Source organism: Bradyrhizobium sp. Y36, from assembly GCF_002531575.1.
Taxonomy (GTDB): Bacteria; Pseudomonadota; Alphaproteobacteria; order Rhizobiales; family Xanthobacteraceae; genus Bradyrhizobium.
In genome coordinates this window covers 56,792-113,393 of record NZ_NWTI01000020.1, presented here as the reverse complement: position 1 = coordinate 113,393, position 56,602 = coordinate 56,792, and the positions used below count along the sequence as shown (strand labels likewise).

Sequence of the window (56,602 nt, the reverse complement as noted above, 5' to 3'; positions counted from 1 at the left end):
GTCAAGAATTTCCTGGCCGCGCGTTCGAAGACCGGCGGCGGCTCGCGGCATCTGCCGGAGGTGGCGCAAGTTCCGCCGAGCTTCCAGCTGCTGACGCGGCGGCCTGTCGTCGCCGGTGACGACGAAGTCGCGCATAACCCGCGCGCGCGTTCCGCAAAACTGCGCGCAGCCGAGCGGACCTCTGCGCCGGCGCACGCGGACGACGAGGCATCGTCCTGGCCCAAGCTCTCCGACGTGATGAGGGGCGGCTAGCGCATGCGCATCATCCACCTCCTCGTCATCGGCGCGCTGATCTTCGCGGCGGCCTATGTCTACCGGATCAAGATGGACTCCACGGCGCGCACCGAGAAGGTGCTGCGGTTGCATGCGGAAATCCGCGAGCAGCGCGATGCGATCGCTTCACTGCGCTCCGAATGGGCCAAGCTCGATGCACCCTTGCGCCTGCAAGGCCTGTCCGACCGGCATCTGCAGCTCAAGCCGGTCAACGGCACGCAGTATGATTCGCTGAAGAACCTGCCGGAGCGTCCGCCGCGGATGTTCAGGCCGGGCGAGCCCGATCCGATCGGAGCCATGCTCAACACCATCGAAGCCGCAAGCGACCCTGACACTGTGACGGGCTCCGTGCCTCAGCCCGAGGACAATCAATGAGCGCTGCGACTCCGGCCAAACCCATAGAACCCTGGCGGCAACGTCTGATCCGCAGCCTGCTCTACGGGCGCAATGTCGACCGTGCCGCCAAGGCCCGCGCGCGCGTTGGCCTCGCCATGCTCGCCTTCGCCTCGGTCTATGCCCTGATCGGCGGCCGGCTCGTGATGTTTGCGATCGGCGCCGATGCCCATGGCGCACGCCGCGCCGCGGCGCAGGAGGTGGTGGCGACCGCACGTCCCGATATCGTCGACCGCAACGGCGCCATCCTCGCCACCGACGTCAAGGCGGCGAGCCTGTTCGGCGAGCCGCGCCGCATCATCGACAAGGATGAAGCGATCGAGCTTCTCACCGCCACGGTGCCGGATCTCGACGAGGCCGAGGTGCGCGAGCGCCTGAGGACGCGCAAGGGCTTTGTCTGGCTCAAGCGCGAGGTCACGGCGCAGCAGCAGCAGGCCATCCACAAGCTCGGCATTCCCGGCATCGGCTTCCTGCGCGAGAACAAGCGGGTCTATCCGACCGGCAACGAGGTCGCCCACCTCATCGGTCTGGTCAACATCGACAACCAGGGCATCGCCGGCATGGAGAAGTGGCTCGACAATCAGGGCCTCGCCGATCTCCATCGCGCCGGCTTTGCCACCGACCGGCTGCAGAAGCCGATCGAGCTCTCGATCGACCTGCGCGTCGAGCATGCGCTACGCGACGAGTTGCTGAAGGCCAAGGACAAGTTCCACGCCAAGGCCGCCTCCGGAATCGTCTCGAACGTCAAGACCGGCGAGCTCGTGGCGATGGTGTCGCTTCCGGATTTCGATCCCAACAATCCGAAGGAGGCGCACGATCCTGATCGCATCAACCGCCTGACCACGGGCGTTTACGAGATGGGCTCGACCTTCAAGGCGTTCACGCTGGCGATGGCGCTCGATTCCGGCAAGATCAATCTGAACTCGTCGTGGGATGCGCGCGGAAACCTTCACTACGGCAAGTTCACCATCCACGACAGCCACCCGCTCGGACGTTTCATCAACACCAAGGAAGTGTTCACCTTCTCGTCCAACATCGGCGCCGCGCGGATCGCGCTCAGCCAAGGCGTGGAGGCGCACAAGGCGTTCCTCGCCAAGATGGGCCAGCTGACGCGGCTGCGCACCGAGCTGCCGGAGAGCGCGGCCCCGCTGGTGCCGCGACGCTGGGGCGAACTGAACACCGTCACCATCGCGTTCGGCCAGGGCATGTCGGTGGCGCCGCTGCAGGCGGTGATGGGCATCAATGCGCTGGTGAACGGCGGCTATCTGATTCCGCCGACCTTCATGAAGCGCAGCGAGTCCGAAGCCGCGGCGATGGCCAAGCGCGTCATCAAGACGGAAACCAGTGACAAGATGCGGTTCCTGATGCGGCTGAACGCCGAGATCGGCACCGCCAAGACCGCCGACGTCAAGGGCTATTACGTCGGCGGCAAGACCGGCACGTCCGAGAAGGTCATCAACGGCCGCTATGCCAAGAAGCGCGTGCTCAACTCCTTCACGGCGATCATGCCGTGCGACGATCCGAAATATCAGATCCTGATCATGCTGGACGAGCCGCAGGCGATTCCCGAAACGAAGGGTTTCATCACCTCGGGCTGGAACGCGGTGCCGACCGGCGGCAAGGTGATCGAGCGGATCGCGCCGCTTCTGGGCGTCGAGCCCCGGTTCGACCTGCCGCCTGCGGACCGCCTTATTCTTGCAGCATCCAGGACAACCCAGTAATCAACGGGGTGGCCATCGCCGCGGCTGAGTCGGGATTTTCCCAGGGATTCGGCTTTGCGGCCCGGCATTGTCGACTGGAAGACCATGAAGCTGTCCGCCCTGCTAGGCAATGACGCCGCGATCGAGCCCGCCGCCGCGGCGCTCGACGTCACCGGCCTTGCGCTCGACAGCCGCGCAGTCAAGCCGGGCGATCTCTTCTTTGCGCTCGCTGGCAGCAAGACCGACGGCGCGCGCTTCATCGACGCCGCCATTGCCGCAGGCGCTGTTGCCGTTGTTGGCGACCATGCCCCGGCCGGCGGCAAAGTGCCGTTCATCGCCGTCGCCAATCCGCGTCGTGCGCTGGCGCTGGCTGCGGCGACTTTCTTCCCCGCCCAGCCCGCGACCGTCGCGGCCGTGACCGGCACCAGCGGCAAGACCTCGGTTGCCGCCTTCACGCGCCAGATCTGGGAACGGCTGGGGCATGTTTCCGCCAGCATCGGCACCATCGGCCTGGTCTCGCCCAAGCGCACCGTCTACGGCTCGCTGACGACGCCGGACCCGATCGCGCTACACCGGCAGATCGACGAGATCGCGCGCGAAGGCGTCACGCATCTCGCCTTCGAGGCCTCGTCGCATGGGCTCGATCAGTATCGGCTCGACGGCGTGCGCGTCTCCGCCGGCGGCTTCACCAATCTGTCGCGCGATCACATGGATTATCATCCGACCGTCGCGCATTATCTTGCGGCGAAGCTCCGGCTGTTCCGGGAGCTCGTGGCCCCGGGCGGCGCGGCCGTCATCTCGGCCGATCATGATTGCTCGGCGGAGGTGATCGCTGCGGCAAAGTCGCGCGGCCTGCGCGTCATGGCGGTCGGCCGCAACGGCGACGGGGCAGGCGAGGGCATCCGTCTCGCCGAGGCCGTGGTCGAAGGTTTTTCGCAAGGGCTCACGCTCGAGCATCGCGGCAAGCCCTACGCCGTCCGGCTGCCCCTGGTCGGCGAATTCCAGATCGAGAACGCGCTGGTATCGGCCGGCCTTGCGATCGGCACCGGCAGCGACGCCGCCGATGTGTTCGCGAGCCTGGAGCATCTCGAAGGTGCCAAAGGCCGTCTCGAACGGGTCGGTGAGCGCAACGGCGCACCGATCTTCGTCGACTACGCGCACAAGCCCGACGCGTTGGCAAAGGCGCTGCAGGCACTTCGGCCCTACGCGAAGCGCAGGCTGGTCGTCGTGTTCGGCGCCGGCGGCGATCGTGATGCCGGCAAGCGTCCGATCATGGGCGCGATCGCGGCCGAGAATGCCGACGGCATCATCATCACCGACGACAATCCGCGCAGCGAGAAGCCCGAAGCCATCCGCGCCGCGATCCTCGCCACAGCAAAGGGCGCCCGCGAGATCGGAGACCGCGCTGCTGCGATCTGCGCCGCGATCGAGGAATTGCAGGAGGGCGATGCACTGCTCGTCGCCGGCAAGGGGCACGAAACCGGGCAGATCGTCGGCGGCGAGACTTTGCCCTTCAGTGATCACGAGGCGGTCGCCGCCGCACTAGCGTCGAGGACAGCATGAGCGCGCCAATCTGGACGGTCGCCGAAGTGGCGCGCGCGCTGGGCGCGGACGGATCGTTCCCTGACACCCCGATCGACTTCGTCACCCAGGACAGCCGGCTGGTGAAGCCGGGCAGCCTGTTCGTGGCGCTGAGCGGCACGCCGAGCGGGGGTTTCGTCTCGGCTTTTGCCAGCGCGCGCGACGGCTGGGAGTTCGCGGACAAGGCCGAGGCTTCGGGTGCGGTCGCGATGATCGTGCCGCACGAGATCAAAGGCATCCGCATTCCTCAGATCGTCGTCAAGGATACGCTGATCGACGGTCTCTGGGGTCTCGCACGCGCCGCGCGTGCGCGCTTTAGCGGACCGGTGATCGGCCTCACCGGCAGCGCGGGCAAGACCAGCACCAAGGAATTCCTGGCGGCCTATCCGAACGCCTATGCGAGCCCCTCGAGCTTCAACAATTTCTGGGGCGTGCCGCTGACGCTGTGCAATGCCAGGCCCGACGCCAGCCTCTGGGTCGTCGAGATGGGCATGAACCAGCAAGGCGAGATCGCGCGGCTCAGCGAATTGACGCGTCCGACGGTGGCGCTCGTCGTCAACGTCCAGCCCGTGCATCTGGAAAAGCTCGGCTCGCTCGAAGCCATCAGGCACGAGAAGGTGTCGATCGCGCTCGGCCTGCCCGAGGACGGTGTGCTGGTGCTGCCCGCCGGGCTCAAGGCCTCGGAATGGAAAGGCAAGGTCGTGCGCTTCGGCGAGCATGCCGAGGTGCACGAGGTCGCGCACGCGCCGCATGGCGAGAGCTGGCAGATCGTGGCCACGATCGGCAAGAAGGAGATCGCCTTCAGCCTGACGCCGGGCGCGCCGCATCGCGTGCAAAATGCGCTGGCTGCGCTCGCCGCGATCCGTGCGGCCCATCTCGACCCGGCGACGCTCGCGATCAAGCTCGATCGGGTCGGCATCATGACCGGCCGCGGCGTCGAGCAGGCGATCGGCGGTATCACCGTGATCGACGACAGTTTCAACGGCAATCCAGCCAGCGTCGCTGCGGCGCTGCAAAGCCTCCACGCGCGCAACATCACCGGCGGCCGCCGCATTGCGGTGCTCGGCGACATGCTGGAGCTCGGCGATGATGCGCCCAGTTACCACACCGCCCTCGCCAAGCATCTCGACGGAATCGACGCCGTCTACTGCGTCGGGCCCCTGATGCGCCACCTCTACGATGTGCTCCCGGCCGGCAAGGGTCTCGGCTGGCACGACGATCCGGCCACGCTGAAACCGGGCGAGGTCGCGAGCCTGCTGAAGGCGGGCGATGTCGTGGTTGTCAAGGGCAGCAAGAAGATGTTCTGGGTCAACAAGTTTGTGCCGGGCCTGGTGGCCGCCTTGCAGGCAAAGGCGTAAACTGCTTGGAAGGCGCCGTTGCCGAATCCCACCCTTCGCGGCGCCAAGCCGTCCGGTTTCCCGAAAGGTCGCACGGCCCATGATGAAGACCAGCGAATCCGCATGAGGCACGTTACGACCATGATCAAAGGCCAAGATCGTGCGTGCAAAGCGCCATAGGACCGTTTGAATGTTTTACTGGCTGATCGAGCTCTCCAACACTTTTCCGGGCTTCGGTGCCGTTCGCACCTTCCTGAACGTCTTCCGCTACATCACTTTCCGCACCGGCGGCGCGGTGGTCACCGGCGCGCTGTTCGTGTTCCTGTTCGGGCCCTGGATCATCGATCATTTGCGCATCCGCCAGGGCAAGGGTCAGCCGATCCGGATCGACGGCCCGCAATCGCATCTCGCCAAGAAGGGCACGCCCACCATGGGCGGGCTGATGATCCTGTCCGGTCTCACGGTCGGCACCGTGCTGTGGGCCAATCCGCTCAACCCCTATGTCTGGATCGTGCTGGCGGTGACGCTCGGCTTCGGCTTCGTCGGCTTCTATGACGACTACCTCAAGGTGACCAAGCAGACCACGAGCGGCTTCGGCAGCAAGCTCCGCCTCTTGATCGAAGGGGCGATCGCGCTGGTGGCCTGCTACGCGCTGGTGCGGCTGAACCGCGATCCCGCCTCGACCGCGCTGACGATTCCCTTCCTCAAGGACACCGTGCTGCATTTCGGCTGGTTCTTCGTCATCTTCGGCGCCTTCGTCATCGTCGGCTCCGGCAACGCGGTGAATCTCACCGACGGTCTCGACGGCCTCGCCATCGTGCCGGTGATGATCGCGACCGCGAGCTTTGCGATGATCGCCTATCTCGCCGGCAACGCCGTGTTCGCCGAATATCTCCAGATCAAATATGTCGCCGGCACCGGCGAGCTCGCGGTGCTCTGCGGTGCGCTATTGGGCGCCGGCCTCGGTTTTCTCTGGTTCAACGCGCCGCCGGCTTCGATCTTCATGGGCGACACCGGCTCGCTCGCGCTTGGCGGCATGCTGGGAGCAATCGCGGTCGCGGTGAAGCACGAGATCGTACTCGCGGTGATCGGCGGCCTGTTCGTGCTCGAGGCGGTCTCGGTCATCGTGCAGGTGGTGTCGTTCAAGCTGACGGGCAAGCGCATCTTCCGGATGGCGCCGATCCATCATCACTTCGAGCAGCTCGGCTGGACCGAGCCGCAGATCGTGATCCGCTTCTGGATCATCTCGGTGATGCTGGCGCTCGCCGGCCTGTCCACGCTGAAGCTGCGGTGATCGCTCGATGATCCCCGTCACCTCCTTTGCCGGCAAGACCGTCGCGGTGTTCGGCCTCGGCGGCTCCGGGCTCGCCTCCTGCCATGCGCTGAAGGCCGGCGGCGCCGAGGTGATCGCTGCCGACGACAACGCCGAGAACGTCGCCAAGGCCGCGCAGGCGGGCTTCATCACCGCGGACTTGCGCAACGTCTCCTGGGCGAACTTTGCAGCGCTCGTGCTTGCTCCGGGCGTGCCGCTCACCCATCCGGTGCCGCATTGGAGCGTGCTGAAGGCGCGCGAGGCCGGTTGTGAGGTGGTCGGCGACATCGAGCTGTTCTGCCGCGAGCGTCGCCGTCACGCCCCGAACGCGCCGTTCGTCGCCATCACTGGCACCAACGGCAAATCGACCACGACGGCGCTGATCGCGCATCTGACCAAGGTCGCCGGCTACGACACCCAGATGGGCGGCAATATCGGCACCGCGATCCTGTCGCTGGAGCCGCCGCGCATGGGCCGCGTCCACGTCATCGAGATGTCGTCCTACCAGATCGACCTCACGCCCTCGCTCGATCCCTCCGTCGGCATCCTGCTCAATGTCAGCGAGGACCACATCGATCGTCACGGCACGATCGGACATTACGCCGCGGTGAAGGAGCGCCTCGTTGCGGGCGTGCAGGGAGGCGGCACCGCCATCGTCGGCGTCGATGACGGGTTCTGCCGCGATATCGCCGATAGGCTCGACCGCGCCGGCAAGAACGTGGTGCGCATCTCCGTCAAGAACCCGCTGGCTTCAGGCATCCATGTCGAGCACGGCAATATCGTGCGCACGGCGGGCGGCGCCCGCAGCGAGGTCGCCGCGCTCGGCGGCATCGGCTCGCTGCGCGGCCAGCACAACGCGCAGAACGCAGCCTGCGCCGCCGCAGCCGCGCTGGCGATGGGCATCAGCCTCGACGTGCTGCAGAACGGCCTGCGCAGCTTTCCGGGCCTTGCGCATCGCATGGAGCAGGTCGGTCGTCGCGGCAACGTGCTGTTCGTCAACGATTCCAAGGGCACCAACGCGGACGCCACCGCGCATGCGCTGTCGTCCTTTGCGGACATCTTCTGGATCGCCGGCGGCAAGCCGAAGGCCGGCGGCATCACTGGCTTGACCGGCTTCTTCCCCCGCATCCGCAAAGCCTATCTGATCGGCGAGGCCGCGCAGGAGTTTTCGGGAACGCTGGGCTCCGTCTCGCACGAGATCAGCCAGACGCTCGACGTCGCGGTCGAACACGCCGCGCGCGACGCGGAAGCATCAGGCCTCACCGACGCCGTCGTGTTGCTGTCGCCGGCCTGCGCCTCCTTCGACCAGTACCGCAACTTCGAGATCCGCGGCACCAAGTTCCGCGAACTGGTGCAGGCGCTGCCGGGCGTGAAGCCGGTGGTGTGAGAATTTGTGACCTGGCGCGCTGAGGGGGCAATGAGGTGACGACGCAGGTTGCCACGATTTGTTTTCCTGACCTCGATTCCGGGGACGGAGCCGTCATCATCGTTCGCACGGCCGGCGAAGCCGCCGGACTGGCACTGTCCCTCGAGAAGGGAGGGGACATCGAGGTTTTCTTCGGCTCACAGGAACTGGACCAACTGATCGAGGCGTTGAACAAGACTCGCGAGTTGCTCTCGGGTGTGAAGCCGGTGGTGTAAGGGCACATAGCTTCCAAAATCTCCGCTATCGTCGCCCGGCTTGACCGGGCGACCCAGTATCCCAGAGACGGTGCTTGAGCCGAGAGGCCGCGGCGTACTGGATGCCCCGCCTTCGCGGGGCTGACGAGCATTTGAGGTGGACGCTTTGCTCTATCTCCAATCATCCGCATTTCCTTAACTCTCCGGTAACCAACGTCGGCGACCAATGAACGGACCTCTGTCCGAAAGCGGCCGCTCATGCTCTCCCGTGAAGAACGCACCCCCTTTTCCGAGTGGTGGTGGACCGTCGACAAGCCGCTGATGGGCGCCATCCTGGCCTTGATGCTGACCGGCGTGATCCTGTCGCTGGCGGCGAGCCCGCCGGTTGCGACCCGCATCGGGCTCGATCCGTTCCACTTCTTCAGCCGCCACGTGATGTTCCTGCTCCCGTCCTGCCTGGTGCTGCTCGGGGTCTCCTTCCTGTCGCCGCGCTCGATCCGCCGGTCGGCGCTGATCATCTTTGCGGCCAGCATCGTCCTGATCGTGCTGACGCTCGCGATCGGCCCCGAGGTGAAGGGTTCGCGGCGCTGGATCACGCTGCTCGGCGTCAACATCCAGGCGTCCGAAATCGCAAAACCGTCCTTCGTCGTGATCGCCGCCTGGCTGTTCGCGGAATCGACCAAGCGCCCGGAGATGCCGGCGACCTCGATGGCGCTGGTGCTGCTGTTGATGCTGGTCTCGCTGCTGGTGATGGAGCCGGATTTCGGCCAGACCATGCTGATCCTGATGGTGTGGGGCTCGCTGTTCTTCATCGCGGGCATGCGGATGATCTGGGTGTTCGGGCTGGCGGGCGCCGCCGCCGCCGGCCTGTTCAGCGCCTATCTGTTCGTTCCGCACGTGGCGGGCCGCATCAAGCGCTTCATGAACCCGGCCTCTGGCGACACCTTCCAGGTCGATACCGCCATGGAGGCCTTCTACAACGGCGGCTGGTTCGGCCTGGGGCCGGGCGAGGGCATTGCAAAGCGCAGCTTGCCGGACAGCCATACCGACTTCGTGTTCGCGGTGGCCGCCGAAGAGTTCGGCATCATCCTGTGCCTGGCCATGCTGGCGCTGTTCGCCTTCGTCGTCATCCGCACGCTGTCGCGCGCCTACGCCAACGAGGACATGTTCTCGCGCTTTGCCGCATCCGGGCTTGCGATCCTGTTCGGCGTGCAGGCGGCGATCAACATGTCGGTGAACCTGCAGCTGATCCCAGCCAAGGGCATGACGCTGCCCTTCATCTCCTACGGCGGCTCCTCGATCGTGTCGCTCGCCTATGGCGTCGGCATGATGCTGGCGCTGACGCGCTTGCGCCCACGCACCGAGGTCGAGGCCAGCGGTCACGCCGAGGCGATGCGCAGTTACGCGTAAGTCGTCATGGCGAGGATCGCGTAGCCCGGATGGAGCGAAGCGCAATCCGGGTTTCCATCCAAGCGGCGAGACCCCGGATTACGCTCCGCTCCATCCGGGCTACGGACGTTTCGCCTCGCTCGCAATGATGGGAAAGACCTTGTAAAAGGCCTGTCCATGGACACCTCCCCCTTGATTCTTCTCGCCGCGGGCGGCACCGGCGGCCATCTGTTTCCGGCCGAGGCGCTCGGCGTCGAATTGATCCGTCGCGGCTTTCGCGTCCGCCTCGTCACCGACGAGCGCGCGCTGCGCTACAGCGGGCTGTTCAGCAAGGACATGATCGACGTTGTCTCGAGCGAGACCGCGCGCGGCCGCAATCCGTTCCAGCTCGCCTATGCCGGCCTCACGCTCGCCGCCGGCACGCTTTCCGCCTACGCCCTGATCAAGCGCTTGAATCCCGTCGCCGTCGTCGGCTTCGGCGGCTATCCGACGCTGCCACCGCTGGTCGCGGCGAAGTTCGCCGGCGTGCCCGGCATCATCCACGATGCCAACGCCGTGCTCGGCCGCGCCAACCGGTTCCTGTCGAGCCGCGTACGTGCCATCGCGACGTCGCTGCCCGGCGTGCTCGACCGCGATCCCGCGCTGTCAGGCAAGACCACGACGGTCGGCACGCCGATGCGGCCCGCCGTGCTTGCAGCCGCTGCCGTGCCGTATGCTGTGCCCGAGGTGAACGGTCCGCTGCGCCTGCTCGTGGTCGGCGGCAGCCAGGGCGCACGCATCATGGCCGACATCGTGCCGGGCGCGATCGAGCGGCTCGAGCCTGCGCTGTGGGGCCGGCTGATCCTGACCCAGCAGGTGCGCGACGAGGACATGGCGCGGGTGCGCGCGGTCTATGACAGGCACAAGATCAAGGTGGAGCTCGCGCCGTTCTTCACGGATCTGCCGGCGCGGCTCGCTTCCAATCATCTCGTGGTATCGCGCTCCGGTGCCGGCACGGTGGCCGAGCTCGCCGCGATCGGCCGGCCCTCGATCCTGGTGCCGCTGCCCGGCTCGATCGATCAGGATCAGTTCGCCAATGCCGGCGTGCTGGTCAAGGTCGACGGGGCGGTCCGCATCCCGCAGACGGAGTTCACCTCGGACCGGTTGGCCTCCGAAATCTCCGCCTTCGCTGCCGAGCCTGCGCGCCTCGCCGCCATGGCAACGGCCGCGAAGGGGGCAGGGCGGCTCGATGCGGCCGAGCGGCTGGCCGATCTGGTGGTCAAGATCGCGGGAATCTGACGCGAAAAAGCCCTTGTCTTCGCCTTCTAAAGCGGGGCATCCAGTAGGAAAGGCACGTGGCTGATTTGGCCGCGACCTTCGCCAGATGCCGCCTCCGCAAGGCGGCGAGGTCAGGGAACAGAGCATGAGACTGCCGCGCGAGATCGGACCCATCCACTTCGTCGGGATCGGCGGGATCGGCATGAGCGGCATCGCCGAGGTGCTGGTCAATCTCGGCTATGCCGTGCAGGGCTCGGATGCTTCCGACAATTACAATCTCGACCGTCTGCGCAAGAAGGGCGCAAAGGTCTCGGTCGGGCACAAGGCCGAGAATGTCGACGGTGCCGAGGTCGTCGTGGTCTCCACCGCGATCAAGCGCGACAATCCCGAGCTGATGGCGGCGCGCGAACGGCGCATTCCCGTGGTGCGGCGCGCCGAGATGCTGGCCGAGCTGATGCGGCTGAAGAGCTGCGTCGCCATCGCCGGCACCCACGGCAAGACCACGACGACCACGATGGTCGCGACGCTGCTCGACGCCGGCGGGCTCGATCCCACCGTGATCAACGGCGGCATCATCAACGCCTACGGCTCCAACGCGCGGCTTGGTGCCGGTGACTGGATGGTGGTGGAGGCCGACGAGAGCGACGGCACGTTCTTGAAGCTGCCGACCGATGTCGCGATCGTCACCAATGTCGACCCCGAGCATCTCGATCACTTCAAGACGTTCGACGCCGTGCAGGACGCGTTCCGTCACTTCGTCGAGAACCTGCCGTTCTACGGTTTTGCGGTGATGTGCATCGATCACCCCGTGGTGCAGAGCCTGGTCGGCAAGATCGAGGATCGCCGCATCATCACCTACGGCGAGAATCCGCAGGCCGACGTGCGGTTCGTCGATCTCACGCCGATGGGCGGGGGATCGAAATTCAAGGTCGCGTTCCGCGATCGCAAGACCGGCGCTGTGCACGAGATCACCGATCTGATGTTGCCGATGCCGGGCCGCCACAACGCCTCCAATGCGACGGCCGCGATTGCGGTCGCGCGCGAGCTCGGCGTTTCCGACGGCGACATTCGCAAGGCAATCGCCGGCTTCGGCGGCGTCAAACGTCGCTTCACCAAGACCGGTGAATGGAACGGCGTCACCGTGATCGACGATTACGGACATCACCCCGTCGAGATCGCAGCGGTGCTGAAGGCGGCGCGGGAATCCACCAACGGCAAGATCGTCGCCGTGGTGCAGCCGCATCGCTACACCCGCCTGCAGTCGCTGTTCGAGGAATTCTGCACCTGCTTCAACGATGCCGATGCAGTTGTTGTCGCCGACGTCTATGCCGCCGGCGAGGCGCCGATCGAGGGCATCGACCGCGACCATTTCGTCGAAGGCCTGCGCGCGCATGGCCATCGCGAGGTGGTGCCACTGCCGGCGGCGCCGGAGCTTGCCGGCATCGTCAAGGGATTGGCGAAGTCCGGGGATCTCGTCGTGTGCCTGGGGGCCGGCAACATCACGCAATGGGCGTACGCGCTGCCCGATCAATTGAAGGCGCTGGGGTAGCGCGGTGGGTTTCCCCGACATCACACCCTCGCTGAAAGCCGCGATGCCGCAACTGCGCGGCCGGCTGCTGGCGAACCAATCGCTGGCCGAGCTGACCTGGTTTCGCGTCGGCGGTCCCGCGCAGGTGCTGTTCACGCCGGCGGATGAGGATGACCTCGCCTACTTTCTCGCGCGTCTTGCTTCCGAGATTCCCGTCCATGTCGTCGGCGTCGGCTCCAACCTGATCGTGCGTGACGGCGGCATTGCGGGCGTCGTGATCCGTCTGGCACCGCGCGCCTTCGGTGAGGCAGTCGCAAGCGGCGACGTCGTCACGGCAGGTGCTGCCGCCCTCGACAAACGCGTGGCGGAAGTCGCGGCCTCCGCCAATATCGGCGGGCTTGAATTCTACTTCGGCATTCCCGGCACCATCGGCGGCGCGCTGCGCATGAATGCGGGCGCCAATGGCGGCGAGACCAAGGACGTGCTGATCGAGGCGAGGGGCGTCGGCCGCGATGGCACCAAGCACGTGTTCACCAATGCGGACATGAAGTTCGTCTACCGCAACAGCGGCGTCGATCCCTCCATCATCTTCACGTCCGCGCGCTTTCGCGGCGAGATCAGGGATGCGGAGGCGATCCGCGCGCGCATGGCGGAGGTGCAGAGCCACCGCGAGACCGCGCAGCCGATCCGCGAGAAGACCGGCGGTTCGACCTTCAAGAATCCGCCTGGCCATTCGGCCTGGAAGCTGGTCGACGCCGCCGGCTGCCGCGGCTTGCGCGTCGGCGGCGCGCAGGTCTCCGAGATGCACTGCAACTTTCTGATCAATACCGGCGATGCCACCGCGCACGACATCGAGGCGCTGGGCGAGACCGTGCGCGAACGGGTGAAGGCAAATTCCGGAATTGAGCTACACTGGGAAATCAAGCGGATCGGGGTTTCATGACCACCGTCATTCCGGGGCTCGCGAAGCGAGAGCTACGATGCGCAATTGCGCATCTGAGAATCCATACTCACGGTCGTGGTTATGGATTCCGGGCCTGCGCCTTACGGCGCATCCCGGAATGACAACTGGATAGGTAACTGAGAACATGCGCATCACCATCCTCTTCGGCGGCTCCAACCGGGAGCGTCTGGTTTCGGTCGCTTCGGCCCAGGCGCTGCATCAGGCCCTGCCCGAGGCCGATCTCTGGTGGTGGGACGTCGAGGACAAGGTGCATGTGGTGCAGTCCAAGCAGCTGCTCGAACATGCCCGTCCGTTTGAGGACGAGTTCAAGCCGGGCACGTCAGGCATTCCGCTGGCGCAGGCGCTCGACCAGGCCAAGGCCGAGGACCGTGTGCTGGTGCTTGGCCTGCATGGCGGGCGTGCCGAGAACGGCGAATTGCAGGTGATGTGCGAAGCGCGCGGTGTGCCCTTCACCGGTTCGGGCTCGGCTTCCTCGCATCTCGCCTTCGACAAGATCGCGGCCAAGCATTTTGCCGCGCTCGGCGGCGTCACGCCGCCGGCAAACATCGCGCTGGACGACCTCGACGAGGCCTTTGCCGAATACGGAAGGCTGATCGCGAAGCCGGCGCGCGATGGCTCGAGCTACGGGCTGATCTTCGTCAACGCCAAGCAGGACCTCGTCGCGGTCCGCAATGCGGCGAGGCACGAGGACTACGTGATCGAGCCCTATATCGCCGGCGTCGAGGCGACCTGCGGCGTGCTGGAGCGCGCCGATGGCTCGATCATCTCGCTGCCGCCGATCGAGATCATTCCGGGCGAGGGCAATTTCGACTACGCCGCGAAATATCTCCTGAAGTCGACCCAGGAGATCTGCCCCGGGCGTTTTCCGCCCGAGATCACCGCTGCGCTGAAGGAGCAGGCGATGCTGGCGCACCGCGCGATGTCCTGCACGGGCTATTCCCGGTCGGACTTCATCGTTTCGGACCGGGGCCTCGTCTATCTCGAAACCAACACGCTTCCCGGGCTGACCAAGTCCTCGCTCTACCCCAAGGCGCTGAAGGCCGAGGGCATCGCCTTCGTCGACTTCCTGCGCGGCCTGGTGGAGCTCGCCGAACGGGGCGTACGGAAATAGTTAGGACTGGTTAACGGCCCGACCGGCGAAATGGGCCGGTTTGGCGTCCAAAACCGGTAAAATGCCGGACATCGCGGCACAAATGCCTCACAGAGCGAGGCAAAATGCGCCGGACGTTAACGAACTTTACCTTTTGTTTACCAGGACGTCCGAAGGTTAACGCTGGCGGCGCATATGGCGCTTTGGCTGCCGGCGCGTGAGCTGTCGCGGGTGATGTCACCCCCGGCGCACGCTTTGAAGGGGAGTGGCTTCTTCTGCTGAAGACCAGCACCCGACCCGGCACGTCCGAGACGTCATGTTCGCCAGGATCCGCGCGATGTCGCGGGGAAACTGTTGACGAGCTCGTGCAATGGATGGAGCAGGAAGCCTCACCCGGTCCTTTTTCAGATCGCTGAGGCCCCAAGCTGACCTGAAGGCGGCCGCGATCGGAGCGGTCGTGCTTCTGCGCGAGTGGATGCAAGAGAAGCTCGACCGCAGGCACGCTCAGGCGCGCGCCGCCGCCAAGGACAAGACCAAGGCCCGGGCCAAGGCCGCCGTCGAGCGCGAGCCGCCGCCGCGCGTGGTCGCGCTGGTCGAGCGTTATCTGCCGCGCCGGGTCGGGATCAGCATGACCGTATTGCTGCTGATCGGCAGCTGCGGCTTCGGCATCGTCAAGGGCGGCCATCTCCAGGATTTCATCACGGCGGTGAGCGACGCACGCAACGCGCTGGCCAATTCCGCCGGGTTCCGCATCACCTCGGTCGTGATCAACGGCCGCAAGCAGCTCACGCAGGACGAGATCCTGGCGATCGGCGGCGTCAGCGGCCGCTCCTCGCTGCTGTTCCTCGACGCCGACGCGGTGCGCGACAAGCTCAAGGCTAATCCCTGGATTGCGGACGCGACCGTGCTGAAGCTCTATCCGGGCCAGCTCATGATCGAGCTCACCGAGCGCAAGGCGTTCGCGCTGTGGCAGGAGGCCGGAAGGCTCTCCGTCATCGCCGACGACGGCGCCGTGCTCGAGCCCTATGTCTCGCGCCGCTTCCTGTCGTTGCCGCTCGTGGTCGGCAAGGGCGCTGAAACCCAGGCCCGCGATTTCCTGGCGCTGCTGGCCCGCTATCCGCAGGTCAATGCGGTGACGAAGGCGGCGATCTACGTCGGCGAGCGGCGCTGGAATCTGAGGCTGAAGGACGGTCTCGACATCCGTCTGCCCGAGCAGGACGTCGGCAACGCGCTCGCAATGCTGTCCAAGCTCGACAAGGAGGACCGGCTGTTCTCCCGCGACATCGTCGCCGTCGACATGCGCCTGCCCGATCGGCTGGTGGTGCAGCTGTCCGAGGACGCCGCCAAGGCGCGCGAGGACCTGTTCAAGGACAAGAAGAAAAAGAAGACCGGGGATTCCGCATGACCGGTCTCGATCGCACCCAGACGCCGAAGACCCGCCAGATGCCGCATAAGCGCGGCGGCCTCGTTGCCTGCCTCGACATCGGCACCAGCAAGATCGCCTGCATGATCGCGCGGCTGAAGCCGTCTGCGCCGAGCGAGGCGCTGCGCGGCCGCACCCATGCGGTGGAATTGATCGGATACAGCCAGATCCAGTCGCGCGGGATGAAGGCCGGCGCGGTGATCGATCTCGGCGAATGCGAGCAGGCGGTGCGCCAGGCCGTCGCGCTCGCGGAGAAAATGGCCAAGGTGCGGGTCGAGTCCGTGCTGCTCTCGGTCTCCGGCGGCCGGCTCTCCGGCCAGCTGGTCGAGGCTGCCGCCGACATCCGTGGTGGTGCCGTGACGCAGGCCGATGTCAGCCGCGTCACCTCCACCGGCATGCGCCACGCCACCGGCGAAGGCCGCACCGTGCTGCACGCGCTGCCGGTCGGCTACACGCTCGATGGCGTCAAGGGCATCCGCGATCCCCGCGGCATGGTTGCCCATCAATTCGGCATCGACATGAACGTCGTCACTTGCGACGCCACCGTGGCGCGGAACCTGATGCTGGCGGTGGAGCGCTGCCACATCAATGTCGAAGCCATGGCGGCGAGCCCCTATGTGGCCGGCCTGTCGGTGCTGACTGACGACGAGGCTGATCTCGGCGCAGCCGTCGTCGAGATGGGCGCTGGCACCACCACGATCGCAGTCTATTCCGGCGGCCGTTTCGTGCATGCGGCCGGTTTTGCGGTCGGCGGGCAACACATCACGATGGATCTGGCGCGCGGACTCTCCGCGACCATTGCCGATGCCGAGCGAATCAAGACGTTATACGGGACCGTCATCACCGGCGGATCGGACTCGCGTGAGCTGATGTCTGTGCCGACGGCCGGTGACGAGCAGGATCTGCCGCAGATCGTTTCCCGCGCCACCATCGCCAACATCGTCAAGCACCGTGCCGAGGAAGTCTTCGAAATGGTTCGGGACAAGCTGAAGGATTCGCCGTTCGCCTCGGAGCCCAACGGCCGCGTCGTGCTTTCGGGCGGAGCCTCGCAGCTCACCGGCCTCGTCGAACTCGGAACCCAGATTCTCGGCCGGCCCGTGCGGGTCGGACGTCCGCTCGGCTTCGGCCGGCTGCCGAACGAGGCGAAGAACGCCGCGTTCGCGGTGCCGGCCGGACTCCTCGTCTACCCGCAATATGTTCACCTCGAACATGTCGAACCGCGGCATACGCGGCAGCAGGTCAAGACAGGGACCGGCGGCTATTTCGGAAAGGTCGGACGATGGCTACGCGAGGGCTTCTGATGACTCATTTCCGCAATTCCCGACTTTCACCAACTCCCGCGGCCGCTGGCCGGGGCGAACCCACGCGCGCGTGATCGAGAGGCAAACATGACCATCAGCATCAACGTTCCTGATATTCACGAACTGAAGCCCCGGATCACCGTGTTCGGCGTCGGCGGCGCCGGCGGCAACGCCGTCAACAACATGATCACGGCGGGCCTTCAGGGCGTCGACTTCGTGGTCGCCAACACCGACGCGCAGGCGCTGACGATGTCGAAGGCGCAGCGCATCGTGCAGATGGGCACCGCGGTCACGCAAGGCCTGGGCGCCGGCTCGCAGCCGAACGTCGGCGCCGCGGCGGCGGAAGAGGTGATCGACGAGCTGCGCGACCATCTCTCGGGCGCCAACATGGTGTTCGTCACCGCCGGCATGGGCGGCGGCACCGGCACGGGCGCTGCTCCCGTGATCGCCAAGACCGCGCGCGACATGGGCATCCTCACCGTCGGCGTCGTGACCAAGCCGTTCCACTTCGAGGGTGGCCGCCGCATGCGCACGGCCGAAGCCGGCATCAACGAGCTTCACAAGGTCGTGGACACGCTCCTGATCATCCCGAACCAGAACCTGTTCCGGGTCGCCAACGAGAAGACCACCTTCGCCGACGCCTTCGCGATGGCTGACCAGGTGCTCTACTCGGGCGTCGCCTGCATCACCGACCTGATGGTCAAGGAAGGTCTGATCAATCTCGACTTCGCCGACGTCCGCGCCGTCATGCGCGAGATGGGCAAGGCGATGATGGGCACCGGCGAAGCCTCCGGCGACAAGCGCGCGCTGACCGCCGCGGAAGCCGCGATTGCCAACCCGCTGATCGACGACAGCTCGATGAAAGGCGCCAAGGGCCTCCTCATCTCCATCACCGGCGGCAAGGACCTCACGCTGTTCGAGGTCGACGAAGCCGCGACGCGCATCCGCGAGGAAGTCGACCAGGATGCCAACATCATCGTCGGCGCGACCTTCGACGAAGCGCTCGACGGCCTGATCCGCGTCTCGGTCGTCGCCACCGGCATCGAGCAGGCTGCGATCGCCCGCAACAGCCAGGCGACCTCCGCTCCGGTCGCGAACGCCGCGCCGCAGGCGCAGCAGGCGCCCGCAGCTCCGGCCGCAGCCGCCGAGAGCCGTCTCGCCGACCTGACCGCGCGTCTGCGCGCCGACAACCAGCGCCTGGCCGAACGCGCCCAGAAGCTGGAAACGCAGATCCCCGCAGCACAGGCCTCGGTCGCTGCCGCGCCGATGGCGCCCCGTCCGAACGTCGAGCGCGCCGCGCTCGCCGCCATCGCGGCCGCCGTTGCCGATGTGCCGCAGGCGCCTGCGCCGACCCAGACCTATGGCGACGTGACCGTGCGTCCGATCGCGCAGAAGCCGACCCTGTTTCCGGAGCCTGAGCAGGCCCCGCTTGCGATGCAGGAGCCGATGACGCCCGAAACCTTCATTCCGCCGCAGGCCGAGCGCGGGCCGATCCGGGCGCCCCGGATGCCGCGTATCGATGAACTGCCGATCCAGGCCCAGGCCGAGATTCGCCAGGCCCGCGGCGAGGGTGAGGAAGAGCCCACGCAGAAGACCCGCCTGTCGCTGCTCCAGCGCCTCGCCAATGTCGGCCTCGGCCGTCGTGACGAGGAAAGCGAGCCGGCGCCTGCCGCCCGTACAGCCGGTCCTGCGATGCCGCCGCTGCCCGAGCGCCGGCCGCAGAAGACCGTGGCTCAGCAGATCGCGTCGAGCGATCCGGTATCCGAGTATGCCCGTCGTCCGGCGCCCCAGGGCTTGGACATGCATGGCCGCCCGGCGCCTGTTGCGCCGGCGCCACAGGGCGACGACCATCTTGATATCCCGGCCTTCCTGCGGCGGCAGGCGACCTGAGGATTGTTACAATAAGGCAGACGCAAAAAGGCCCCGGCAGCAAGCTTGCCGGGGCCTTTCCTTTTGTCCCGCGCAGATCCGGATGGCGCCGCCAAACAACTGATTTTAAATCATTAATTACGTATTCGGGTGTTCAGTAAAACTGCCGGAAACGGCCCAAAACCTCGGCGCAATTTGGTTAAGCCTTGGCGCGAATACGGCAGGTTTGGGGTAACAATCGGTAAAAAAGCGTGAGTTGGCGCTGTTTGAGGCAGTGACTATGGTTTGCCGTGACTTGGGGATACGGAGATTCGTAAGCGTCGGCACTGGCCGGCCAAGCGGGTCTCGTATAAGTCGCCGTGGTCGTAGTGGGGCGGGTTCCTGATGAAATTTAGCCGGCAAACAACGCTTCGTGCGCAAGCCTCTGTGGCAGGCGTTGGCGTTCATTCCGGTCTTCCCGTGACCCTTACGCTTGGGCCCGCGCCTGTCGATGCGGGTTTTATTTTTGTCCGCACCGGGCTCGAGGGAAGTGATCGCGAAGTCCAGGCGACGGCCGGGCAAGTGGTTGCGACGGATCTCGCGACCGTGCTGGGCGACAGCGAGGGACCCCTCGTCTCCACTGCCGAGCATGTTCTGGCAGCCTTGCGTGGCATGGGCGTGGACAATGCCACCATCGAAGTTGACGGTCCGGAAGTGCCGATCATGGACGGCAGCGCCGCGGCCTTCGTCGCGGCGATCGATCAGGCTGGAATTGTCGCCCAACCGGCGCAGCGCCGCTTCATCCAGGTTTTGAAGCCCATCTCGGTCGCAATCGGCGACTCCTTTGGCGAATTGCGGCCCTACGCCGATGGCTTCCGCGCCGAAGTCGAGATCGACTTTGCCAATCCCGTGATTGGTCGGCAGAGCTACACTTTGGAACTCGTGCCGGAGCGGTTCCGCCGCGAGGTGGCGCGCGCCCGGACCTTCGGTCTGATGTGCGATCAAGCGCGGCTCTGGGCTGCGGGCTACGGTCGCGGTGCTTCCTTCGGCAACACCGTCGTGTTTGACGACGAACGGCTCCTCAATCCCGAGGGCCTGCGCTACGCCGATGAATGTGCCCGCCACAAGGTACTGGACGTGATCGGCGATCTCTCGCTGGCCGGCCTGCCGCTGCTTGGCGCTTATCGCTCTGTGCGTGGCGGCCACAAGCTCAATCACGCTGTTCTGACCGCACTGCTCGCCGACCGTACCGCCTGGCGGGTGGTCGAGGGCGAGGCGGCCCGCCGCACTACGCGTCCCGTGGGCGAGGTCGGTCGCGGCATCGTCGGCGGCCGGATCGCTGCGGCCTACGGGCCGGACGTGTCCTGACAGCCTTGCTGTCGCAGCTATTGGCCGCGGCTACCCCGGGAAACTCCTGGTAACCATGATCGCCTAGGATTGCGGCAAGTTCGCCTTAATCCGGGCGAATTGACTGCCTATCCGGTTGGTTAAAGATCGCTTTTCGGATACATCGGCGTGGTCGCATGGCAAGGCACCACGGTTACATTTCGCGCCCATGACGGGGTTCATGGGCTGGCGGGCACCGCATCACAGGGCGTCAGGGCTTAAACTCATGTCGGCACAGCGTATGACGCGCGGATATTTCTCGGTCTCGTCGCGAGCCCGTGGGCTGCTTCAGGCCGTCACTTTCATGCTGCTCGCGCTGCCGCTCGCCGGCTGCGGCACCGGCTCGCTCTGGGACAAGTTCACCGCCAAGGACGACACCTTCGTCGAGGAGCCCGCCGACAAGATCTACAATGAGGGCCTGTACCTCATGAACGAGAAGAAGGACATGAAGGCGGCGAACAAGAAGTTCGAAGAGGTCGACCGCCAGCATCCTTATTCCGATTGGGCCCGCAAATCACTGCTGATGTCGGCCTACGCGTCCTACCAGGGCGGCGACTACGACGGCTGCATCGGCGCCGCCACGCGCTACGTCACGCTGCATCCCGGCAGCCCGGACGCGGCCTATGCGCAATATCTGATCGCCGCCTCCCATTACGACCAGATCCCGGACGTCAGCCGCGACCAGGCCCGCACCGAGAAGGCGATCGCCGCGCTGGAAGAGGTGGTGCGCAAATATCCGAACTCGGAATATGCGACGTCCGCCAAGGCCAAGATCGAGGGCGCGCGCGACCAGCTCGCCGGCAAGGAAATGAATACCGGCCGCTATTACGCGCAGAAGCGCGACTACACGGCGGCCATCAACCGCTACAAGACCGTCGTCACGCAGTACCAGACCACCCGCCATGTCGAGGAGGCGCTCTACCGGCTGACCGAAGCCTATATGGCCATCGGCATCGTCGGGGAGGCGCAGACCGCGGCGGCTGTGCTTGGCCACAATTTTCCTGACAGCCGCTGGTACAAGGACGCCTATAATCTTGTAAAATCCGGCGGTCTCGAGCCGAGCGAGAATCAGGGGTCCTGGATCAGCAAGACCTTCAAGAAAATGGGTCTCGGCTAGGAAATAGGGTTTCATGCTGGCGCGTCTGTCGATCCGTGACATCGTCCTGATCGAACGGCTCGATATCGAATTCGCCACCGGGCTTGCGGTTTTGACCGGCGAGACCGGTGCGGGCAAATCCATCCTGCTCGATGCCTTTGCACTGGCGCTCGGCGGCCGCGGCGACGCCGGCCTCGTGCGCCACGGCGCGGAGCAGGGGCAGGTCACGGCCGTGTTCGATATCCCGAAGAATCACCCCGCGATGAAGATCCTCGCCGAGAACGGCCTGGACGACACCGGCGAGATGATTCTCCGTCGCGTGCAGCTCGCCGATGGCCGCACCCGCGCCTTCATCAACGACCAGGCGATCAGCGTGCAGACGCTGAAGGCGGTCGGCGCCGCCCTGGTCGAAATCCACGGCCAGCATGACGAGCGCGCACTGGTCGATGCCGCCACCCACCGCCGCCTGCTCGACGCCTTCGCCGGCCTGGAAAAGGACGTTGCCGCGGTCGAAACGCTCTGGGACGCCCGCCGGACCGCCAACACTGCGCTGGAGGAGCATCGCGCCGGCATGGAGCGTGCCGCGCGGGAGGCCGACTATCTCCGCCATGCCTCGGCCGAGCTGAAGCAGCTCGCGCCCAGGGATGGCGAAGAAACCTCGCTCGCCAACCGCCGCACCACCATGATGCAGGGCGAGAAGATCGCCTCCGATTTGCGCGAGGCGCAGGAGGCGGTTGGCGGCAATCATTCGCCGGTTGCAGCACTGTCGGCGGCCGTGCGCCGGCTGGAACGCCGCGGCGTCAATTCGCCGGCGCTGGTGGAGCCTGCCGTGAAGGCGATCGACGCCGCGATCAACGCGCTGGAGGAGGCCGACCAGCACCTCCAGGCCGCGCTCGCCGCCACCGACTTCGATCCGGCCGAGCTCGAGCGTATCGAGGAACGGCTGTTCGCCCTGCGCGCCGCCTCGCGCAAATATTCGACGCCGGTCGACGGGCTCGCGGCGCTGGCCGCCAAATATGCCGCCGACGTCGTGATGATCGACGCCGGCGCTTCGCAGCTGAAGAAGCTGGAGCAGGCCGCGATCGAGGCCGACAGCCGCTATGCCGCCGCCGCCAAGAAGCTGTCGCTGGCGCGGCAGAAATCGGCGGAGAAGCTCAACAAGGCCGTCAACGCCGAGCTCGCCCCGCTCAAGCTCGAACGCGCCAAGTTCATGACCCAGGTCGCGACCGACGAGACCGCACCGGGGCCGCAGGGCTTCGACCGCGTCGAGTTCTGGGTACAGACCAATCCGGGCACCAAGCCGGGGCCGATGATGAAGGTGGCCTCCGGCGGTGAGCTCTCGCGCTTCCTGCTGGCGCTCAAGGTGGTGCTGTCCGACCGCGGCTCGGCGCCGACGCTGGTCTTCGACGAGATCGACACCGGCGTCGGCGGCGCGGTCGCGGACGCCATCGGCAGCCGCCTGGCGCGCCTCGCCGGCAAGGTCCAGGTGATGGCCGTGACCCACGCCCCGCAGGTCGCCGCCCGCGCCGACCAGCATCTGCTGATCTCCAAGGACGCCCTCGACAAGGGCAAGCGCGTCGCCACCCGCGTCAATGCGCTCGCCGCCGACCACCGCCGCGAGGAAATCGCCCGCATGCTCGCGGGCGCCGAGATCACGGCCGAGGCGAGGGCGGCGGCGGACCGGCTGCTGAAAGCGGCCACGGCTTAGGCTTCCACCGTCATTCCGGGGCGATGCGCAGCATCGAACCCGGAATCTCGAGATTCCGGGTTCGGCTCTTCGAGCCGCCCCGGAATGACTGCTCAATTGCAGATCGACTCGTATAGATCATCCCAGTTTGGATTGTCCTTTTCGAGCACCTGGGTTTTCCAAGCCCGCCTCCACTTCTTGAGTTCTTTCTCGCGTGAGATTGCCGAGATTGGATCGTCATAGGCCTCGAACCAAACCAATCGGGATATGTTGTATCTAGCGGTGAATCCAGGGACCGCTTTGATTCGATGTTCATAGACGCGGCGCACCAGGTCATTGGTGATGCCAACGTAGATTGCCCCATCGCGCCGGCTTGCTAGAATATAGACGTAATACGCCATAGCCCTCCCACGACTTCGTCATTCCGGGGCGCGAAGCGCGATCCCGGAATCTCGAGGTTCCGGGTCTGGTCCTTCGGATCATCCCGGAACGACGAGTCACAACTTTAAGTATAATGGCCAGAGCAGCAAAAACGAAACCGCCTCGCGACGTCGCCGATCTCACCAAGGCGCAAGCCAAGGTCGAGCACATGCGGCTGGCACTGGAGATCGAGGGGCACAACGAGCGCTACTATCAAGAGGACGCGCCCACCATCACCGACGCCGAGTACGACGCGCTGCGGCAGCGCTTCAACGCGATCGAGAAGCGCTTTCCCGAATTCGTCAGCGCCGACTCGCCCTCGCAGAAGGTCGGCGCCGCGCCCTCGGGGCGCTTCAAGAAGGTGCCGCACTCGGTTCCGATGCTGTCGCTCGACAACGCCTTTGCCGAAGAGGACGTGCGCGATTTCGTCGGCCGCATCGTGCGCTTCCTCAAGCTCGATGACGACAAGATCAATTTCTCCGCCGAACCGAAGATCGACGGCCTGTCGATGTCGCTGCGCTATGAAGGCGGCGAGCTGGTCACTGCGGCGACGCGCGGGGACGGTGCGGTCGGCGAGGATGTCACCGCCAATATCCGTACGCTCGAGGACGTGCCGCAGAAGCTGAAGGGCCGCAACATCCCCGACATCTGCGAGGTGCGCGGCGAAGTCTACATGACCAAGAAAGCCTTTCTTGCGCTCAACGAGCGGCAGAAGGCGGCGGGCGACACCATCTTCGCCAATCCGCGCAATTCGGCCGCGGGCTCGCTCCGGCAGAAGGACCCGACCATCACCGCCTCGCGCCCGCTCGGCTTCTTCGCCTACGCGTGGGGGCAGATGAGCGAGATGCCGGAAGCGACGCAAAGCGGCATGATCCATTGGTTCGAGCGCTGCGGCTTCAAGACCAATCCGCTGACCAGGCTGTGCCATTCGGTCGAGGAGCTGATCGCGTTCCATCAGAGCATCGAGGAAGAGCGCGCCGAACTCGACTACGACATCGACGGCGTCGTCTACAAGGTCGACCGCATCGACTGGCAGGAGCGGCTCGGCTTCGTCTCACGCACGCCGCGCTGGGCCATCGCGCACAAATTCCCGGCCGAGCGCGCCATGACGGTGCTGCGCGACATCGAGATCCAGGTCGGCCGCACCGGCTCGTTCACGCCGGTCGGCAAGCTCGAGCCGGTCGGCGTCGGCGGCGTGATCGTGCAGAACGTGACGCTGCACAACGAGGACTATATCAAGGGCATCGGCAACAAGGGCGAGGTGCTGCGCGAGGGGCGGGACATCCGGATCGGCGATACCGTCGTGATCCAGCGCGCCGGCGATGTGATCCCGCAAGTGGTGGACGTCGTTCTCGACAAGCGCCCCAAGAGCGCCAAGGAATTCCATTTCCCGAAGAAGTGCCCGTGCCCGCTGCATACCGACGTCGTGCGCGGCGAGACCGCGGCCGGCGAAGAGGAATCCCGCGCTCGCTGCAGCGGCGAGTTCGCCTGCCCCTATCAGAAGATCGAGCACCTCAAGCTGTTCGTGTCGCGCCGCGCCTTCGATATCGATGGTTTAGGTGAAAAGCAGCTGCAGTATTTCTTCGACGAGGGATGGGTCAAGGAGCCCGCCGACATCTTCACCCTGGAGAAGCGCAATTCGAAATTGAAGCTCGAGGAGATCGAGGGCTACGGCGCGACCTCGGTGCGCAACCTGTTCGGCGCCATCGAGAGCCGGCGGAAAATCGCGCTGGAGCGCTTCATCTATGCGCTCGGCATGCGCCATGTCGGCGAGACCACGGCGCTGGCGCTGGCGCGCGGCTACGGCTCGTGGGACGCCTTCCACGATGCCTGCCTCAAGGTCGCCAAGGGCGACGAGGAGGCGATCGCGGAGATGGATGCGCTCGACCAGATCGGCGACACCGTGATCAAGAGCATCGCCGATTATTTCGGCGAGAGCCACAATCGCGGCATCGTCGAGCGGCTGACCGGGGAGGTCGAGATCGTCGACGCCGAGAAGCCGAAGAGCAACTCCGCCGTCGCCGGAAAGACGGTGGTGTTCACGGGCTCGCTGGAAAAGATGACCCGGGATGAAGCCAAGGCGACCGCGGAACGTCTCGGTGCCAAAGTGTCGGGCTCGGTGTCGAAGAAGACCGATCTCGTCGTTGCCGGCCCCGGCGCGGGCTCCAAGCTCGCCGAGGCCAACAAGCACGGCGTCAAGGTGCTGACCGAAGACGCGTGGCTGAAGCTGATCGGGGAGTGACGGAGAAAATCCTCACATCATCCCGCTCTCTTCCTCTTCCGCCTGCTCGATCAGCTTCTCGCTCACCATGACCTCCCGGCGCGGGACGACGAAGATCATGACGCAGGCGCAAAGCAGCGAGATCGCCAGCACCGCGGAGGTGAGCGGCAGCGTCGTTGCGGAGTGACCGCCGAGATAGGCGCCGAATTGCGACATCAGCGCGCCGATGCCCTGCTGCAGGAACCCCATCGCGCCTGAGGCGGTGCCGGCGGCCTCGGGGCGGATGCTGATGGCGCCGGCGGCGGAATTCGCCATCACGAAGGCATTGCCGACCATCACGATCATCTGCGTGCCGAACAGCCAGCTTGGAGCTTCGTTCCACCCCGTAAAGCTCCAGAGCAGATTCAACAGGCTGCCGCAGAGCTGCAAGGCCAGCCCGAACCAGATCAGCTTCTCCAGCGAGTGCCGCGGCGCGAAGCGCACGCAGAGCAGATTGCCGACCAGATACGCAAAGCCGGTCGTTGCAAACCAGGCGCCGTATTCCGCACTGGTCCGCCCCATCTGCGTCACGACGATGTAGGGCCCGCCGCCCGCGAAGGTGAAGATGATCTGGGAGGCGAGCACTTGGCACAACACATAGCCGACGAAGGCGCGGCTCTTGATCAGGGTGCCGACGTCGCTGCGAAAGCCGCCGCTGCCCGCGGCCCGGTCGCGCCGCGTCTCGGGCAGCGCCAGCGCGATGCCGACGGCAACGGCAAGCGCGCCGATCGTGACGGCATAGAAAATTGCGCGCCAGCCGAACGCGGTCTCGATCAGGCCTCCCGTGAGCGGCGAGACCATCTGGCCGATCATCAGGGCTGCGACGACGAGGCTGATCATCGAGGCGACGCGGTCACGCTCGTAGATGTCGCGGATGATGGCGCGGCTGATCACCATGCCGGAAGCGCCACCGAGCGCCTGGAAGAAACGCGCCGCGATCAATTGCGGCAGGGTCTCGGCGAAGATGCAGGCGACGCTCGCCACGACCATCAGCGCGAGGCCGCCCAGCAGCACCGGGCGCCGGCCGAATTTATCCGACAGCGGCCCCATGATGAGCTGGGACAGCGCGATGCCGACCATGTAGAGCGACACCGTCATCTGCGCGATCGAGATGTCGCGCCCGAAATTCGTCGCCAGCACCGGCAGCGCCGGAACCAGGATGTAGAGCGAGATCGGCGCGATCCCGGTCATGACGACCAGCAGCAGCAACACCCCGCGCGAGGTCGCAAGGTTGGTCGCCGCTTTCGGCGGCTTGCTGATCATGCCGTGCATAAACGTCCGTCTTTCGAATTCGAATCGACTGTAGCGTGCCTGCGCAAGACGGATATCGGCGTTTCGGAATGCGGCTATACGGATTTTGGGACGGTTGCGATGAGGGCGTGATGGCGACCGATTGAGCGCGCGTCTCGTGCGGTAATCTCGCTGTCATCACCCGCGAAGGCGGATGATCCGGTACGCCGCAGCCTATCCGGATACGTGTGATGTCTCTGGGATACTGGATGCCCCGCTTTCGCGGGGCATGACGGCGGCGGTGGTGAAATAGCCTTGCGCAAATCGCGTAGTGCTATGCGCTCCGGAATGGCGAGCCCATGCCTACAGCTCCGCCGTCGCCTGAACGAGCCAGGCCTTTGTCGGTTCGTCCAGTGCCGGTCCCACCTCGGCCCGCACGCGGGCATGGTAGGCATTGAGCCAGGCGAGCTCGTCCTTGTCGAGCATCTCCACCTCGATCAGCCGGCGGTCGATCGGTGCGAGCGTCAGCGTCTCGAACGCGTTCATCGGCTTCTCGGCGCCCTTGATGTCGGCTTCGACCACCAGCTCGAGATTCTCGATGCGGATGCCGAAGCCGTCGGTCTTGTAATAGCCGGGCTCGTTGGAGAGGATCATGCCGCGCTTCAACGGCGTGGTGCCGAGCTTCGAGATCCGGGCCGGCCCCTCGTGCACCGAGAGATAGCTGCCGACGCCGTGGCCGGTGCCGTGCTCGAAATCGACGCCGGCGGCCCAGAGATATTGCCGCGCCAGCGTATCGAGCTGCGCGCCCGTGGTGCCGTCGGGAAAGACCGCGCGCGCGATCGCGATGTGGCCGCGAAGCACGCGGGTGAAGCGATCGCGCATCTCGGCGGTCGGCTCGCCCACGGCCATGGTGCGCGTGACGTCGGTGGTGCCGTCTTCGTACTGCGCGCCGGAATCGATCAGCAGGAGGTCGCCGGGCGTGATCCGCCGGTTGCTCTTGCGGGTGACGCGGTAGTGCACGATGGCCCCGTTCGGGCCGGTGCCGGAGATGGTGGGGAACGACACGTCCTTCAGCGCGCCGGTGTCGCGGCGAAACGTCTCCAGCGCCTCGACCGCGTCGATCTCGGTCAGCCTGCCGCTGGGGGCTTCCCGATCGACCCAGGCGAGGAAGCGCGCCAGCGCCACGGCGTCGCGTACATGGGCCGTCTTCGTGCCCCTGATCTCGGTCGCGTTCTTGACGGCCTTCAGCAGCGCAATCGGATCGCTGCCGCGCACCGGCTTGCCGCCGGCGCCCGCGATCAGGCGGCTAAGTGCGTCCGCAGCGGTGGCGCTGTCGAGCGCGATCGACCCGCCGCCCTTGGCGAGCGCCATCAATGTCGGCGCCATCGCATCGGGCTCGCGCACGTCGGCGGACTGCTCGAGATGGTCGCGCGTGAGGTTGGAGAGCTTGCGGTGGTCGATGAAGATGGTGGGACGGCCGTCTTTCGGCACCAGCGCGTAGGATAGCGGCAGCGGGGTGTGGGCGACGTCGGCGCCGCGGATGTTGAAGGTCCAGGCGACCGCGTGGCTGTCCGACAGAACCAGTGCATCGACGCCGAGCCTGCCGATCTCGGTTCTGATCTGCGTCAGCTTCTCGGCTTCGGTGACGCCGGCGTTCTGGAGGTTGTGCACGGCGACGGGGGCGAGCGGCGGCTGCGGGCGGTCCTGCCAGACCGCGTCGACCGGATTGCTGTCGACGGCAACGAGCTCGGCGCCGGCCTTGGCGCAGGCGGCGGACAGGCGCTCTGCTGCCGCAAAAGTGTGCAGCCACGGATCAAATCCAAGGCGGTCGCCGGCCTTCAGGTGCGCCGAGACCCAACTCTCCGGCGGCGGATCGATCAGCGATTCCACGGCCCAGGCCTTGGCATCGACCTGCTTGGCGGCCTGCAGCGTGTAGCGGCCATCGACGAACAATGCGGCTTCCTGGCTCAAAACCACCGCAAATCCCGCCGAGCCCGTGAAGCCGGTCAGCCAGGCCAGCCGTTCTTCCGACGGCGGTACGTATTCATTCTGCTGCTGATCGGCGCGCGGAACGACGAAGCCGGTGAGCTTGCGACGGGCGAGTTCTTCACGAAGTGCCGCCAGACGCGCCGTCAATGCGACGCCGGCCTCCGGCTCCTCGAATGTCTGGAAGTGTGCTTCGAACATGGTGGATCACTTTAGGATCATGGGGACGAGTCCGCAATCTGGACGCATTTGCGTCGCATCTGGCATGGACTGTGCTTGAAATCGTTCCACTCGAATTGAGTGGAGTAAAGGATGCGGCAGCCGCGCTTCGTCCGGATAACAGGGAAATTCGAGCAGGTGGTTCATCTCAACGAAGAGGGGACACACGATGCCAGCGTTCACGTTTGAGAAGATTTCGCCGTCGGTGCGTCGCGCGCCGGCTATGGCGGAACCGAAGAAGCCGCGCAGTGTCATAAGCCAAGTGATCGACCGCATTGCCGAGCGCCGCGCCCGGCGCAGTCTGCAGGATGAGCGCGCGCCGCAGCGGGACGAGAAGGCAGCAGAGTAGCGGCGGTCACGGTGCCGTAGCTGGGTTAGCCGAAGGCGTAACCCCCGCTTGGGTGCCGCATGCATTGGCGGACTACGCTTCGCTAATCCGCCCTACGAGACATTCCTCAACAACAGGCTACTCCACCCCTCGATCCGCAGGTGCTTCAGCGGCACGAGGCCGCGCGCGCGGTAGGCGGCGATCACGGCGGGGGCCTGGTGCGTCAACAGGCCGGAGAGGATGACGTGTCCGCCGGGCGCGAGATGTCGTGTCATCGGGCCCGCCAATTGCCGCAAGGGGTTGGCGAGGATGTTGGCCAGCACCAGGTCGAACGGACCGGCTCGTCCAAAATCCGGCGCGGCGAAGCCGGTGGCGCGGATCACGCGTACATGATGCCCGACTTCATTCAGCCAGGCGTTTTCGGCCGCCACCCGCACCGAGGGCGGATCAATGTCGGAGGCGAGCACGGCGCGATGCAAAGCCTTGGCCGCCGCAATCGCCAGCACGCCGGTGCCGGTGCCGAGATCGAGCAGATTCCTCGGTCGGGAACTCTTGAGGACGTGGTCAAGCAGAAGTAAACAGCCGCGCGTTGTGCCGTGGTGACCGGTGCCGAAGGCGAGCGCCGCCTCGATCTCGATCGCGAGCTTGTTCGGCGTCACCCGGTCGCGGTCGTGGCTGCCGTGGACGACGAAGCGCCCGGCCGGGACCGGGACCAGATCTTCCAGGCTGGCCTTGACCCAGTCCTTGGCTTCGATGGTGTCGAAGGCAAGCGTCGCGGCGATCTCATTTCCCGCTGAAGTTACAATGAGTTCGCGCAGCCATTCCTGATCAGGCGCCTCGGCGAAATGGAGCGTGACGTCCCATTGTCCGTCCGGCCGCTCAAAGGCGGCGACGGCCGCGTCGCCCTCGAAGAACAGTTCGGTGAGCACGTCGACGACGCGTCTGGCGTCCGCTTCACTGCCGATCGAAAAGCTGGCGCGATGGGTGGGAGAAGGCTGCATTCAGGGTTCCGTTGAGTTCAATTTTTGGAACTTTTGTGGCCAATTATCGCCACAAGTTGCGGTTCCCGGGTTAACCGGGCCGTAGTTTGTGTTCCGTACCCTTCCGGCTGTTGAATTAAGCCAACACAGCTTGGAATTGAAACGGAGGCGAGTCTTGAAGAACATTATTCAGAAGTTCTGGTCGGATGAGTCCGGTGCGACGGCGATCGAATACGGTCTGATTGCCGCGGGTATCGCTCTCGCGATCATTACCGTGGTCAACAGCCTGGGCGTCACCCTGAACGACAAGTTCACGTCCATTAGCAGCTCCCTGAAGTAATTTCCGCCCCCATTTCCCAGCGGGGGCGCTTTCTTCATAGGCTGAGTCTGACGAGCGCCCGCGCGGGGAATTGCCTCCGGCGGGCGAGGTCGTTTTGGGGCGGTTCTCGCAGGCAGGCCGGTCGAATCTCAGTTTGAACTTGGTGGCCTGAAGCCGGAGATCAGCTGGATATGAATGTCCTGGGCGACGATCTGGCGCGCCCATTCGGCCCGATCTTCCGCGATCAGCTTGGCGACCAGCAACTCATCCACGATCGACGCGGCAACTTGCTCGCTCCAGCGGATATCTTTTGCGTTTCTATTCTCGTCGATCACGTGAGATACCACCCGACGTCCACAGCCTGTGCGCGCGCTATTCGCGACCCATCCACAGCTTTATACCCCCCTTATACCGCACCCTTTCCACAACTTGATCCAGGCTTGTGTCGAGAGACGACGCCAAGTTTGCCACAGCTCTTCCAACAGCCTGTCCACGGTCCATCCACAGGCCTATCCACGGCTTTTGAACAGCGACCGGTGATCGCTCAAGATCACCTGCGCGGCGTTGTGGCCGGGCGCGCCGGTGACGCCGCCGCCGGGATGGGCGCCGGAGCCGCAATGGTAGAGGCCCCTCAGCGGCCCGCGATAATCGGCATGGCCCAGCATCGGCCGCGCCGAGAACAGCTGGTTCAAGCTCAGCGCGCCGTGGAAGATGTCGCCGCCGAGCAGGCCGAACTGCCGTTCGAGATCGAGCGGGGACAGGATCTGGCGGCCCAGCACGCTCGCCGCAAAACCCGGCGCGTATCTATCCACCGTCGCGATCATGAGATCGGCGACCTCGTCGCGATGGTCGTCCCACGATTTTCCATCGGGAAGTTCCGGCGCGACGTGCTGGCAGAACAGGCTCGCGACGTGTTTTCCTGAAGGCGCCAGCGTGTCGTCGAGCGTGGAGGGGATCAGCATCTCGACGACGGGCTCTCGGCTCCAGCCCTGCGCCCGCGCATCGAGCCAGGCACGATCCATATAGCCGAGGCTCGGCGCCAGGATGATGCCGGAGGAGAGATGATCGCCCTCACCAGGCAACGCGGTGAAGGAGGGCAGGCGGTCCAGCGCCACGTTCATGCGGAAGGTGCCGGAGCCGTTCTTCCAGTTTCGGATGCGCGTGAGGAAGTCCGCAGGCAGGGCGTCGGCCGCGACCAGCCGCGTGTACAGCAGCTTCGGATTGACATTGGCCGCGACATATTTCGCGCGGATGGTTGAGCCGTTTTCCAGCACGACGCCGACGGCGCGGTCGCGCTCCACGATGATTTCGCGCACCCCAGCGTCGGTGTCGATCACCACGCCGCGGCCCTGTGCGGCGCGCGCCATCGCCTGCGTGATTGCGCCCATGCCGCCGATGGCGTGGCCCCAGACGCCCTTCTTGCCATTCACCTCGCCGAAGGCGTGATGCAGCATCACATAGGCCGAGCCCGCGGCGTAGGGGCTGGCGTAGTTGCCGACGATGGCGTCGAAGCCGAACAGCGCCTTGACCAGATCATGCTCGAAGCGCTCATCCAGCATCTCGCCGGCCGAGCGGGTGAAGAGATCGAGCAGGCTACGGCTCTGCTCCAGCGTGAGCCCGCGCAGGATGTTGGCGGTCTTGAAGGCGTTGATGCCTTCGCGGACGGCCGCCGTGCCAAGACCGCCGACGAGGTTCGGCGGCGCACGGAGCACGAACTGCCTGAGCACGTCGGCAATGTCTTCCAGCTCGCGCGAAAACCCGTCGAGCGCGCCTGCGTCATGCGCACTCAGCCGCGCGACCGATGCCTTCGTCCGTCCCTCGCCGGTGAGGAGATAGCTGCCGTCGGGCGCGGGCAGGAAATTCTGGGCGCGCCGCTCGACGATGCGCAGTCCCTGCTCGGCGAGCTTGAGATCGCCGATCACCTGCGGATTGAGCAGGCTCACGGTATAGGCCGCGACCGAGTTCCTGAATCCGGGGTGAAACTCCTCCGTCACCGCGGCCCCGCCGACCACCTTGCGGCGCTCGACCACGCGCACGCGCAAACCCGCCATCGCGAGATAGGCCGCGCAGGTGAGGCCGTTATGGCCAGCGCCGATGATGATGACGTCGGTTTCGCTCATGAGGATGCAAGGCCCGGTCTACCGTCATTCCGGGGGTTCGCGTAGCGAGAGCCCGGAATCTCGAGGTTCCGGGTTCGATGCTTCGCATCGCCCCGGAATGACATCTGTATATCAAGCATTCCTCGCTGCAACATCACGACACCCTTTATTGCCCGTTCAGGCGCCTTGTGCTCCATTGCGCGCGTCCGGCGCCCGCCGGGTTTCGAGCCGGAGCTTCCATGGATTCCATCGTGCAACCCGCCGCCACGGAGCAGCCCTCCGCCTCGCGCAACCGGCTGCTACTGACGGTCTACACCGCTGCGATCTTCGTCAGCGCGCTGCTGCTGTTCTCGGTGCAGCCGTTGTTCACGAAGATGGTGCTGCCGCGGCTCGGCGGCTCGCCCGCGGTGTGGTCGGTGGCCATGGTGTTCTTCCAGTCGCTGCTGCTGGCGGGCTACGCCTACGCGCATCTGTTGATGCAGGCGAGGAGCCGGATCATTCCGGTGGCGGTGCATCTGGTGCTGCTGGTCGCGGCCTTCGCCACGCTGCCGCTCGGCATTGCCTCGGCCTATGGCGAGCCGCCGGCCTCGGGCTATGCGTTCTGGCTGCTCGGCCTGTTCGTGATCTCGATCGGCCTGCCGTTCTTCGCGCTTGCCGCCAACAATCCGCTGCTGCAGGCCTGGTTCGTCCGCACCGGCCATCCCGCCGGGCATGATCCCTACTTCCTCTACGCCTCCTCCAACATCGGCAGCTTCCTGGCGCTGCTGTCCTATCCGTTCCTGCTCGAGCCGATATTCACGCTGCACACGCAGAATCGGCTGTGGACCGGCGGCTATGGCCTGCTGATCCTCCTGATCGCCGCCTGCGGCGTGCTGCTGTTGCGCTCGCCGAAACTCGCGGTGGTCGACGCGAAAACCGAGGACATCAACGCACCGGCGCCGGCGTTCCTGACGCGGCTGCGCTGGATCTTCCTGGCCGCGGTGCCGTCCGGCCTGCTCATTGCCGTCACCGCGCACATCTCGACCGACGTCGCGGCGGCGCCGCTGCTCTGGGTGCTGCCGCTGTCGCTGTACCTGCTCACCTGGGTGGTGGTGTTCCAGTCGCGGCCGCTGCTGCCGCATAGATGGATGCTGATGCTGCAGCCGGTCGCGATCGCGGGCGTCGTCGTCCTGCTCGCTTTCGGCGGCGAGCAGAATTTGCTGCTGACGCTCGGCGGTCACCAGCTCTGCTTCTTCGTCATCGCCATGGCCTGCCATGGCGAACTGGCGCGGACCAGGCCGGCCGCCAAATATCTCACCGGCTTCTATGTCGCGCTGTCGTTCGGCGGCATGGTCGGCGGCCTCTTTGCCGGCCTCGTTGCGCCCTTCAGCTTCTCATGGATCGCCGAATATCCGATCCTGGTCGCGCTCGCCGCGCTATGCCGGCCATCCGCGAATGAGCGTCTCGCCGGCATCGTCAAATGGTACTGGCCGGTGCTCGCCGTGCTTGCGGTCGCGCTCGTTGTGCCGTCTTACACGACCGGCAACCTCTCGACCTGGTTCGAGGATCATCGCGTCTGGGTCGCAGGCTCCGTCGGCGTACTCGCCGCGCTGCTCGCATCGGTGCTCAATGCCGAACGCTGGAAGATATTTGCCACCGTCGCGCTCGCGCTGGCGCTGATCCGGATCTATCCCGCGGACGAAGGCCGCGTCACCACCGTGCGCAGCTTCTTCGGCGTGCACAAGATCGTGGAAACGCCCGGCGGCTACTTCCATGTGCTGATGCACGGCACAACCATCCACGGCGCCGAGCGCTTCCGCAACAATGATGGCACGCCGGTGACCGGCCGGCCCGAGCCGATCACCTATTATCACAAGGACGGCGGGATCGGTCAGGCCGTCAGCGCGATCCGCGAGCGCAAGGGGGCGCCGCTCAAGGTCGCGGCGATCGGCGTCGGATCGGGCACGCTCGCATGCGCCGCCGAACCCGGCGAGGATTGGAAGTTCTTCGAGATCGACCAGTCGATGGTGGATGCCGCGCGCGACCCCAAGAACTTCCGCTACATCTCGAGCTGCCTGCCGGACCTGAAGCCGGTGATCGGGGATGCGCGCCTCACCTTCGCCAAGGAGCCGGACGGCGCTTACGATCTCATCATCGTCGATGCCTATTCGTCCGATGCGATCCCGATCCATCTCGCCACGGAAGAGGCGATGAAGATCTACAAGAACAAGCTCGCGCCGCATGGTGCCGTGGTCATGCATGTCTCCAACCGCCACCTCGATCTCGAGACCGTCGTGGTCGGCATCGCCGATGCCAACGATCTCAGGAGCTGGGTCTTCAACGAAGATTCCGGGCGGGATGCGGACTACATCTTCTCGACCGACGTCGTCATCTCCGCGCGCGAGGACGCAGATGTCGGCAAGCTCGCCGCCTCCAAATCATGGGAGCAGACCGAAGCCGACGACAGGGTGCGGGTCTGGACCGACGACTATTCCAACATCCTGGGCGCGCTGTACCGGCGGCTGCGGGACGGGGAGTGATGCTCCGTAGCCCGGATGGAGCGTAAGCGTAATCCGGGATTGCGTCCAACGTGCGAGCGGCCCCGGATTGCGCTCCGCTCCATCCGGGCTACAAGGCGGCGGGACGCTACGGCGCCACAGGCGTCCCCGCGGGCAGCGCAATCCCCTTCTCGCCCGCGACCTCGCGCAACAGGTCCGGCCTGTCCGAGATGATCCCGTCAACGCCGAACTCGATCATCCGGGCCATGTCGTCACGCTTGTTGACCGTCCACACCACGACGCGCAATCCGAGCTCGTGGGCCTCGGACACGAGCGCGGCGGTCACGTCGCCGAAATAGGGCGACCAGATGGCGCCGCCTGCCGCCTTGATCGTCCGCGGCAGCGAGCCGCCGTGATCGGCCGGGCTGAAGCCCGCCGTCCAGTTGGTGGCCTTGTCGAGTGCAATGGTCGGAGCCGAGCCGCGCTGGAGTGTCAGGTACACCGTCGGTATCTTCGACGCCTGCTGCTGGATCAGCAGCAGGGTCCTCCAGTCGAACGACTGGATCATGACGCGATCTGAAAATCCCTCGGCCTGGATCACCGCGAGCAGCTTTGCGACGAAACCCTGCGGATCGAGCGTCTCGTCCGGGCGGTTCGGATCGATCTTGGTCTCGATGTTGAAGTGCACGCGCGTATTGCCGGACTTGCGCACCAGCGCGAACAGCTCGCCGAGCGTGGGGATGCGTGTCCCGGGCACGGCGCGCTGATCGGGGAATTGTTTCGCATAGGAGCTGTCCGGCCGGATCTGGCCGACGTCATAGGCCTTGATGTCGGCCAGCCGCAGCTTCACGAAGGGCGTTCCGGGCGGAACCACGTAGGCGCCGCTCGCGTCCCGCGTGATATCGGGGTTGAGCCCGCGTTCGTGCGATACGACGACCTCGCCGTCAGCGGTGACGCCGACATCAAGCTCCAGCGTGTCCACGCCCATCGACAGCGCGTTGGCGAAGGCGGGCAGGGTGTTCTCCGGTAGCAGCGCCCGGCCGCCGCGATGCGCCTCGATATCGAATCCCATGGCTTGCCCCGTTATCAGAACCGAGAGCACAGTCAGAATTGTGGTGGCACGTGACGGCATCAGGGTTCGCAGCGCTCGTGAAGACAGCAGCCTATGAAATCTTTGCGCGTTTCGTCCAGCCTTGCGGTTGACGGCGGCCGTGGAAGGCGGAAACTGCGCGGCAAAATAAGGTCAGGGAGCCACTCACATGCGGCTTGTCTTCATCGCAACAATGGCGGTTCTCATGGTTGGACAGGCGGCTGCCAGGGATGTGCTTTCGGGGGCGAGCCTCTTTGGAGATGCGTCGCGCTATGCCTCATTCGGCCTGCACCGCTTCGGCTCGACCGGCGATCGCGCGACCGCGGATTGGATCGCCGACGAGATGAAGCAGGCGGGTTTCGACGTCAGGTTTTAGCCCGTCGTGCTCGGCCGGCAATATGTCGTCGAGCAGGCCAGCGCCGAGGTTGCCGGCACGACGGTTGTGGCGACGCCATTCTGGTGGCCGCCGGAGGACCGGGCCAGCTTCCATTTGTCCGCGCCACTCGGCCGCGATGGCGATGTCGCCGGCAGGATCCTGTTGCTCGATCTGCCGTTCGATCGCGGCGCCTATCTGGGGCCGACCCATCGTGCCGCCATCAACGAAGCGGCAGCGAAGAAGCCGGCGGCGATCCTGCTGATGATCGGCAACCCGGCCGACGACCGCTTCGCCTACAATGTCACGCAGGAGGATGCGCCCTGGCCCGTGCCGGTGGTCGTTGTGGCTGCGAAGTCGCGCGCGGCGTTCGAGCGCGCGCTCGCCGCAGGCATGCCTGTTGCCTTCGACGTCAAAGGTCACTACGAGCGCGATGTCGCCGGGCGGAACGTGATCGCTGAGATCGGGGCCGGCCGCGGGCCGACCGTCGTCGTCTCGACGCCGATGACCGGCTGGTACTCCTGCGTCTGCGAGCGCGGTCCCGGCATCGCCAACTTCCTCGCTCTGGCGCGCACCGTCGCCGCCGAGAAATGGCCGGCACATTTCGTCTTCATCGCCACCGCCGGCCACGAGATCGGCCACGGCGGCATGGAGCTGTTTCTGAAGAACGGTGCTCCGCCGCCCAAGGAGACCCTGGCGTGGATTCACTTCGGTTCGTCGAACGCCTGCTACGGCTTCGCCGAGGGCGTCCGAACCGATCGTCCCGAGGAGGAGCGCTATCTCGTGCTCAGCAAGTCCGCGGTCGCTCTGACCGACGAGGCTTTCGCCAATGTCGCGGCGAAACGTCTGGTGACGGAGAAGCAGGCGGTCGGCGAGTTGCGCGACGTGCACGCGGCGGGCTACGCCAATTTCCTCGGCATGGCCGGCCGCCATCGCACCTTCCACACGCCGTCGGATGATCTTGGCGCAACCGGGCCCGAGATCCTCGAGCCCGTCGCGCGGGCCTTTGTCGACGCGGCACGAAAGATCGTCGAACGGGGCGATGCCGCGTTCAGATAGCCTCAGTTCTGGTAGTAGTAGTTGCTGCGCGGCTGATAATACTGGCGAGGCTGCTGTTGCTGATAATAGTAGCCCTGCTGGCCGTAGCCCTGGTCGTAGGTCGGCTGCGGCAGTTGCTGATAGGCCTGCGTGCCATAGGGGCGCGTGATCGGGCGCGGCGCCGGATAACGTGCGCCGGTGTCGCTGCCGTCGGCCGGATAGATGTAATTGTCGTCCTGCGGCATGTAGCGGCGGGCGGGCTGCGCCGGTGGCGTCAGGTTCACGGGATCGCCCGTGGTGGCGTATTGCTCTTCGGCGGGCTGCTGCGGAGCGCGGGCCACGGCAGTGTTGGTGCGGCCGCGCGGATTGCGCGCCAGCGCCACCTGCGCCGAGCCGGTCAGCGTCACCGTGGTGTTGAGCACGCCCTGCTGCTGCACAAGGGCATAGAGCGTCGAGGCGTTCTGGCGCGACAGCCGCACGCAGCCATGTGATGCCGGCGAGCCCAGTCGGCCGACCGAGTCGGTGCCGTGGATGGCGTGCCCGACCTTGGTGAAGAAGATCGCGTGCGGCATCGGCGCGTCGTCGAATTCCTTGGAGTAGTGGTCCTCTTCCATCCGGAAGGTGCGGAACGAGCCGTTCGGCGTCTCGCGCGAGGGGATGCCGGTCGACACCGGCCAGTGATAGCGCGTGACGCCGTCGACCGCGACGGTCATCTGCTGATTATCCTTGTCGACGGTGATCTCGACCTTGGCCTGAGCGGTGCCCGCGCTGAGAAGCATCAGGGACGTGAAAGCAATGAAAAATGAACGCATCTGGAAACGCATTTGAATCCTGGCCTCCGGCCTGTTCGCGCTAGTGCCGCGGCTCTCCGTCCCCCGGCCTGCAATATGCCTGCGATCCGGTTTCCGTTCCAGCGGCCCGCAAGCCCATCGTTAACGCGATGCGGGGCGTAAGCAAGGCCGCTTTGTGCCGCGCTGGCTTCGGGGATGCTGACATTTTCGCGAGCGGACGCGCGGTCACAACGTCGACAATTCGTCACAAAGGCGCAACCATTTGGCCGTTCGCTGCGTTGATCGTGGCCGACCCGACAAGCGGCGTTCGCCGTCGTTTATTCCTGCACTTTCCTTTGGGACCGAAGATGAACAAAGCCCGTGCTACCGCCGCCGCCCTGCCGGCCGGCTTGCCTGTCCGCCTGCTGTTCGCAGCCGCCGCCATTCTTCTTGCGCTGCTCGCCTTGCCGCAAGCTGGCCACGCCCAGGGCATCGTGCGCGGTGCGCAGGAAGGATCTTATGAAGGTAACAGGATCGCCGGGCCTGTCGGCGGTGTCGTTGGCGGCGCGGTCGGCGCCGGCGTGGGTGGCGCGGTCGGCGCCGTCGAGGGCGTGTTCGGCATTCCCCATCACCGCCATTACCGCTGCCGCGGTTACTATGATGGCTATCACCGCTTCCACTGCTATCGGTGAGGCCACAGCCGTCATGACGGGGCGCCCGAAGGGCAACGGCGGACTCCATCGCACTGCAGGCTTGGTGTCGGACTGCAGACTTGGTGGATGAATGGATTCCGGGCTCGCGCTGTGCGCGCCCGGGAGCGACAGCTTAATTTTTCAGCCGGTAGCCGGTGCGGAAAATCCACCAGATCACAACCAGGCAGATCACCAGAAACGCGATCGTCATGCCGATGCTGACGGCGACGCTGACGTCGGCGATCTCGTAAAAGCTCCAGCGAAAGCCGGAGATCAAATAGACGACCGGATTGAGCAGCGCGACCGTGCGCCAGGTGGGCGGCAGCATGTCGATGGAATAGAAGCTGCCGCCAAGAAAGGTCAGCGGCGTCACCACGAGCATCGGGATCATCTGCAGCTTCTCGAAGCCGTCGGCCCAGATGCCGATGATGAAGCCGAACAGGCTGAACGTCACCGCCGTCAGAACCAGGAAGGCCAGCATCCACACCGGATGATGGATGTGCAGCGGCACGAATAGCCCGGCCGTCGCCAGGATGATCAGACCCAGAATGATCGACTTGGTCGCGGCGGCGCCGACATAGCCGAGCACGATCTCGAAATAGGAGATCGGTGCCGACAGGATCTCGTAGATCGTGCCGGTGAATTTCGGAAAGTAGATGCCGAACGAGGCATTGGCGATGCTCTGCGTCAGCACCGAGAGCATGATCAGGCCCGGCACGATGAAGGTGCCGTAGCTGACGCCCTCGACCTGGCTGATGCGCGAGCCGATCGCGGCGCCGAACACCACGAAATAGAGCGAAGTCGAAACGACCGGCGAGACGATGCTTTGCAGCAGCGTGCGCCAGGTGCGCGCCATTTCGAACAGATAGATGGCGCGGATGGCGCGATGATTCATGACGTCCTCACGAGATCGACGAAGATGTCCTCGAGCGACGATTGCGTCGTGTCGAGATCGTTGAAGCGGATGCCGGCGGTGCGGAGGTCGCCGAGCAGGCTGGTGATGCCGGTGCGCTCGCCCTTGGTGTCGTAGTCGTAGACCAGGGTGGCGCCGCCGTCGCAGAGCTCGAGCTCGTAGTGATGCAGGCTTTCCGGCAGGGCAGCGATCTTGCCTTGCAGATGCAGCGTCAGCCGCTTCTTGCCGAGCTTCTGCATCAAGGTCGCCTTGTCTTCCACCAGCACGATCTCGCCCTTGTTGATGACGCCGATGCGGTCGGCCATCTCCTCGGCTTCCTCGATGTAATGCGTGGTGAGGATGATGGTGACGCCGGACTGCTGCAGCGTGCGCACCACCTCCCACATGCCCTTGCGCAGCTCGACGTCGACGCCGGCTGTGGGTTCGTCAAGAAACAGGATCTGCGGCTCGTGCGACAGCGCCTTTGCGATCATCACGCGGCGCTTCATGCCGCCGGATAGCGTGATGATCTTGTTGTCCTTCTTGTCCCAGAGCGAGAGGTCCTTCAGCACCTTCTCGATATGATCGGGGTTCTTCGGCTTGCCGAACAGGCCGCGGGAGAAGCTCACGGTCGCCCACACGCTTTCGAACGCGTCGGTGTGCAACTCCTGCGGTACGAGGCCGATCAGCGAGCGCGCCTTGCGGTAGGAGGTCTGGATGTCCTCGCCGCCGACGAGCACGCGACCTTCGCTCGGGTTGGCGATGCCGCAGATGATCGAGATCAGCGTGGTCTTGCCGGCGCCGTTGGGCCCGAGCAGCGCAAAGATCTCGCCGCGCTTGATATCGAGATTGACGTTCTTGAGCGCCTTGAAGCCGGACCCATAGGTCTTCGACAGATTGGCGACGGAAATGATGGGGGACATGATGGCCGCAGGGCTGAGGGGCAGGGCTGGGGAGGGGAGGCTGGAACCTGCCGGGAGGGCGGGTCAGCGGAGCCCTGAGATAGGAATGGCCTTGCCCGGCCGCAATTGCCCGGAGAAAAATGGTCTCAAAACAGGCCCTTCGGCGGTAGGATTCGGGCAAGTGTTGCGCGATGGTCACGGGCTGTGGCTAAGATTGCCGCTCACGCGGCTCTTTGTTGCGTCTGCGAGCGGGCCGTGGCTACGATTCCGGCCAATCGCAAAGCGTATGTCCCCAGGGAAAACATCGATGAGACCGAACGGCCGTCACACCGCCGGCGCCAGCCAGTTGTCCGCCCTCCGCGTCTGGGCGATGGGCCTGCTCCTGCTGTCAGCTGTTGCCATCAACCCGACCTCGGCCCGGGCGGCCCCGAGCCAGGCTCAGGTCGCGACCACGCATGTCTATCTGCTCCGTGGCGTGCTCAACATCTTTTCGCTCGGCCTCGACACGATCGGCGCCCGGCTCCAAGCGCAGGGCGTCCCGGTGACGGTCGCCAACTTCGTGTCCTGGTCCTCGCTCGCCGATGAAGCCGCGACCGCCTACAAGGCCGGCCGCCTCAAGACCATCGTCCTGGTCGGCCATTCCTCCGGCGCCACCGCGCTGCCCGACATGATCGCCAAGCTCAATCAGCTCGGTGTGCCCGTGAAGCTCGCGATCGGCCTCGACTCCGTGTTCAAGACCAAGCTCTCGACCGGTGCCGAGCGCTACATCAACATCTATATCGGCGACGGTCCCGGCGAGCCGGTGCGCGCCGCAAACGGCTTCCGCGGCAAGCTCGACAATGTCGACGTGCGCGGCACCGGCGTCGGCCACATCTCGATCGACAAGAACGAGGCGATCCAGCGCCGCGTCATCGCCGAGATCGACGCCGCGATCATGCGCTCGCGTGCGCCGGCGCAGCCGGTTGCCGAACATGGTGCGCCCCGGCAGGCCCGCTCGGCGGCGGCGACGGCTCCGGCAAGGAACTGAGCCGGTCGCTTATCCTCCCGCGTGATGCCGCTCAAGCGGGCGTCACGCGGACCGCCATGCTCTCCAGTCCGCGCAGCGAATTGTTGAGCCTGCGCTTCGGCTCCCCCGTGAGCTCGATGGTCTTAACGCGTCGTGCAAGCTCGCTGAAGATCAATTCGCCTTCCAGGCGCGCGATCATCTGGCCGACGCAGGCATGAATGCCGGCGCCGAAGCCGACATGGCCGGTCGCGGTACGCTCGATATCGAAGCGGTCGGCTTTGTCCCACCGCGCAGGATCGCGGTTGGCGGAGGCCATGAACAGCAGCACCTTGCGGTGCGCGGGGATCACGCCGCCGCCGATCTCGACGTCGCGCGAGGTGGTGCGAAAGAACGTCTGCACCGGTGAATCGTAGCGCAGGCCTTCCTCGAAGGCGTTGCGCGCCAGCTCCGGCCTCTGATGCAGCTTGCGGTACTCATCCGGATGCGTGGCGAGCGCGAGCAGGGTGTTGCCGATGCCGTTGACGGTGGTGTCGATCCCGGCGGTAAGGAAGGGCCGCACCAGATGCGTGGCTTCGTGCTCGGTGATCTCGCCCTCGTCGGCGGCCTGGTAGATCATCATGCCGAGGCTGTCGGGCCGCAGCGCGTCGCGGGCGCAGCATTCCATGATCCAGCTCTGCGCGGCGAGGCCTTCCTGCCGTGAGGCCGCGAGGATCTCGTTCTCCGGGCCGAAGCTGTTGAACACGAAGGTGCTCCAGGCCAGCAGCTTCTCGCGGCCGTCCGGCCTGATGCCGATCGCGTCCGGAAACACTTTCATCGGATAGGCTTCGGCAAGATCGGCCACGGCATCGAAGGTGCCCTTGTCGATCAGCTCCGTGACCTTCTGCTCCGCTTCGTGCTGAAACGTCTCGCGCAGCTTCCGCGCAACGCCCGGCGACAATGTGCGGCCGAGGACGCGGCGGCCCTTGTCGTGGTCGGGCGGATCGATCTGCAGCGTCAGCGGCCTTGGCAGCGCCGGATTCATCCCGTGCAGCCCAACGCCCTCGCCACTGATGAAGGTCTTCCAGTCCTTCAGCGCCGGCTCGACCTCGGCATGGCCCGCCATCGCCCACACGCCGTAACGCTCGACCTCGAATAGGGGGCCGAGCGCACGCAACGCGGCGTAGGCAGGGTAGGGGTTCAACAGGAAGTCAGGTGCAAACGGATCTATCTGACTGGCTGAAGTGCCGCTCATGATCTGCTCCCGTCCGCTAAGGCTTGGCGAGCGCGCACTGGCCATCACTCTCGGAGCGGAATGCATCCTCGCCCCTGATCGTGGCGACGACCTTCAGCAGATCCCATGCGGATTTCGATTCTTCGGGTGACTTCACCTGAAGCAAATAGAGCGGGTGGATCTTGCGTCCGTCCTTGCGGATATGGCCCTTGCCGAACAGCGGATCGTCGGTCGGCATCTCCTTCATCGCGGCGACGACGGCCTTGCCGTCCTTGGCGCTGCCGACCCTGTCGACCGCCTTGAGATAGTGAATGACCGAGGCGTAGACGCCGGCTTGCATGTCGTTCGGATAGGCCTTTGACGGAATCCGCTCGGCGAAGCGTTTTGCGAACGCACGCGTGCCGTCGTTCAGATCCCAGTAGAATGGGTTCATGATCTGCGCGCCTTGCGCGAATTTCAGGCCGAGCGCGGGAAGGCCGTTCATGCCAAGGATCAACCCGACCAGTCTGTGGTCCTTGGTCAGCCCGAACTCGGCGGCCTGCTTCATCGAGGTGATGGTGTCGTCACCGGCATTGGCGAAGCCGACGACGTTCGCACCCGATGCCTGCGCCTGGAGCAGGAAGGAGGCGTAATCGGCCGTTCCCAGGGGATGCCGCACGCTGCCGAGCACCTCGCCGCCGGACGCCTTCACGGCCTCCGCGGCCTGCTTTTCCAGATCATGGCCAAAGGCGTAGTCGGCGGTGATGAAGAACCATTTCTTGCCGCCCTGCTGCACGATCGCCTTGCCGAGGCCGCGGCCATAGGCATAGGTGTCGTAGGTCCAGTGCACGGTGTTCGGCGTGCACCTCTCGCCGGTCAGCAGCACCGTGCCGGCGCCCGATCCGACGAACACCTTGTTCTTCTCGGCGCTCATGCCGGCCACCGCGAGCGCGATCGAGGAGTTCGGCAGGTCGAAGATCGCATCGACGCTTTCGTTCTCGTACCAGCGCCGGGCGATGCCGATCCCGATGTCGGTCTTGTTCTGATGGTCGGCGGCGACGACCTCGACCGGTTTGCCGCCGGCCTTTCCGCCGTAATCCTCGACCGCCATCTTCGCGGCGACGACCGAGCCGATGCCCTGATAGCTCGCGAACGGACCGGACTGGTCGTTCAGGATGCCGATCTTCACGACGTCCTCGGCGAATGCCGGAGCTGCGCACGCCAGCATCAAGGCCGAAATGCACAATTTATGCAGGAATTTGCGGTTCATTATGTCCCTCCCATGTGCGGTCTTTGTGCCGCTGAATTATAGTTATATTTTATAGCTATTTTGGGGAGTGTCAATTCGGCCGCCCGTAGGGATCGAGGACCATGAGCGCGAAAGGGTTAGGACGACGGGCCAAATCGGCTCAGCAAGCGGAGCGATCGCTGGACCTGCGGGCCCTGCAGCGCACCCCCGGCTTCATGCTGCGGCTGGCGCAGCTGAAGTTCTTCGAAGGCTTCTACGAGGAGTTCGCCGCACTCGGCCTGACGCCCGCGACCTACGCGATCTTCGTCGTCATTCGCGACAATCCGGGCGTGCCGCCGAGCAGCCTTGCCAGCCTGCTGCGGCTGCGCCTGCCGAACCTGATCAAGATCCTGAACGAGCTCGAATCGTCCGGCTTCATCAAGCGCAGCCGCTCGAAGTCGGATCGCCGCGCCGTCGAGCTCGTGCTCACGCCAAAGGGGGCCAAGCTCATTGCCGACGGGGCAAGGCTGACGGAGCCCTATAACCGGAAGATGCTGGCGCCGCTCAGCGAGGCCGAGCAGCGCACGCTGCTCGACCTCTTGAACCGGATGCTGCCGTTTTAGGGCTGCGCCGCGTACCGCCAGGGGCCGCGGCTGCTTCGAACGGCAGGCAGGATTTTGCGGCGCGGTCAGGTGTCGTCAGGCGCCTGCTCGGTCGGCACCGTCCCGGTTTTCAGCTTGGGTTGTGACTTAGGGGAGACAGTAAACCACGAATGGTTGGGCTAGGCTGCAACTCGCCGTGCGGGAGCTTTGGCATAGCGCACCTGTGACGTTTGGGGCGACCATGAAGAAGTTGACAGCGATTGCCTTGTTTCTCGCTTTCTGCCCGGTGGCCGCTTCGGCGGCAGATCTCGCGGTCAAGGCGCGTCCTGTGGCCGTTGATCCCGGCTATAGCTGGAGCGGCTTCTACATCGGCGTGAACGGCGGGTATGCATGGAATAATTCCAGCGACGTCGCGGTCTCCGGCACGCCGTTGATCACCGTTTCGCAGCCAGGGACTGTTCCTTTCACCGTCGGGCTGCGTCCGGAAGGTTACCTCATCGGCGGACAGGTCGGCTGGAATTACCAGTTTGGCGCAGGTCTTGTCGGTATCGAGGCGGATTTCGATTACGCCGACATCAATCACTCCCGGAATGTTGATCTGCCGATCGTCGGCACCAATGTCCGGACCAGTGCGAGCGAAAAGATCGATTTCTTCGGCACGGTGCGCGGCCGTCTCGGCGGAATCGTGTCGCAGCGTTTGCTGCTGTTCGTGACGGGGGGTCTCGCCTACGCCAATGTCAGGGACACCGCCAATATCAACGAGTTCTTCAATGCACCTGTGCTCGGACGCCAGTTCATCGCGAACGCCTCCGACCTCCGGTTCGGATGGACGCTCGGTGCCGGCGCAGAATGGGCCTTCGCCAGGAACTGGAGCGCCAAGGCCGAGTACCTCTATTACGATCTCGGCAGCCGCACGATCACGGGCGGCCAGACCAACCCCGTTGGTGCGGATTTCGCCACTTATAACTTCTCGACCCGCGGCAGCATCGTGAAGGCCGGTCTCAATTACAAGATCGACTGGGCCGGCCCCGTCGTCGCGAAATATTAACGCCTGCCACACCGCAGCCCGGCGGGCCCGAGGTGCGAGCGTGCCCCAACACCGGTCCGATGCGTTGCGCCCCAAAATCCGCCAAATCGATGGTCACTAAGCCACGGAGGGGGCCTCCGCCCCGGTGGTGGGACTGCTGGACTGATGATTGATCTGAGGCGCCTCGTCGTGCTGGCAGCCGTTGCGCTGCTCGCCCTGGATCCCGGCATTGCCGCCGCGTCACCCGCCAAGTCGAAGCCCGCTGCGGCCGCCGTACCGGCCGCGCCGCCGACCCCACCGTTCGAGCCGCTGCCGCCGCCGAAGATCTACCTGTTCCGCGGTGCCATGGGGCCGATCTTCTCGACCGGGATGGACCGGCTCGGCGAGAAACTGACGCAGGCCGGCTTCTCCGCCGACGTCTATGAATTCACCATCTGCCGATGGATCGGCGACCGCGCCATCTCCAGCTACAAGGAGAGCCCGGCGCCGATCGTGCTGATCGGGCATTCGATGGGCGGGCTGTGCTCGATCGTCATTTCCGAGATGGCGGCCAAGGAGAACATCCCGATCAGCCTCGTCATCGCCATCGATCCTGCGCACGCGACCGGCGACGTGCCGCTCAACGTCGAGCGCTTCATCAACATCTTCCTCTCCGACAGCGTGCTCGGCGGCGGCGACGTCGTGGCGGTCCCCGGCTTTCGCGGCCATTATGCCAGCTACGACCTGAAGGAGAACGCGCGCGTCTCGCACATCAACATCGAGAAATCCGACGACATCCATCGCCAGATCGTCGCGATGGTGACGCAGCTGCCGCGCATTCCGCCGCAGAGCCAGGCCGATGCCGTGCCGCTGCGCTATCTCGTGCCCGCCGACACCTTGGTCGAGTTGTGGGACAGCGGCGTGCGGGTGCCGGTGCGCCGCGGCGATACTATGGGGAGCATCGCCGCCGCCAATCGCGTGCCACTGTGGACCCTCGCGCAGAGCAATTCGCTGGCGGAGAATGCGACGCTCACGCCGGGGCAAACCATCGTCGTGCCGCGGCATTTGACGCCGCCCGAGCCGGCTGCTGCGATGGTGACGCCGCCGCCGCCGGCGGCTCCGGCGAGGCGGAAGTAAGGCTCTTGGCCTCTCCCCGCACGCGGGGAGAGGGAGAGAGCTACACGTTCGACCCGTGGATCGCGTCGATCACGGCGTCGGTGACTTCCTTCGTCGTCGCCTTGCCGCCGACGTCGGGCGTGAGAATGCCGGCCGCGCAGACTTTCTCGACCGCAACCATCAGCCGGGACGCCGCATCCTTCTCGCCGAGATGCTCGAGCATCTGCGCGCCGGTCCAGAAGGTCGCGACCGGATTGGCGATGCCCTTGCCGGTGATGTCGAAGGCCGAGCCGTGGATCGGCTCGAACATCGAGGGAAAGCGGCGTTGCGGATCGATGTTGCCGGTCGGGGCGACGCCGAGGCTGCCCGCCAGCGCGCCGGCCAGATCCGAGAGGATGTCGGCGTGCAAATTGGTCGCGACGATGGTGTCGAGGCTCTTCGGATGCAGCGTCATGCGAACCGTCATGGCATCGACCAGCATCTTGTCCCAGGTCACGTCGGGGAATTCGGTCGCGACCTCCGCGGCGATCTCGTCCCACATCACCATGCCATGGCGCTGCGCGTTCGACTTGGTCACGACGGTGAGAAATCTGCGCGGCCGCGACTGCGCGAGCTGGAAGGCATAGCGCATGATGCGGGTGACGCCGACGCGCGTGAAGACGGCGACTTCGGTGCCGACCTCTTCCGGCAGGCCTTTATGGGCCCGGCCGCCCATGCCGGCATATTCGCCCTCCGAATTCTCGCGCACGATCACCCAGTCGAGATCGCCGACGCCGACATTGCGCAGCGGCGAGGCGACGCCCGGCAGGATTTTTGTGGGCCGCACATTGGCGTATTGGTCAAAACCCTGGCAGATCGGCAGGCGCAGGCCCCACAGCGTGATGTGGTCGGGCACATCGGGGGCGCCGACCGCGCCGAAATAGATCGCGTCGAACTTCTTCAGCTCCGCGAGACCGTCGGCCGGCATCATCACGCCGTGCTTCTTGTAATAGTCCGAGCCCCAGTCGAACGTCTTGATGGTGAAGGCGATATCGCCGCTGCGTTTTGCCAGCGCCTCCAGCACGCGGACGCCGGCCGAGATCACCTCGGGGCCGATACCGTCGGCGGGAATGGCTGCGATCGAATGGGTGCGCATGAAAAGGCTCCGTGTGAGAGATCAGTGGGATTGCGGGACGGGTTCGAGCGGCGCGGTTTTCGCGCGCGACAATAGCAGGGTCAGGACCGCCGAGAGAACCAGCAGGCCGCTGACGAAATAGAGGCCGCCGACGAAGCTCCCGGTCTGGTCCTTGATCCAGCCGATCATGGCGGGACCGACGAAACCGCCGAGATTGCCGATCGAATTGATGGTGGCGATGCCGGCTGCGGCCGCGGGACCGGAGAGGAATAGCGTCGGCATGCTCCACAGTGGCGGCTTTGCCGAGGAGATTCCGATGTTCACCAGCGTCAGCGCGACCAGCACGGCGACGATTCCGGTCGCAAGCCCGGCGTAGGCGAGGCCCGCGGCCGCGATCAGGCAGGCCCACACCACGTGCCAGGTGCGCTCGCCGGTGCGGTCCGAATGCCGGGCCCACAGGATCATGGCGATGACGGCGGCGGTTGCCGGCAATGCGTTGAGGAATCCGACCTGGAGCGAAGACAGTCCGAACTGCTTGATGATCTGCGGCGCCCAGACGCCGAGCGTGTAGAGGCCGGCCGAGGTGCCGAAATAGATCAGCGACAGCGCCAGCACGCGCGGATCGGCGAGCCCGCGCCAGATGCTGTGACTCGCGGTCGCGGCCTTGCTTGTGGTCTCCACATTCATGGTCTCGACGAGCCAGCGGCGCTCGTCCTCGGCAAGCCACTTCGCTTTCTCAGGGCGGTCGGTCAGGACGCCGAGCACGACGAAGCCGAGCAACACGGCCGGCAGCGCCTCCAGCACGAACAGCCATTGCCAGCCCTTGAAGCCGAAGAGGCCGTCCATCTCCAGCAGCGCGCCGGAGATCGGCGAACCCAGCACCGTCGAGAGCGGTGCCGCCGCCATGAACAGCGCGGTCACTGCGGCGCGCTGGCGGGCCGGAAACCAGTAGGAGAGATAGAGGATGATGCCCGGAAAGAAGCCGGCCTCGGCGACGCCGAGCAGGAAGCGCAGCACGTAGAAACTGGTTGCACCCTGCGCGAACGCCATGGCGGCCGAGACGATGCCCCAGGTGATCATCACCCGCGCAATCCAGATCCGCGCGCCGATCTTGTGCAGGATGATGTTGGAGGGGACCTCGAACAGGAAATAGCCCCAGAAGAAGATGCCGGCGCCGAAGCCGTAGACTGCCGGCGACAGCCCGATGTCCTTGTTCATCGTCAGCGAGGCAAAGCCGATGTTGACGCGGTCGATGAAGGCCACGAAGTACAGCAGCATGATGAAGGGAACGATGCGCCACGTGATCTTGCGCAGCACGCGCGTCTGAATCTCGCTCGTCATCCTCGCCTCCCTCAGGTTCCCGTTGTCGTTATGAGGTGCAAGCCTAGGCGGGGGCAGGAGACATACTCAATTGGCCCTGGTTTATACAAAAAAATGATATAATCCTCAAAAAGGCCGCCACGACGGGAGGCGGGCGTTGAATGCGCTGAAGATACCGCAGCGTCATGCCCGGGCTCGTCCCGGGCATCCACGTTCTCCGTGCCGCAAGGGACAAGCCCGGCCATGACGACCTTCTGCAAGAGAACCGCCTGGGCAAGACGAGAGGACCCTCGATGGAATTGCATCAGCTCCGGTGCTTCGTGGCGGCGGCCGAGCAGCTGCATTTCGGCCGCGCGGCGCAGCAACTCCAGATGCTGCCGTCGGCGCTCGGCCGGCAGATCAGGCTGCTGGAGGAGGATCTCGGCACGCGGCTGTTCGCGCGGACCACGCGCGCGGTGTCGCTGACCGAGGGCGGCACGAGCCTGTTGCGCGACGCCCGCGCCATCCTCGCCAAGGTCGAGGCCGTCGAGAGCAATCTGCGCAACCGCTCCCGCACGGGCGCCGCGCGGCGGCTGCGGATCGGTGCCATTGACAGCGCGGCGGCTGGGCTGTTGCCGCCACTGCTGCGCGATTTCCGCAGCAAGCATCCCGACATCGCGGTGCAGCTCCTCGAGGACAAGACGATTCGGCTGCTGCCGAAGATCCTGACCGGCGCACTCGACCTTGCTTTCGTCCGTCCGCCCGATCGCGCCGACAAGCGGCTCGAATTCCGCGACCTGCTGCAGGAGACGGCTATCGTGGCCTTCCCGCAGCGGCACGCACTGGCCGCGCGCAAGTGGGTCACGCTCGCCGACATCGCAGAGGAGGCGATGCTGGTGCCGGACCGTCGCTCGCGCCCGCACAGCCATGACCTCACCATCAAGCTGTTCGAGCAGGCCGGGCTGATGCCGCGCATCGTGCAGGTCGCCGACGAGAAGCAGACCATCATCAACCTGGTGGCCACGAAGCTCGGGGTTGCAATCGTGCCGCGCTGGACGACGCGGATGGCGGTATCAGGCGTGCGCTTCGTGCCGCTGCGGCCGAAGCAGAGCGGCCCTGTCGGCCGGCTGCCGCTCGCCGCCGCCTGGCTGCGCGCCTCGCGCGATCCGGCCCGCGACGCGATGCTGGCCGTGCTGGAGGCGCGCCTGCGCAGCTATGCGCGAGAGGCGTGAGGCGCTATGACGTAAGCCAGGTGAGAAGGTGGATGTGATGACGGGACAAAAGGCCTCGGGCGCGTTGCGGGTTGCCATTGCCGGGCTGGGCTCGATCGGCACCAAGATCGCGACCGCGCTCGATCGGGGCATCGAGGGATTGACGCTGTCGGCTGTGGCTGTGCGCGATCCCGCCAAGCATCAGGTCTTCATCAGCGGCCTGAAGCGACCGCCGAATATCCTGCCGATCGACCAGCTCGGCGACGCCGCCGATATCGTGGTCGAATGCGCGCCGAGCAACCATCTGCGCTCGATCGTCGAGCCGGCCGTGAAGCGCGGCAGGGCCGCGGTCGTGGTCAGCGTCGGCGGCCTGCTCGACAATTTCGATCTCGTCGAGCTCGCCCGCGCCAATGGCGGCCGCATCATCGTGCCGACCGGCGCGTTGATCGGCCTCGATGCCGTGAACGCCGCCGCGATCGGCACCATTCATTCCGTGAAGATGGTGACGCGCAAGCCGATCGACGGGCTGAAGGGCGCGCCGTTCATCGTTCAGAACAAGATCGACATCGACAATCTGCGCGAGCCGCTGAAACTGTTCGAGGGCAGCGCGCGGGACGCGGCGAAGGGCTTTCCGGCCAACGTCAATGTCGCCGTTGCGCTGTCGCTGGCGGGCATCGGGCCGGACCGCACCGAGATACAGGTCTGGGCCGACCCCACCGTGACGCGCAATGTTCACCGCATCGAAGTCGAAGCGGATTCGGCGCGCTTCTCGATGAGCATCGAGAATATCCCGTCCGAGAATCCCAAGACCGGGATCATCACCGCATTGTCCGTGATCGCCCTGCTGCGCAAGCAGCGCGCCACGCTGTGTGTGGGGACGTAATTCTTACGCGCCCGTCACGCGCCAGATCACGTTGCCGACGTCGTCGGCCATCAGCAGCGACTTCTTGTCGGGGCCGATCACGACACCGACCGGGCGGCCGTAAGATTCCTTCTCGTCCGGCGACAGGAAACCGGAGAGGATGTCGCGACCGGGGCCGGAGGGCTTGCCGTTCTCGAACGGGATGAACACCAGCTTGTAGCCGGACAGCTTGCTGCGATTCCACGAGCCGTGCTGGCCGATCACCATGCCGTCGCCGAAGCCGGGCAGGGTGCCCGCCGGCATCCAGCACAGGCCGAGTGAGGCGGTATGGCCGCCGAGCGCATAGTCCGGTTGCAGCGCCTTGGCGACCATCGCCGGATCCTGCGGCACGCGGTCGTCCACCGTCTTGCCCCAGTAGCAATAGGGCCAGCCGTAGAAGCCGCCGTCGCGCACCGAGGTGAGATAGTCCGGCGGCGTCTCGTCGCCGAGCCCGTCGCGTTCGTTGACGACGGTCCAGAGCACGCCCGTAGTAGGCTCCCAGGCGAGGCCCACGGGATTGCGCAGGCCGGCGCCGAAAATACGATGCGTGCCGGCGGCGAGATCGAGCTCGTAGACCGCGGCGCGGCCTTCCTCGACCTCCATGCCCATCTCCGCGATGTTGCTGAGCGAGCCGACGCCGGCATAGAGCTTCTTGCCGTCGGGGCTGGCGAGCAGGCTGCGCGTCCAGTGTCCGTTCGGCTTGAACGTCGTGAGCCGCTTGCCGGGCGCGGTGATGCGGTCGGCATTGGCGACGTAGGGGAAGGCCATCACGCCGTCGGTGTTGCCGACGTAGAAGGTGTTGCCGACCAGCGCCATGCCGAAGGGCTGGCTGAGATTTTCCATGAAGGCGCCGCGCACTTCGGCCACGCCGTCGCCGTCCTTGTCGCGCAGCAGCGTGATGCGGTTCGCGGAGACGCCGAGCGCCGCGGCGCGACGCATCGTCGCCTGCATCGCATAGTGAAACACGCTGCGCGGTGCGCCCGCGATCTGCGTTGCCTCCGCGATCAGGACGTCGCCATTGGGCAGGACCTCGATCCAGCGCGGATGGTCGAGCCCGGTCGCGAAGGCGTTGACCTTGAGGCCGGGCGCAACGGTCGGCTTCTGGCCATCGCGCCAGCCGCGCGCGGTCGGCATCTTCAGAGTCGGGATCGCGCCTTGCGGCTTGGCTTCGGGGATCGCCGGCTTCTCTCCCCAGGCCGGCGCCGGCTCGGTGCCCGTCATCTTGCGCCATTGCAGCGCGATGCCGCCGATGAACGCGACGAACTGCGCAAAGATGCTCGAAAAAGTCATGAAGGGCCCCTGTTTGCGCGCGCATCCAACTGGCTGACGGGGCCCGCGTCAACCGGTGCGGCGCCCCGGCGGGGGCTATTCCCGTGGAATGGCAGCCGATCGAATTTGCATAGGACGTACGCCGACGGGCCCAATGGGGGCTAGCTGATCAACGGCTGATCTGCCGTTCCAGCTGCCGCGCCGCGCGAAAATCGTTGAGGTGATGAACGTTCGGTGCGAGCGCCGCCTCTCGGGACAGCAGATGATAGACCCGCGCCACCGTGCGCTGCTTCTGCTTCGTTCGACCGGGCGGCAGCGCCCGCGCCTTGCGGACGGCGGCAATCGCGTGCGCGCGAAAATAATCGTAGGCGTCCGACATGGCTTCTTGCTCGGCTCGATGCTCTGCGTGCGATGCAAATGTCGAGGGACAACGGACGAGCGGAGGGGCGGTTCCCTGGTGAGTCAGATCCTGCGCTCGTGCCCGGACGCAGCGCAGCGCGTCTTGGCGGTGCGCTGTAGGGCCGGGACACCAAGGCAGGGTGGGCGGTTAAGCCCTCACCGCGGCGACAGGAACGGGATGATCATCGGCACGCGGCGGCAATAGGCACCATAGGCGTCCTCGCCGAGCTCCTTGGAGAGGAACACCTCTTCCATCCGGCCCTTCTGCCACATGCCGAGCGAGATCAGGATGGCGCCGAGGATCGTCGTCATCAGGCCGATCGCAACGCCGGTCACCAGCATGCCGAAGATCAGCCCGGTGTAGATCGGGTGGCGCACGATGCCGTAAGGCCCGGTGTCGATGACCCGATGGTCTTCCTTGTGAGTGATGGTGTTGGACCAGAATTTTCCGAGATGCAGCCGGCCCCACCAGGCGAAGGCAATGCCGGCGGCCGAGAGGACCGCGGCGATGGTGATGCCGGTGTTGCCGAGCACCCAGAGCGGCTTCCAGCCCAGGATCTCCGCGACCCATGGCGTGTACAGGATTCCGCCGACCAGGATCGGCAAGCGATAGCGCTGCGACTCCAGCGTCATGACCTGCTTCTTGGTCTGCCCTTGCCAGAACGAGGCGCCGACCCAGCTGGCGAGAAAGGCGAGCCAGAGCAGGGCCAGGAGTTCGGTCGGCCAGGTCGTGGTCCAGCCGCCCCAGGCGACGGAGAGAAGCTTGCTGAAATCGAAGGACATGAAGGTTCTTTGCGTTGGGGGCGGCTTCAGCTGGCGCGCGAGGAGAGCGCGCGATGCTCGATGGCGCCGGAGGGCTGCTGGCCGTTGCGGGCGAGAAGATGGGTGATGGTTTCGCGCAGGACCGGCTCGATCGGACGCGGTGCGTAGCCGAGCTCGGAGCGCGCCTTGCCGATCGAGAGGTCGCTCGCGGCCAGCGCGATGCGCACGCCCTCGGCGGTGCCGTTGGGCGGGCGACGCGTGAACTGATCCGAGATGTACTCCAACATGATCGCGGAGAGTTCGGCGATCTTGCCGGGCACGACGATCGGGTATTGCCGACGGCCGCTCATCGTCGACATCATGCGCAGGATGTTGCCGAGCGGAACGCAGTCGCCGCCGAGGATGTAGCGCTGGCCAAGGCGGCCGCGCTCCATGGTCAGCACGAGGCCCATGGCAACGTCGCGGACGTCGACGAGATTGACCAGGAAGTTGAGATGCGGCTGCACCTTCTTCTGGAGGAAGTACCAGAGCATCGCGGTCGGCGGCGTCAGATTGTGGTCGGCAGCGCCGATCGGCATGGTCGGTGTACCGATCACGAGCGGGAAGCCGCTGGCGGCCGCCTTTGCGGCATGATGCTCGGCGAGCGACTTCGAGCGCGTATAGGCGCCCGGCATCACCTCGGCCGGCTGCAGCGCCTCTTCGGCGGCAACACCCTTGAGGTCGGAATAGGGGAACAGGATCGATTCCGTCGAGCAATGCAGGAAGCGCGAGACGCCGCGGTTCATTGCCGCTGCGAGCACGATTTCGGTGCCGCGGCAATTGACCTCGTGAAAGTCCTGCTTGTTGGCGACCCACATGCCGGGCAGGCCGGCGAGGTGATAGACCTGATCGACCCCGGCGATCGCCGCATCGACGGCGGCGCCGTCCAGCACCGAGCCGTGGACGTGCTCGACGTCAGCGTTCGCCGCGGCCGGCGCGCGGACATCGAGCACACGCACCCGCTGCCCACGGGCGCGGAGCGCTTCGACGAGATGATGTCCGATGAAGCCGCTGCCACCGGTAACCAGTACGAGAGCCATGCAGAAGGTTGCTGTTTCGCTTCTAGAACTATCGGGTTGAAAGGGAATTGGCCGGAAGAGGCGCCAGAATCGCGGCAAGGTCGCGACGGAAGCCCAGTGCAATGAATAATTTTGCCATCACGAACATCGGTCCAAGCAAAAGGTGCGACGGAAAAGTGAATAACGAGGCTTCGCGGCCCTCAAAAACCTTGTGGCCGATGGTCTGCGCGGCGAGGCCGAGCACCACCAGCGCGGCGAAGATCGCCCACATGGTCGCGATGCTGACCTGCGCCGCAATGCTCGTCGCAACCGAAAACAGCACGATGGAAACCGCCAGGATGCCGATCCCGAGCGCCACGTCGAGCAGCAGCCAATAGATCAAAACCGGCAGGGCCAGGATCACCGCCAGGCTGACGCTGAAACCGAACAGCGGAAGCTTGACCAGCGTCAGCGGCAGCACGGCGCCGGTGAACAACAGGAGAATGCCGACCACATGCATCGCCGTGTTCCGGGGGTCGCGATGGTACTCGACATAAACGGCAAGTTGGCGCTGGAAAAAGCCACCCATTTCGGTCTCATGCAGCACGGGGTCGGGAAGGGCGAACAGTGGCTATAGCACTGGACCGGGCGGTGCACAAACCGGCGCTTTTGTCGCGCAAAACCGCATTTGTGCGTTCCGGACAGGTTACAAAACGATCGGCACTTCAAAGGGTTCCGCTGGCTGCGCCGCCGCGTTCGCTCAACGCTTCTTGGCGGGCTTTTTCGCCGCAGGCGCAGGTGCTGCGGCCGGATGCGCGGGTGCCTCCTCGGGCACCTTGGCATAGGTCAGGATTTGCAACTGGCCGTTGACAGCCGACGTCGGCTTGGCCCTGTCGAGAAACTGCTCCTCGCCGAGGCCGATCGGATGCAGCCGCTTGGTCGAGATCTTGAACGTGTTCACCAGCACGTCGCGGATCGCGTCCGCGCGGCGCTGGCTCAGAATCGCGTTTGCCTCGCGCGTCTTCGAATTGGATTCGACGTGGCCGACGATCAGGAACGTGTAGGGCAGCAGCGAGGAATGAACCAGGGCGTCGGCGATGCGGCCCACGGTCTGGTAGGAAGCCGGCTGGATGATCGGCGTGTCGGCGTCGAACTGGATCTGCGCATTGAAGGTCGGCAGCTTGGCGAGGTCAGGGGCGATCG

Annotated in this window: 52 protein-coding genes (2 of these 52 cut by a window edge); 32 read left to right on the top strand and 20 right to left on the bottom strand. The window is 65.5% G+C overall.

Annotation, left to right across the window (positions count from 1 at the left end):
- From rsmH to recN, 19 genes are all read left to right on the top strand, one after another.
- Window positions 1–252 carry the end of a 16S rRNA (cytosine(1402)-N(4))-methyltransferase RsmH gene (gene rsmH, locus CO669_RS27710; RefSeq protein ID WP_198964293.1) on the top strand. It extends 738 nt beyond the left edge of the window, so the window shows 252 of its 990 coding nt (coding positions 739–990); its start codon lies off the left edge, out of view; the stop codon is at window positions 250–252.
- A 3-nt stretch (window positions 253–255) separates the two neighbouring features.
- Window positions 256–648, top strand: coding sequence for a cell division protein FtsL (gene ftsL / locus CO669_RS27705; protein WP_097663117.1), 393 nt, complete (start codon window positions 256–258; stop codon window positions 646–648).
- A complete protein-coding gene (locus CO669_RS27700) occupies window positions 645–2,387 on the top strand; it encodes a peptidoglycan D,D-transpeptidase FtsI family protein (RefSeq protein WP_097663116.1) in 1,743 nt (580 codons plus the stop codon). Before ftsL ends, CO669_RS27700 begins: the two co-directional genes overlap by 4 nt.
- Window positions 2,388–2,471: 84 nt before the next feature.
- A complete protein-coding gene (locus tag CO669_RS27695; RefSeq protein ID WP_097663157.1) occupies window positions 2,472–3,929 on the top strand; it encodes a UDP-N-acetylmuramoyl-L-alanyl-D-glutamate--2,6-diaminopimelate ligase in 1,458 nt (485 codons plus the stop codon).
- Window positions 3,926–5,305, top strand: coding sequence for a UDP-N-acetylmuramoyl-tripeptide--D-alanyl-D-alanine ligase (locus CO669_RS27690; protein ID WP_097663115.1), 1,380 nt, complete (start codon window positions 3,926–3,928; stop codon window positions 5,303–5,305). The genes CO669_RS27695 and CO669_RS27690 overlap by 4 nt, the downstream gene beginning before the upstream one ends.
- Window positions 5,306–5,474: 169 nt before the next feature.
- Window positions 5,475–6,578, top strand: coding sequence for a phospho-N-acetylmuramoyl-pentapeptide-transferase (mraY, locus tag CO669_RS27685; RefSeq protein ID WP_097663114.1), 1,104 nt, complete (start codon window positions 5,475–5,477; stop codon window positions 6,576–6,578).
- 7 nt (window positions 6,579–6,585) lie between these two features.
- Complete coding sequence (gene murD / locus CO669_RS27680; protein WP_097663113.1) at window positions 6,586–7,983, top strand: UDP-N-acetylmuramoyl-L-alanine--D-glutamate ligase; 1,398 nt, start codon at window positions 6,586–6,588, stop codon at window positions 7,981–7,983.
- 35 nt (window positions 7,984–8,018) lie between these two features.
- A complete protein-coding gene (locus CO669_RS27675) occupies window positions 8,019–8,237 on the top strand; it encodes a hypothetical protein (RefSeq protein WP_097663112.1) in 219 nt (72 codons plus the stop codon).
- Between the two features lie 237 nt (window positions 8,238–8,474).
- Window positions 8,475–9,626, top strand: coding sequence for a putative lipid II flippase FtsW (gene ftsW / locus CO669_RS27670; protein WP_097663111.1), 1,152 nt, complete (start codon window positions 8,475–8,477; stop codon window positions 9,624–9,626).
- Between the two features lie 156 nt (window positions 9,627–9,782).
- Window positions 9,783–10,883, top strand: a complete 1,101-nt coding sequence (gene murG / locus CO669_RS27665) for an undecaprenyldiphospho-muramoylpentapeptide beta-N-acetylglucosaminyltransferase (RefSeq protein WP_097663110.1) — start codon at window positions 9,783–9,785, stop codon at window positions 10,881–10,883.
- A gap of 124 nt (window positions 10,884–11,007) precedes the next feature.
- Window positions 11,008–12,411 (top strand): UDP-N-acetylmuramate--L-alanine ligase, encoded by a 1,404-nt coding sequence (murC, locus tag CO669_RS27660; protein WP_097663156.1) that lies wholly within the window; start codon window positions 11,008–11,010, stop codon window positions 12,409–12,411.
- A gap of 4 nt (window positions 12,412–12,415) precedes the next feature.
- A complete protein-coding gene (murB, locus tag CO669_RS27655) occupies window positions 12,416–13,333 on the top strand; it encodes a UDP-N-acetylmuramate dehydrogenase (RefSeq protein ID WP_097663109.1) in 918 nt (305 codons plus the stop codon).
- Window positions 13,334–13,478: 145 nt separating this feature from the next.
- Entirely contained in the window at window positions 13,479–14,465 is a 987-nt protein-coding gene (locus CO669_RS27650; RefSeq protein WP_097663108.1) for a D-alanine--D-alanine ligase family protein, read from the top strand.
- Between the two features lie 349 nt (window positions 14,466–14,814).
- Window positions 14,815–15,849 carry a cell division protein FtsQ/DivIB gene (locus CO669_RS27645; protein ID WP_097663107.1) on the top strand — a complete coding sequence of 345 codons (1,035 nt, stop codon included), beginning with the start codon at window positions 14,815–14,817 and terminating at the stop codon, window positions 15,847–15,849.
- Window positions 15,846–17,168, top strand: a complete 1,323-nt coding sequence (ftsA, locus tag CO669_RS27640) for a cell division protein FtsA (RefSeq protein ID WP_097663106.1) — start codon at window positions 15,846–15,848, stop codon at window positions 17,166–17,168. Before CO669_RS27645 ends, ftsA begins: the two co-directional genes overlap by 4 nt.
- 87 nt (window positions 17,169–17,255) lie before the next feature.
- Window positions 17,256–19,058 carry a cell division protein FtsZ gene (gene ftsZ / locus CO669_RS27635; RefSeq protein WP_097663105.1) on the top strand — a complete coding sequence of 601 codons (1,803 nt, stop codon included), beginning with the start codon at window positions 17,256–17,258 and terminating at the stop codon, window positions 19,056–19,058.
- 363 nt (window positions 19,059–19,421) lie between these two features.
- Window positions 19,422–20,384, top strand: coding sequence for a UDP-3-O-acyl-N-acetylglucosamine deacetylase (lpxC, locus tag CO669_RS27630; protein WP_097663104.1), 963 nt, complete (start codon window positions 19,422–19,424; stop codon window positions 20,382–20,384).
- Between the two features lie 244 nt (window positions 20,385–20,628).
- Window positions 20,629–21,519 carry an outer membrane protein assembly factor BamD gene (locus tag CO669_RS27625; protein ID WP_097663103.1) on the top strand — a complete coding sequence of 297 codons (891 nt, stop codon included), beginning with the start codon at window positions 20,629–20,631 and terminating at the stop codon, window positions 21,517–21,519.
- Window positions 21,520–21,532: 13 nt separating this feature from the next.
- Window positions 21,533–23,206 (top strand): DNA repair protein RecN, encoded by a 1,674-nt coding sequence (gene recN / locus CO669_RS27620; protein WP_097663102.1) that lies wholly within the window; start codon window positions 21,533–21,535, stop codon window positions 23,204–23,206.
- Between the two features lie 92 nt (window positions 23,207–23,298).
- Here recN and CO669_RS27615 read toward each other — a convergent pair whose 3' ends face one another.
- Window positions 23,299–23,586 (bottom strand): GIY-YIG nuclease family protein, encoded by a 288-nt coding sequence (locus CO669_RS27615; RefSeq protein ID WP_097663101.1) that lies wholly within the window; start codon window positions 23,584–23,586, stop codon window positions 23,299–23,301.
- Window positions 23,587–23,699: 113 nt separating this feature from the next.
- Here CO669_RS27615 and ligA point away from each other — a divergent pair, with 113 nt between their 5' ends.
- On the top strand, window positions 23,700–25,847 hold the full coding sequence (gene ligA, locus CO669_RS27610; protein ID WP_198964292.1) for an NAD-dependent DNA ligase LigA: 2,148 nt from the start codon (window positions 23,700–23,702) through the stop codon (window positions 25,845–25,847).
- Window positions 25,848–25,859: 12 nt separating this feature from the next.
- Here ligA and CO669_RS27605 read toward each other — a convergent pair whose 3' ends face one another.
- Together CO669_RS27605 and CO669_RS27600 are read right to left on the bottom strand one after the other, a co-directional pair.
- Window positions 25,860–27,137, bottom strand: a complete 1,278-nt coding sequence (locus CO669_RS27605; protein ID WP_097663099.1) for a multidrug effflux MFS transporter — start codon at window positions 27,135–27,137, stop codon at window positions 25,860–25,862.
- Between the two features lie 321 nt (window positions 27,138–27,458).
- Entirely contained in the window at window positions 27,459–29,282 is a 1,824-nt protein-coding gene (locus CO669_RS27600) for an aminopeptidase P family protein (RefSeq protein WP_097663098.1), read from the bottom strand.
- 187 nt (window positions 29,283–29,469) lie between these two features.
- Here CO669_RS27600 and CO669_RS27595 point away from each other — a divergent pair, with 187 nt between their 5' ends.
- Window positions 29,470–29,649 (top strand): hypothetical protein, encoded by a 180-nt coding sequence (locus tag CO669_RS27595; protein WP_097663097.1) that lies wholly within the window; start codon window positions 29,470–29,472, stop codon window positions 29,647–29,649.
- A 92-nt stretch (window positions 29,650–29,741) separates the two neighbouring features.
- Here the strand turns inward: CO669_RS27595 and CO669_RS27590 are convergent, their stop codons facing one another.
- On the bottom strand, window positions 29,742–30,629 hold the full coding sequence (locus CO669_RS27590; RefSeq protein WP_097663096.1) for a 50S ribosomal protein L11 methyltransferase: 888 nt from the start codon (window positions 30,627–30,629) through the stop codon (window positions 29,742–29,744).
- 154 nt (window positions 30,630–30,783) lie between these two features.
- Between CO669_RS27590 and CO669_RS27585 the strand changes: the two genes are divergently transcribed.
- The gene (locus CO669_RS27585; RefSeq protein WP_143278749.1) at window positions 30,784–30,948 is read left to right on the top strand and encodes a Flp family type IVb pilin; all 165 of its coding nucleotides are present in this window, start codon (window positions 30,784–30,786) and stop codon (window positions 30,946–30,948) included.
- A 128-nt stretch (window positions 30,949–31,076) separates the two neighbouring features.
- Here the strand turns inward: CO669_RS27585 and CO669_RS27580 are convergent, their stop codons facing one another.
- Together CO669_RS27580 and CO669_RS27575 are read right to left on the bottom strand one after the other, a co-directional pair.
- Window positions 31,077–31,262 carry a hypothetical protein gene (locus tag CO669_RS27580; protein ID WP_097663095.1) on the bottom strand — a complete coding sequence of 62 codons (186 nt, stop codon included), beginning with the start codon at window positions 31,260–31,262 and terminating at the stop codon, window positions 31,077–31,079.
- Between the two features lie 174 nt (window positions 31,263–31,436).
- On the bottom strand, window positions 31,437–33,047 hold the full coding sequence (locus CO669_RS27575) for a phytoene desaturase family protein (protein WP_097663094.1): 1,611 nt from the start codon (window positions 33,045–33,047) through the stop codon (window positions 31,437–31,439).
- Between the two features lie 218 nt (window positions 33,048–33,265).
- Between CO669_RS27575 and CO669_RS27570 the strand changes: the two genes are divergently transcribed.
- Window positions 33,266–35,545, top strand: coding sequence for a fused MFS/spermidine synthase (locus tag CO669_RS27570; protein WP_097663093.1), 2,280 nt, complete (start codon window positions 33,266–33,268; stop codon window positions 35,543–35,545).
- A 106-nt stretch (window positions 35,546–35,651) separates the two neighbouring features.
- Here CO669_RS27570 and CO669_RS27565 read toward each other — a convergent pair whose 3' ends face one another.
- The gene (locus CO669_RS27565) at window positions 35,652–36,635 is read right to left on the bottom strand and encodes a glycerophosphodiester phosphodiesterase (RefSeq protein ID WP_097663092.1); all 984 of its coding nucleotides are present in this window, start codon (window positions 36,633–36,635) and stop codon (window positions 35,652–35,654) included.
- Window positions 36,636–36,762: 127 nt separating this feature from the next.
- On the opposite strand from CO669_RS27565, the gene CO669_RS36440 reads away from it, so the two are divergent.
- Both CO669_RS36440 and CO669_RS27560 read left to right on the top strand, forming a co-directional pair.
- Window positions 36,763–36,969, top strand: coding sequence for a hypothetical protein (locus tag CO669_RS36440; RefSeq protein ID WP_245444534.1), 207 nt, complete (start codon window positions 36,763–36,765; stop codon window positions 36,967–36,969).
- Window positions 36,970–36,975: 6 nt separating this feature from the next.
- Window positions 36,976–38,025 carry a hypothetical protein gene (locus CO669_RS27560; protein WP_245444532.1) on the top strand — a complete coding sequence of 350 codons (1,050 nt, stop codon included), beginning with the start codon at window positions 36,976–36,978 and terminating at the stop codon, window positions 38,023–38,025.
- Between the two features lie 2 nt (window positions 38,026–38,027).
- Here CO669_RS27560 and CO669_RS27555 read toward each other — a convergent pair whose 3' ends face one another.
- The gene (locus CO669_RS27555) at window positions 38,028–38,828 is read right to left on the bottom strand and encodes a L,D-transpeptidase (protein ID WP_097663091.1); all 801 of its coding nucleotides are present in this window, start codon (window positions 38,826–38,828) and stop codon (window positions 38,028–38,030) included.
- 314 nt (window positions 38,829–39,142) lie between these two features.
- Between CO669_RS27555 and CO669_RS27545 the strand changes: the two genes are divergently transcribed.
- On the top strand, window positions 39,143–39,466 hold the full coding sequence (locus tag CO669_RS27545) for a hypothetical protein (protein WP_097663155.1): 324 nt from the start codon (window positions 39,143–39,145) through the stop codon (window positions 39,464–39,466).
- A 133-nt stretch (window positions 39,467–39,599) separates the two neighbouring features.
- Here CO669_RS27545 and CO669_RS27540 read toward each other — a convergent pair whose 3' ends face one another.
- Together CO669_RS27540 and CO669_RS27535 are read right to left on the bottom strand one after the other, a co-directional pair.
- A complete protein-coding gene (locus CO669_RS27540; RefSeq protein WP_097663090.1) occupies window positions 39,600–40,361 on the bottom strand; it encodes an ABC transporter permease in 762 nt (253 codons plus the stop codon).
- A complete protein-coding gene (locus CO669_RS27535) occupies window positions 40,358–41,281 on the bottom strand; it encodes an ABC transporter ATP-binding protein (RefSeq protein ID WP_097663089.1) in 924 nt (307 codons plus the stop codon). Before CO669_RS27535 ends, CO669_RS27540 begins: the two co-directional genes overlap by 4 nt.
- Before the next feature lie 286 nt (window positions 41,282–41,567).
- On the opposite strand from CO669_RS27535, the gene CO669_RS27530 reads away from it, so the two are divergent.
- A complete protein-coding gene (locus CO669_RS27530) occupies window positions 41,568–42,287 on the top strand; it encodes a hypothetical protein (RefSeq protein WP_097663088.1) in 720 nt (239 codons plus the stop codon).
- A gap of 31 nt (window positions 42,288–42,318) precedes the next feature.
- Here the strand turns inward: CO669_RS27530 and CO669_RS27525 are convergent, their stop codons facing one another.
- Both CO669_RS27525 and CO669_RS27520 read right to left on the bottom strand, forming a co-directional pair.
- Window positions 42,319–43,497 (bottom strand): cytochrome P450, encoded by a 1,179-nt coding sequence (locus CO669_RS27525; RefSeq protein WP_097663154.1) that lies wholly within the window; start codon window positions 43,495–43,497, stop codon window positions 42,319–42,321.
- Window positions 43,498–43,513: 16 nt separating this feature from the next.
- Window positions 43,514–44,725: an ABC transporter substrate-binding protein gene (locus CO669_RS27520; protein WP_097663087.1), complete on the bottom strand. Its 1,212-nt coding sequence runs from the start codon at window positions 44,723–44,725 to the stop codon at window positions 43,514–43,516.
- A 101-nt stretch (window positions 44,726–44,826) separates the two neighbouring features.
- Here CO669_RS27520 and CO669_RS27515 point away from each other — a divergent pair, with 101 nt between their 5' ends.
- The 3 genes from CO669_RS27515 to CO669_RS27505 all read left to right on the top strand — a co-directional run bounded on the left by CO669_RS27515 (window position 44,827) and on the right by CO669_RS27505 (window position 47,428).
- Window positions 44,827–45,306 (top strand): MarR family winged helix-turn-helix transcriptional regulator, encoded by a 480-nt coding sequence (locus CO669_RS27515; RefSeq protein ID WP_097663086.1) that lies wholly within the window; start codon window positions 44,827–44,829, stop codon window positions 45,304–45,306.
- A 175-nt stretch (window positions 45,307–45,481) separates the two neighbouring features.
- A complete protein-coding gene (locus CO669_RS27510) occupies window positions 45,482–46,333 on the top strand; it encodes an outer membrane protein (protein WP_143278748.1) in 852 nt (283 codons plus the stop codon).
- Between the two features lie 144 nt (window positions 46,334–46,477).
- Entirely contained in the window at window positions 46,478–47,428 is a 951-nt protein-coding gene (locus CO669_RS27505; protein WP_198964291.1) for a LysM peptidoglycan-binding domain-containing protein, read from the top strand.
- A 40-nt stretch (window positions 47,429–47,468) separates the two neighbouring features.
- Here CO669_RS27505 and CO669_RS27500 read toward each other — a convergent pair whose 3' ends face one another.
- Window positions 47,469–48,542, bottom strand: coding sequence for a tartrate dehydrogenase (locus tag CO669_RS27500; protein WP_097663083.1), 1,074 nt, complete (start codon window positions 48,540–48,542; stop codon window positions 47,469–47,471).
- Window positions 48,543–48,563: 21 nt separating this feature from the next.
- Window positions 48,564–49,862: an MFS transporter gene (locus tag CO669_RS27495; protein WP_097663082.1), complete on the bottom strand. Its 1,299-nt coding sequence runs from the start codon at window positions 49,860–49,862 to the stop codon at window positions 48,564–48,566.
- Window positions 49,863–50,134: 272 nt separating this feature from the next.
- Between CO669_RS27495 and CO669_RS27490 the strand changes: the two genes are divergently transcribed.
- Window positions 50,135–51,052, top strand: a complete 918-nt coding sequence (locus CO669_RS27490; protein WP_097663153.1) for a LysR substrate-binding domain-containing protein — start codon at window positions 50,135–50,137, stop codon at window positions 51,050–51,052.
- A gap of 37 nt (window positions 51,053–51,089) precedes the next feature.
- Window positions 51,090–51,914 (top strand): aspartate dehydrogenase, encoded by an 825-nt coding sequence (locus CO669_RS27485; protein WP_097663081.1) that lies wholly within the window; start codon window positions 51,090–51,092, stop codon window positions 51,912–51,914.
- Between the two features lie 3 nt (window positions 51,915–51,917).
- Here the strand turns inward: CO669_RS27485 and CO669_RS27480 are convergent, their stop codons facing one another.
- The 6 genes from CO669_RS27480 to CO669_RS27455 form a co-directional block, all read right to left on the bottom strand.
- Window positions 51,918–53,222, bottom strand: coding sequence for a PQQ-dependent sugar dehydrogenase (locus tag CO669_RS27480; RefSeq protein WP_097663080.1), 1,305 nt, complete (start codon window positions 53,220–53,222; stop codon window positions 51,918–51,920).
- 148 nt (window positions 53,223–53,370) lie between these two features.
- Window positions 53,371–53,580 (bottom strand): hypothetical protein, encoded by a 210-nt coding sequence (locus CO669_RS27475; protein WP_097663079.1) that lies wholly within the window; start codon window positions 53,578–53,580, stop codon window positions 53,371–53,373.
- A 176-nt stretch (window positions 53,581–53,756) separates the two neighbouring features.
- Entirely contained in the window at window positions 53,757–54,383 is a 627-nt protein-coding gene (locus CO669_RS27470) for a methyltransferase family protein (RefSeq protein ID WP_097663078.1), read from the bottom strand.
- A 26-nt stretch (window positions 54,384–54,409) separates the two neighbouring features.
- Window positions 54,410–55,441: an NAD-dependent epimerase/dehydratase family protein gene (locus CO669_RS27465; RefSeq protein WP_097663077.1), complete on the bottom strand. Its 1,032-nt coding sequence runs from the start codon at window positions 55,439–55,441 to the stop codon at window positions 54,410–54,412.
- Between the two features lie 28 nt (window positions 55,442–55,469).
- The gene (locus tag CO669_RS27460) at window positions 55,470–55,988 is read right to left on the bottom strand and encodes an Mpo1 family 2-hydroxy fatty acid dioxygenase (protein WP_198964290.1); all 519 of its coding nucleotides are present in this window, start codon (window positions 55,986–55,988) and stop codon (window positions 55,470–55,472) included.
- A 171-nt stretch (window positions 55,989–56,159) separates the two neighbouring features.
- On the bottom strand, window positions 56,160–56,602 hold the 3' portion of the coding sequence (locus CO669_RS27455; RefSeq protein ID WP_097663075.1) for an OmpA family protein. It continues 223 nt past the right edge of the window; the window shows 443 of its 666 coding nt (coding positions 224–666); the start codon falls outside the window, past its right edge; the stop codon is at window positions 56,160–56,162.

What these genes read in the sequence shown, in the direction of transcription:
- ftsL (WP_097663117.1), top strand. Translation starts at nt 256, where the DNA reads ATGCGCATCATCCACCTCCTCGTCATCGGCGCGCTGATCTTCGCGGCG.
- CO669_RS27700 (WP_097663116.1), top strand. Translation starts at nt 645, where the DNA reads ATGAGCGCTGCGACTCCGGCCAAACCCATAGAACCCTGGCGGCAACGT.
- CO669_RS27695 (WP_097663157.1), top strand. Translation starts at nt 2,472, where the DNA reads ATGAAGCTGTCCGCCCTGCTAGGCAATGACGCCGCGATCGAGCCCGCC.
- CO669_RS27690 (WP_097663115.1), top strand. Translation starts at nt 3,926, where the DNA reads ATGAGCGCGCCAATCTGGACGGTCGCCGAAGTGGCGCGCGCGCTGGGC.
- mraY (WP_097663114.1), top strand. Translation starts at nt 5,475, where the DNA reads ATGTTTTACTGGCTGATCGAGCTCTCCAACACTTTTCCGGGCTTCGGT.
- murD (WP_097663113.1), top strand. Translation starts at nt 6,586, where the DNA reads ATGATCCCCGTCACCTCCTTTGCCGGCAAGACCGTCGCGGTGTTCGGC.
- ftsW (WP_097663111.1), top strand. Translation starts at nt 8,475, where the DNA reads ATGCTCTCCCGTGAAGAACGCACCCCCTTTTCCGAGTGGTGGTGGACC.
- murG (WP_097663110.1), top strand. Translation starts at nt 9,783, where the DNA reads ATGGACACCTCCCCCTTGATTCTTCTCGCCGCGGGCGGCACCGGCGGC.
- murC (WP_097663156.1), top strand. Translation starts at nt 11,008, where the DNA reads ATGAGACTGCCGCGCGAGATCGGACCCATCCACTTCGTCGGGATCGGC.
- CO669_RS27650 (WP_097663108.1), top strand. Translation starts at nt 13,479, where the DNA reads ATGCGCATCACCATCCTCTTCGGCGGCTCCAACCGGGAGCGTCTGGTT.
- CO669_RS27645 (WP_097663107.1), top strand. Translation starts at nt 14,815, where the DNA reads ATGGATGGAGCAGGAAGCCTCACCCGGTCCTTTTTCAGATCGCTGAGG.
- ftsA (WP_097663106.1), top strand. Translation starts at nt 15,846, where the DNA reads ATGACCGGTCTCGATCGCACCCAGACGCCGAAGACCCGCCAGATGCCG.
- ftsZ (WP_097663105.1), top strand. Translation starts at nt 17,256, where the DNA reads ATGACCATCAGCATCAACGTTCCTGATATTCACGAACTGAAGCCCCGG.
- lpxC (WP_097663104.1), top strand. Translation starts at nt 19,422, where the DNA reads ATGAAATTTAGCCGGCAAACAACGCTTCGTGCGCAAGCCTCTGTGGCA.
- CO669_RS27625 (WP_097663103.1), top strand. Translation starts at nt 20,629, where the DNA reads ATGTCGGCACAGCGTATGACGCGCGGATATTTCTCGGTCTCGTCGCGA.
- recN (WP_097663102.1), top strand. Translation starts at nt 21,533, where the DNA reads ATGCTGGCGCGTCTGTCGATCCGTGACATCGTCCTGATCGAACGGCTC.
- CO669_RS27615 (WP_097663101.1), bottom strand. Translation starts at nt 23,586, where the DNA reads ATGGCGTATTACGTCTATATTCTAGCAAGCCGGCGCGATGGGGCAATC.
- ligA (WP_198964292.1), top strand. Translation starts at nt 23,700, where the DNA reads ATGGCCAGAGCAGCAAAAACGAAACCGCCTCGCGACGTCGCCGATCTC.
- CO669_RS27605 (WP_097663099.1), bottom strand. Translation starts at nt 27,137, where the DNA reads ATGCACGGCATGATCAGCAAGCCGCCGAAAGCGGCGACCAACCTTGCG.
- CO669_RS27600 (WP_097663098.1), bottom strand. Translation starts at nt 29,282, where the DNA reads ATGTTCGAAGCACACTTCCAGACATTCGAGGAGCCGGAGGCCGGCGTC.
- CO669_RS27595 (WP_097663097.1), top strand. Translation starts at nt 29,470, where the DNA reads ATGCCAGCGTTCACGTTTGAGAAGATTTCGCCGTCGGTGCGTCGCGCG.
- CO669_RS27590 (WP_097663096.1), bottom strand. Translation starts at nt 30,629, where the DNA reads ATGCAGCCTTCTCCCACCCATCGCGCCAGCTTTTCGATCGGCAGTGAA.
- CO669_RS27575 (WP_097663094.1), bottom strand. Translation starts at nt 33,047, where the DNA reads ATGAGCGAAACCGACGTCATCATCATCGGCGCTGGCCATAACGGCCTC.
- CO669_RS27570 (WP_097663093.1), top strand. Translation starts at nt 33,266, where the DNA reads ATGGATTCCATCGTGCAACCCGCCGCCACGGAGCAGCCCTCCGCCTCG.
- CO669_RS27565 (WP_097663092.1), bottom strand. Translation starts at nt 36,635, where the DNA reads ATGCCGTCACGTGCCACCACAATTCTGACTGTGCTCTCGGTTCTGATA.
- CO669_RS36440 (WP_245444534.1), top strand. Translation starts at nt 36,763, where the DNA reads ATGCGGCTTGTCTTCATCGCAACAATGGCGGTTCTCATGGTTGGACAG.
- CO669_RS27555 (WP_097663091.1), bottom strand. Translation starts at nt 38,828, where the DNA reads ATGCGTTTCCAGATGCGTTCATTTTTCATTGCTTTCACGTCCCTGATG.
- CO669_RS27545 (WP_097663155.1), top strand. Translation starts at nt 39,143, where the DNA reads ATGAACAAAGCCCGTGCTACCGCCGCCGCCCTGCCGGCCGGCTTGCCT.
- CO669_RS27540 (WP_097663090.1), bottom strand. Translation starts at nt 40,361, where the DNA reads ATGAATCATCGCGCCATCCGCGCCATCTATCTGTTCGAAATGGCGCGC.
- CO669_RS27535 (WP_097663089.1), bottom strand. Translation starts at nt 41,281, where the DNA reads ATGTCCCCCATCATTTCCGTCGCCAATCTGTCGAAGACCTATGGGTCC.
- CO669_RS27530 (WP_097663088.1), top strand. Translation starts at nt 41,568, where the DNA reads ATGAGACCGAACGGCCGTCACACCGCCGGCGCCAGCCAGTTGTCCGCC.
- CO669_RS27525 (WP_097663154.1), bottom strand. Translation starts at nt 43,497, where the DNA reads ATGAGCGGCACTTCAGCCAGTCAGATAGATCCGTTTGCACCTGACTTC.
- CO669_RS27520 (WP_097663087.1), bottom strand. Translation starts at nt 44,725, where the DNA reads ATGAACCGCAAATTCCTGCATAAATTGTGCATTTCGGCCTTGATGCTG.
- CO669_RS27515 (WP_097663086.1), top strand. Translation starts at nt 44,827, where the DNA reads ATGAGCGCGAAAGGGTTAGGACGACGGGCCAAATCGGCTCAGCAAGCG.
- CO669_RS27505 (WP_198964291.1), top strand. Translation starts at nt 46,478, where the DNA reads ATGATTGATCTGAGGCGCCTCGTCGTGCTGGCAGCCGTTGCGCTGCTC.
- CO669_RS27500 (WP_097663083.1), bottom strand. Translation starts at nt 48,542, where the DNA reads ATGCGCACCCATTCGATCGCAGCCATTCCCGCCGACGGTATCGGCCCC.
- CO669_RS27495 (WP_097663082.1), bottom strand. Translation starts at nt 49,862, where the DNA reads ATGACGAGCGAGATTCAGACGCGCGTGCTGCGCAAGATCACGTGGCGC.
- CO669_RS27490 (WP_097663153.1), top strand. Translation starts at nt 50,135, where the DNA reads ATGGAATTGCATCAGCTCCGGTGCTTCGTGGCGGCGGCCGAGCAGCTG.
- CO669_RS27485 (WP_097663081.1), top strand. Translation starts at nt 51,090, where the DNA reads ATGACGGGACAAAAGGCCTCGGGCGCGTTGCGGGTTGCCATTGCCGGG.
- CO669_RS27480 (WP_097663080.1), bottom strand. Translation starts at nt 53,222, where the DNA reads ATGACTTTTTCGAGCATCTTTGCGCAGTTCGTCGCGTTCATCGGCGGC.
- CO669_RS27475 (WP_097663079.1), bottom strand. Translation starts at nt 53,580, where the DNA reads ATGTCGGACGCCTACGATTATTTTCGCGCGCACGCGATTGCCGCCGTC.
- CO669_RS27470 (WP_097663078.1), bottom strand. Translation starts at nt 54,383, where the DNA reads ATGTCCTTCGATTTCAGCAAGCTTCTCTCCGTCGCCTGGGGCGGCTGG.
- CO669_RS27465 (WP_097663077.1), bottom strand. Translation starts at nt 55,441, where the DNA reads ATGGCTCTCGTACTGGTTACCGGTGGCAGCGGCTTCATCGGACATCAT.
- CO669_RS27460 (WP_198964290.1), bottom strand. Translation starts at nt 55,988, where the DNA reads ATGGGTGGCTTTTTCCAGCGCCAACTTGCCGTTTATGTCGAGTACCAT.